Below are 49,906 nucleotides of genomic sequence, written 5' to 3' on the forward strand. Positions count from 1 at the left end.
GGGCGCACTCCACAGAATGCTTCAATTTAACCAGCAAAGGCTCTAGGCACAGCACCGTGGCTGCGATTGAGCAACTGCCTGGGGCCGGCAGGGGCTAGCTGATATAGCCCTTCTTCATCGCCTTCACGACTGCCTGCGTGCGGTTGACGGCGTCGAGCTTCTTGGTGACGTGGTTGAGATAGTGATTGACGGTATGCTCGGAGAGGCCGAGGATTCCCGCAATCTCAGCACTGGTCTTGCCGGCGGCCGTCCAACTCAGGCACTGGATTTCCCGCTCCGAGAGTGTTGTGCTGCTGCTCTTCCAGACGGATCCGATCTCGGCGAGACGGTTGTAGACGTGGATTGCGATCATCTGCAGTTCCATCGCCGCGGTCATCGGCAAATCGGCCTCCGGACCCATCAGAATGACCGCACCGCGGCCGCCCTCGGCGTCATGGACCGGGAAGTAGTTGGCCTGGTAGATGCCGTTCTCGCGCAGCATCACAATGTAATCCGCGGCGGAATCCGGCTTGCCACCCTCGCTCTCCCAATCTTCAAGCGTGATCTGGAAGGGCATGGTGGTCTCCCTCAACCGACGAACGCCCGTGCTGAAGCGCAGCATCGACAGGCTGTCGTATTTGTTGAGAAGTTCGGCCGGCATATTGGAAATAACGGTGGCGGCGGAGAGCCGCTCCATGTCGATCGGCGGGATCGAGCAGATGAGGAACGTCTTGAAGCCGAAAATATGCGTAATCCGCCGCATATAGCGGATGATATCGAACTGAGTCTCCAGCCTTGCGATCTCAGACGCGAAATCACCGCCCCGGGGTAGTTCGACGTCAGTCATCCCGGTCGTCATCGTATCTTGCATTCAAGCGTTCCATGACATTCATCATGTATCAAATAGCCTGAGCCGCGCATGATTGCCAACAGGTGATCGGCAATGATCTCCCGCCGGCGGCAAAAGGCTGTGTATTTCGCTTCGCGCGGCCGGACGCTCGGCGGGCCGCAGCGAGGCTTGTTCTACTAATTGATAAGGCCGGCCCGCATCGCCTTGGCGACCGTCTGAACCCGGTTGACCGAATCGAGCTTGCGGGTCGCCCGGTTCAGGTAATGGTTCACCGTGTATTCGGAAAGCGCCATGATTCGCGCCATTTCCACGGTCGTCTTCCCGGCCGCGGCCCAGCGCAGACATTCGATCTCGCGCCGCGAAAGGCTGCCCGGTCGGCGCCTGTCGCCCGTCCTGACTTCCGAAAGCCGGCTATAAAGGAGCCCTGCCCAGAAATTGAGCGCCTGCATTTCGTCGTTCGAAACCACCTCCCTGTCACCGCCGAAGGCAATCGCGGCGCGGCCTCCCTTTGCGTCGTGAACCGGCAGATAAAGGCCGCGCGGCATACCGGCCTGCTCGAAGACGCTGATCGCGGCCTCGCCCTTGCCGTCCGCGCGCCTGCGCGCCAGGAGATGCGCATCATAGGTGAAGGGGATGGTGCTCCGGCGCAGCCGCTGGATCACGGGGCTTCCCTCGATCAGGCCGGCGCTGTCATAGCGCCGCAGGAATTCCACCGGCCAAGACGTGAGCAGCGCCTGCGCGGCCAAGCTGTGGCAACCGGAATCCGGAATGGCCAGCACCATGAAGCCGCGAAATCCGAAAGCGTCCGAAATCTGGTCGAGCGCGCGCTTGACATCATCTTCCGTGCCAATCGCGCCATTGATCGAGCGGCCGTTGGGAAGGACCAGTGAGGTAATGTCCGCGTTGAAATCCATCATCGTTCCGCTCGCCTCCCGCAGCTTGCTCGCTCCGTTGCGAGTCAGGCTGGTTCACCGTCATAAACCGCTCTTAGCGCTTTCGCCAAGGACCAGATCCCGCGCGGGCCTGCAACCAGTCGTGGAGGCGGGTCTGGAAAGTTGAAGCTAGCGATCTATAGTCTTCACGTCCAGTCGAAACTTCTAATTTACCGTAAAGCAATGCTAGCGGCCGCCCCGCCCCGGCCCCAAACGGATTCTTGCCTCCTCTTCGATCTTCGCCGCGGCGTTGCGCACATCCGCGGCCCAAGCCGCCAATTGCGTCATGGTGACGCGATAGGAAGGCCCGGTCACCGATACGCCGGCAACCAGTTCATGTTCCGGGACGACGATCGATGCTGCCACACAACAGATTTCGGCTTCATGCTCCTCCCGGTCGAAAGCATGCCCTTCGCGGCGAATCTCCTCAATTTCGCCAAGCAGCGACATGGCCGAGCGATGCGTGCGCTCGGTGAACGCGACGAACTGCGTCTTCGCGGCGATTCGTTCCAGTTCGCCCTGAGCAAGCGAGGACAGGGCAGCCTTGCCGATCCCCGTGCAATAGGCCGGCGAGGCCTTGCCGATCTGCGAACTCATGCGCACCGTCTGACGGCTTTCGACCTTGTCGACATAGATGATCTCGGTCTCGCGCAATATGCCGAGATGAACGGTCTCGCCGGTCATTTCATGCAGACGCAGCAGGTGCGGTTCGGCGATGTCGCGAAACTGATTACCGGACCAGGAGCGATAGGCAAGCTTCAAGAGGCGCAGCCCGGGCTCGTAGGAAAGATCGCCTCGCTGCACAAGCAGGCCTTCATCGACCAGATGGCCGAGCAGCCGATGCAGCGTGCCGCGCGGCTGGCCGACGGATTGAAGGATGTCGGTGAAGCGCTGGGGCCGATCGGCCGTCGCGACGGCCTCGAGGACCGCCATCGCCTTCCCCAGCGTGCCGGTCCCCGGCCCTTCGCTTTCCAGATCGGTCACATTCTTCCCGTCCATTTTCACCCGCTTTCGCCCGCTTCCTGCCTTGACAGGGTAAACGCTCTGGCGCGATAATTCCAGAAAATAAAGCGTTGTTCCACATAATGGAACATCTCCAACTCGCCAAAGAGGAGAGGCCTGATCCATGACGCCGCCAAGCAGTCAGTTTCCCGACTTGCGCGATCGCGGCGTGCTGGTTACCGGCGGCGGATCCGGCATCGGAGCCGCCCTGGTCGACGGCTTTCTGCGGCAGGGGGCGCGCGTCGCCTTCATCGATATTGCCGATGAGGCGAGCCGAACGCTCGCAGACAGGCTCGCCGCCGAAACGGGGCAAAGGCCCGAATTCATTCATGCCGATCTCACGGACGTCGAGCAGACAAGAAGCGCCGCGGACGCCGCCGTCGCGGCGCTCGGCCCCATTCGGGTGCTGGTCAACAATGCCGCACGGGACGACCGGCAGCCGCTCGAGGCGGTGACCAAGGAAAGCTGGGATGATGGCCTGGCAGTCAATCTCAGCCATTTCTTCTTCCTCTCCCAGGCGATCGCGCCGCACATGCGACAAGCGGGCGGCGGCTCGATCATCAATTTCTCGTCGATCGCCTTCAAGCTGAACATGCCCGAAATACCTGCCTACGCGACGGCGAAGGCAGGTATAATCGGGCTTACCAAGTCGCTCGCCGGAAAGCTCGGGCCGGACAATATCCGCGTCAATGCCATCCTGCCCGGCATGATCGTCACTGAACGGCAGAGGCGGCTCTGGCTGACGGAAGATTCGATCGCCCGGATGCAGGAGAGACAGTGCCTGAAACGCGTCCTGGCCGCCCAGGATCTTGTTGGCCCCTGCCTCTTCCTGGCGTCGGACTGCTCGGGGGCGATGACGGCACAGACCATGATCATCGATGGAGGCGTGTTTTGATGACTGCAGGCTATTATGCCGCGGTGGACTGGGGAACCTCGAGCTTCCGATTGTGGATCATCGGAGAGGACGGGTCGGCGCTTGCCGAGCGCCGCAGTGCGGAAGGCATGACGAGCGCGGCAAAAACAGGTTTCCATGCGGTCATTGACAGTCATCTGGCCGCCGTTTCGGCACCTCACCACCTGCCGATCATCATCTGCGGAATGGCGGGCGCGCGCCAGGGCTGGAGGGAAGCGGGCTATCTCGAAACGCCGGCAACGCTCGGTGCCATTGCGGGACATGCGATCGCCGTTCCGGACGTGGATCGCGATATCCGCATCCTGCCGGGCCTGGCGCAGCGCGACGACCGGCATGCGGATGTCATGCGTGGAGAGGAGACGCAGTTGCTCGGTGCCGCCGGCATGCTCGACGATGGCCGGTACCTCGTGTGCATGCCGGGCACCCACAGCAAGTGGGTCCGGCTTTCCGGTCAGACGGTCGACGGCTTTTCCACCTTCATGACCGGCGAATTGTTCGACGTCATCTCGAAGCATACGATCTTGAGCCATGCCGTGGCGGAGGCGGAGGTTATCGCCGCCGACAGTGCTGCCTTCGCCGAAGCCGTCGCACGGGCGCGGGAAAAGCCGGCACTGGCGACGAACCTCCTGTTCTCCGTGCGGGCCGGCCAGTTGCTCCATGGCCTGAGCGCCGCCGACGCCAAAGCTCGCCTGTCCGGCACGCTGATCGGCCTGGAGATCGCCGGGGCGCTCGCCTCGGTGGATTCGGTGGACGGCATTTGCCTCGTTGGTTCCGGAAGGCTTGGCGCTCTTTATCGCTCGGCGCTCGAAAGCCAGGGGCTCGCAGTCCGGCTTGTCGATGCCGATGAGGCGGTACGAGCCGGCCTTTCGGCCGCTGCCCAGGCCATTTGGCCCCTTTGACGGAAGAAGATCATGAATCGCATTCCCCTGCCAACGATGAAATATCCGCTGATCGCGATCCTGCGCGGGTTGAAGCCGGAAGAGACCGAAAGCGTTGTCGGCGCATTGATCGAAACGGGCTTTACGGCGATCGAGATCCCGCTGAACTCGCCCGACCCTTTCCGATCCATCGAAACGGCGGTGAAGATGGCGCCGGCCCATTGCCTTATCGGCGCCGGCACGGTGTTGACGACGGCTGACGTCGAACAGCTTGACAACGTCGGCGGGCGCCTCATGGTCAGCCCCAATGTCGAGCTATCGGTCATCCGGCTTGCCGCGGCCAAGGGCATGGTGACGATGCCCGGCGTCTTCACGCCGACGGAAGCGCTCGCCGCCGCCGCGGCGGGCGCGAGCGGCCTGAAGTTCTTCCCGGCGAGCGTCCTCGGGCCATCCGGCATCGCGGCTATCCGCGCCGTGCTTCCGGGCGATCTGGAAATTGCCGCCGTCGGCGGCGTCTCGGAGACCAATTTCGGCGACTACGCAAAGATCGGTGTCCGTGCCTTCGGCCTCGGCTCGAGCCTTTACAAGCCGGGAATGAGCGCCGCGGATGTCAGGCAGCGGGCGGTTGCCACGATGGCGGCCTATGATGCCGTCTATGGAGGCCAGCAATGACCGACCTCGTTGGCTTTTCCGGTCGCATCATCTGCGACTTCGCGTCCGAACTCGGCGAAGGCCCGACCTATGACCCCGCTACCGACACCGCCTGGTGGTTCAACATCAAAGGCCAGGAACTGCACGAGCTCCATCTCGACAGCGGACGCAAGACCATTCACCCGCTGCCCTTTCTCGGCAGCGTGCTCGCCACCATCGATCCCGGCCGGCAATTGATCGCCTCGGACCAGGGGCTTTTTGTCCGCGACACGGCAAGCTTCAAGCTCAGCCCCTTCGCGGCGCTCGAAGACAAGCCGGGCAACCGCTCCAATGACGGCCGCGTCCATCCCTCAGGCGCTCTCTGGATCGGCACCATGGGACGGAAGGCCGAGAAACATGCGGGCGCGATCTATCATGTTGCCGGCAACCGGATAACGAAGCTCTACAGCAACGTCACGATCCCGAACGGCATCTGCTTTTCGCCGGACGGCGCCACCGCCTATTTCACCGACACCGACGTCAATCACCTGATGCGTGTCGCCATCGACCCGGCAACGGCGCTGCCGACCGGCGATCCCACCGTTCTTTCCGACCAGAGCGCGGCACCGGGCGGGATCGACGGCTCGGTCTGCGATGCCGACGGTTTGATCTGGAACGCCCGCTGGGGTGCCGGCGCCGTGGAGGTATACAAGCCCGACGGCCAGAAGGTCGCCCGCTATGCCGTACCGGCGACACAGCCGAGCTGCCCCGCCTTCATCGGCGCGAAGGCGGACAGACTGCTGGTCACCTCGGCATGGCAGGATCTCGACGACGCGGCACGCTCGGCCGATCCCAATGCCGGCAAGACCTTCGAGCTCGGCATGGAGGTCAAGGGGCGTTTCGAGCCGGCGTTCCGACTCTAGAATTCGCAGTACCGTCGGAAGGCGGCCCTCTCATTCGGCACCGATCTCGAACAAATGCTGGCGGCGCCGAGAAAAAGTCATACAATTAATCCATGCGGTGAATCGCGCATGGAAAGGGAGTGCTCGGATGAGCGATAAGAAGAAAGAACTGAGAAGCCGGCACTGGTACGGCGGCACGCACAAGGACGGCTTCATTCACCGGTCCTGGATGAAAAACCAGGGCTTTCCGGATCACGTCTTCGACGGCCGGCCGATCATCGGCATCTGTAACACCTGGTCCGAACTGACGCCGTGCAACAGCCACCTGCGCATCCTCGCCGAGGGCGTCAAGCGCGGCGTGTGGGAGGCGGGCGGCTTCCCGGTCGAATTTCCCGTCTCGTCGCTCGGCGAAACGCAGATGCGGCCGACGGCCATGCTGTTCCGCAATCTCCTGGCGATGGACGTGGAAGAGGCGATCCGCGCCTACGGCATCGACGGCGTCGTGCTGCTCGGCGGCTGCGACAAGACGACTCCAGGCCAGTTGATGGGTGCGGCGTCCGTCGACCTGCCTACGATCGTCGTTTCGTCCGGGCCGATGCTCAACGGCAAATGGAAGGGCAAGGACATCGGTTCGGGCACCGATGTGTGGAAGTTCTCCGAGGCGGTACGTGCCGGTGAAATGAGCCTGCAGGAATTCATGGCGGCCGAAAGCGGCATGTCGCGCTCGCCGGGCGTCTGCATGACGATGGGCACCGCAACCACCATGGCCTCGGTGGTCGAGGCGATGGGGCTTTCGCTGCCGACCAATGCGGCGCTGCCGGCGGTCGACGCGCGCCGCATGGCGCTGGCGCACATGACGGGCAAGCGGATCGTCGACATGGTGCATGAGGATCTCCGGCTGTCGAAGGTCCTGACGCGAAAGAACTTCGAGAACGGCATCGTCGCCAACGCCGCCGTCGGCGGCTCGACCAACGCCGTCGTGCACCTCCTGGCGATTGCCGGACGAGCCGGTATCGATCTCTGTCTCGAAGATTTCGACCGCATCGGCGGCCAGGTGCCCTGCATCGTCAACTGCATGCCGTCCGGCAAGTACCTGATCGAGGACCTCGCCTATGCGGGCGGCCTGCCAGCGGTGATGAACCGCATCCAGCACCTGATGCATGCCGACGCGCCGACGGTGTTCGGCGTGCCGATCAGCAAATATTGGGAGGATGCCGAGGTCTATAACGACGACGTCATCCGGCCGCTCGACAACCCGCTGCGGGCTGCCGCCGGCATCCGCGTGCTGAAAGGCAACCTCGCGCCGAACGGCGCGGTGATCAAGCCGTCGGCGGCGAGCGAGCACCTGCTTGCCCATGAAGGGCCGGCCTATGTCTTCGAGACGATCGAGGACCTCAAGGCGAAGATCGACGATCCGGACCTGCCGGTCACCGAGGATACGATCCTCGTGCTGAAGGGTTGCGGACCGAAGGGCTATCCCGGCATGGCCGAGGTCGGCAACATGCCGATCCCGCGCCGGCTCGTCGAAAAGGGGGTACGCGACATGGTGCGCATTTCGGATGCACGCATGTCCGGCACCGCTTTCGGCACGGTCGTCCTCCATGTCAGCCCCGAAGCCAATGCCGGTGGGCCGCTAGCGATCGTCAAGACCGGCGACCGCATCCGGCTCGACGCCATGAAGGGCGAATTGAACCTCCTGATCAGCGAGGAAGAGTTCGCAAGCCGCATGGCAGCCTGGCAGCCGCCGGAGCAGAAATGGCAGCGCGGCTACTACAAGCTCTATCACGACACCGTGCTGCAGGCCGACAAGGGCGCCGACCTCGATTTCCTCGTCGGCAAGAGCGGTGACGAGGTGCTTCGCGAGAGCCACTGAAAGACTGCGCTACGAGATCCATCGCGCCGCGTGTCGATTTCGGCACGCGGCGTTTCTTTTTGCGTCCGAGATTGCCAATTGGCCCCTGTACCGCTGAGTTGCAGCTCCGAAAAGCAAAGACAACCAACAGCTTTAGATTTTGATTTTTTCCGGAACAGTTTTGGCTGCCGGACGTTGCTTGAATACCACCGGCGCGGCGCATTCGGGAGCTCCGAGGCTGCGCCTTGTCCGACAACGTCAACGAAAGGCCAGATTGATATGACTGACAAATTTATATCTTCCGTTGCCGCAGGCGCGCTTCTCGTGGGCGTTGCCATAGCTCCGATGAGCTTCGCGCAGGAAACCACCACGCCGCCCGCCGCCCCGGCCCCCGAGACGCAGACCATGGAGCCTGCAGCTCCGGCCGCTCCGGCTCCGGCTGACCAGGCACAGACCCCGGCGCCGGCAGACAAGACGATGGATACGGCTGCTGCCGAAGGCAGTTATCTGACCGAGCAGGCAGAAGACCAGATCTCCGCCAACACCTATATCGGTCAGTCGGTCTATAACGCCAATGACGAAAGCATCGGCGAAATCAACGACCTGCTCATCAAGAAGGAAGGCGGTGTCGCTGCTGCTGTCGTCGGAGTCGGCGGCTTCCTCGGGATCGGTGAGAAGAACGTTGCGGTGCCCTTCGAAAGCATCGAAGTCACCGAACAGCCCGACTCGGATGCCCTGAAGCTGACGACGACCGAAACAGCGGACTCTCTGAAGGGCGCGCCGGAATTCAAGACGAAGTCGCAGCTGATGGCGGAACGGAATGCCGCCCAGCCGGTTGACACGTCGACCACCTCGGCTACCGGCACGACCCCGGCGCCGGCACCGGTCGAACCCGCACCTCAGCAGTAAGCAAGTCTGAGGCCGACGAAATGGAGCGGCGCCAAATGGCGCCGCTCTCATTTTGTCCTTGGGACACTGCGGGGCGCGCGACCGTCAGCGCGCCACAGCGACTTCGCGGTGACGGTCTGAGAGATAGCGCAAGGTGGCGACCGCATCGGCCGGCTTGCCGTAGAAATAGCCCTGTCCCATGCCGCAGCCGAGCGCTTTCAGCTTCAGCACTTCGGAGATGTCCTCGATGCCCTCCGCGACGACCTCGAGTTCCAGGCCCTCGCACATCGATACGATCGCCCTGACGATATGTTCGGAGGCCCGATCGGCTGAAATCCGCGAGACGAAGGCGCGGTCGATCTTGACCTTGTCGAAGGAGAAATCACGCAGCCGGCAGAGGCTCGATTGCCCGGTGCCGAAATCGTCGAGAGACACGCGCACGCCGGCGGCTCGTAGTTCGGAGACGATCTTCTGGGCCACGTCGGCATCCGCCATCACGGCCGTTTCGGTGATCTCCAGTTCCAGGCGGCGCGGGTCGAGGCCGACCTGATTGACGATCGCCAAGAGGCGACCGCTCGTCGCCGGGTCCATCAATTGTGCCGACGACAGGTTGAAGGAGAGAAACAGTTCCTTCGGCCAGGCAAGCGCCGTCTGTGCCGCTTTGCGCAGCAGCATTTCGGCGAGCGCCTCGATGAAGCCGCGTTCCTCCGCCAGTGGCACGAAGACGGAGGGCGAGACGTAGCCGAACTCCGGATCACACCATCTGGCAAGCGCTTCGAAACCAACGACGCCGTCGCTGCGAAGGTCGACGATCGGCTGGAAGTGGACGTCGATCTCTTCGGCAATGATCGCGTTGCGCAAAGCCTGCTCAAGCTGCGTCGCCCGCTTCATCTCCTGGGCGATCTCCTGCGAGTAGACCGTGATCTGGCCGCGGCCGCGGCGTTTCGAACGGTAAAGCGCCGTGTCGGCGCTTTTCAAAAGATCCTCGAACTCGGCACCGGCAAAGGGATAGACGGCAAAGCCGAACGAGGCGGACAGCCGAACGGTGCGGTCGCCGAGATCGAAGGGAGCAGAGAGGATTTCCTTCAGCATCTGGCCAAGCTTTTCGGCGCTCTTGCGCTCGAAGACCAGCGGCAGCACGAGGGCGAACTCGTCGTCGGCCGTGCGCATCACCGTCGCCCCTTCCGGAACGCAGGCCCTCAATCTCTGCGCCACCTGGCGAAGGATCCGATCGCCTGCCTCCGGCCCGAAAAGATCGTTGATCGGCTTGAAGCCATCGAGATTGGCGAGCCCGATCGTGAACGGCGCGGGATCGCTGGCGCGCTCGGCGGCAAGCTCACAGACCCTGTGTCGCAATTGCTGTGCATTGCCCAGGCCCGTCAACGGATCGACGAAGGGCAGCCTGTCCGGACCGCGCCGGTCGCTGGCAAGCTCGGCGAGCATCATTGCGGTGCGCTCCCGGCCGGAGCGCGCGCCGGTGCCGGACACAGTACGCCCCGTCGGTCGGGACCGATGTCCGAGCGGGGAAACAGCTGCTTGGCCGACGTACTCATTCCTGTAATGCTCAACTCTTGCAGCCTTGGAGTGACAGCACCGCGCGTTCGAGGCGCGAGGATTGCTGCAGAATTCCAACGACTGGGCTGTTTCTCCCGGTTGTGGCGCCGATGAAGGAACCTTGCAGCGAACGATGACAATCGGCGGTTAACAATCCTATATCGACTGATCGTCAAATCTATCGTGCCGAGGCCCGTCGCCAGCGCTGCCAGCCGATCAGGCCGTCAGCCGCACGGTGGCGGCACGCATATGTTTGCGCAGCAGCGCTTCGATCATATCCGGACTGATCGGCTTCATGATGTGGTCGTCCATTCCGGACGCCTCGCACTGCTTAAGATCGATGTCCAAGGCCTGCGCGGTGACCGCAATGATTGGCGTGCGGCGCCCGGTCCGGCTTTCCGCGTCGCGAATGGCAACTGCGGCTTCGAAGCCGTTCATGACCGGCATCGATATGTCCATCAGAACAAGAGACGGCTGGAGCTCATGCCAGAGTTCAACTGCTTCCCGGCCGTTCGCGGCAATCCGATAGGAGACGCCGAGACCGTCCAGTATCTGTGCGAAAACGAACTGGTTGATCTGATTGTCCTCGGCGACGAGCACATCGATTTCGGGTGCACCTGTCCGGGCCGCCGCATCCCCCTCAAAAGAGACTTCCCAATCCGCTGGCGGAAACTGCGAGCGCGTCTGTTGCCGGTCGGTGCAAGCCTTGAAGATCTCGCCGAGCAGTGTGGTGGCGTCCGCGCCCGAGGAGACGTCGAGCACCGGGCAGGTCTTCCAGCCGGCGAGGATGGCGTCCCTGGCCGACAATGCGGTGTCCAACGCCAAAATATCGAGCTTCACGCCGCAGTCCCCGGCGGCGGCGGCAAAAGCCTCGAGCTCCTCCCGATTTCGCACGGCGCAGGCCTCGAGGCCCGAACCGCGCAGCCGGGCGACGATCCGTTCCTCCATTTCCCTGTCCGCCGTCGCCAAGAGCACGCGCAGACCGCGCGCCGGCAGCGTCTCGATCATCGAACCGGCGTCGACGAGCTGCTGGACGTTCAGCGCCCGGAACGGATCGTAAAAATTCTGGGCCGGCGTGAAGATGCTGTAGTCGTGGATCTGCAGCCCCGCATTGCTGCCGCCCTCTTCGGCGCCATACCACGCGGCTATGTCGGTCACGTCGTTCATGCAGGTGACGACGAAGTGGCGCCCCGGCACGCCGACGCGGTACTTGCGTGTCACGACCCACAGGTCGCTGCCGTCGGCGCGGACGATGTGCTCCGCCTCCGAATACGGCCTACCGGTCGCCAGCACATGTCGATCCGACTGCTCGAAACGTTCCGCAAGCTCGGCGTCCACGACATCCCAGGCCGAACGACCGAGGATCGCCTCCGGCGCCACGTCGTGAATGGCGCAGAAGGCCTTGTTCGCGGCGATATAGTTGAGATTACGGTCCTTGACACAGATGGGATTGGGTTGGGCATCGAGGATCTGCTCTGTGAGTTCGACGCGCTCCAGATCGGTATGGAGCTGTTCCTCTCGCTTCTTCTGATCGGAGACGTCGCTGACCCACAATATGCCGATGCCGCTCGACAGCCGGCGCTTGCGCAGGCAGATCCAGCGCGTGCGGCCAGCCCGCTCGACGTTTTCGTAGCGCTCGCGCCAATGGAGGCCCATTTGCTCGGCGATCCAGTCATCCCGATTTGCACGGCGCCGGCTGTTTTCGGGCAATGTTCCGGGTCGCAGGCCCGTATCGTAGACCGCTCCGAGGAAATCGCGAAGCCGGGCGCCGGGCTTCAACAGGTGGGGCTGGACAGGAAAGAATTGCAGCATCGAGGCGCTGGCATAGAGGATCGTGTCGTCGCGCCCGCAGACGAGCAATGCGAGGCCAAGCGCATCGCAACTCGACTCCAGAACGGCCCTGCTGATGTCCGCGCCGCCCGACGCCACATCGTTCATTACACTGCCCTCGTCTCGCCGGCTGCACGGATCCTGGCAAGGCCATGCAGCAATTTTGTGTATTGCAGCGACCTCGCGTTTGGACGCGGCGCCGTAGCGGCGTTTTGTTTCGGGACATGCTGGCTGGCCGGTAACGGCACTCTTCGGGCGGGATTCGCGCAGCGTCCAGCAACGCCGCGGTGCTCCAAAGAACAAAACCCGTGATCATTCAGGTTGTTGTGGAAAATCGCAGCAGAACGTTAAGGCCGAATTAAACCGGCTTCCCAAATTTGCCGATCTGCCGCACGACGAGCGCCGGGCTGCGCCTCCCACCGACTGCGGGCGCGCGGAAGCCCCTTCCCCTCCTTCGCCGAATCCTGGAAGATGGACCATGGCCATCAAGCAACTCTCGGAAACGCTCATCAACCAGATCGCCGCCGGTGAAGTCATCGAGCGGCCCGCCAGCGCCGCCAAGGAACTGATCGAAAATGCCCTTGACGCCGGCGCAACCAGGATCGAGGTGGCGACGGCCGGGGGCGGCAAGACGCTGCTGCGGATAGCCGACAACGGCAGCGGCATGTCGCCCGCCGATCTCGAACTGGCGATCCGCCGGCATTGCACCTCCAAGATCGACGACGCGCTCACGGACATCCGCACGCTCGGTTTCCGCGGCGAGGCGCTCCCCTCGATCGGATCGGTGGCGCGCCTGTCGATCACCACGCGAACCGCAGGCGCCAAGGAGGGGGCGGCGATTTCGGTGGCGGGCGGCAGGACCGAGCCGGTCCGTCCCTCGCCCGCCAATGTCGGGACCGTCGTCGAGGTGCGCGACCTTTTCTTCGCCACGCCGGCCCGGCTCAAGTTCATGAAATCGGAAAAGGCCGAAGCCGCGGCCATTTCCGAAGTGGTCCGCCGCATGGCGATCGCCTTCCCGAAGGTGCGGTTCGTGCTGTCCGGTTCGGATCGATCGACCCTGGAGTTTCCGGCGACGGGTGACGATCGGCTGGCACGCATGGCGCAGGTGCTCGGCAAGGACTTTCGCGACAATGCCATCGAGATCGATGCGGAACGCGAAGAGGCGCGGCTCACCGGATTTGCCGGCGTGCCGACCTTCAACCGCGGCAACTCGCTGCAGCAATATGCCTTCGTCAACGGCCGGCCGGTGCAGGACAAGCTGATCCTCTCCGCTATCCGCGCCGCCTATGCCGAAACCATTCCTCAGGGGCGCTATCCGATCGCCGTGCTTTCCATTGCGCTCGACCCCGCCCTCGTCGACGTCAATGTCCATCCGGCCAAATCGGACGTGCGCTTCCGCGATCCCGGGCTGATCCGCGGTCTGATCATCGGTGCGATCCGCGAGGCCTTGACGCGCGGCGGCGACCGGGCGGCGACAACCGGCGCCCAGGGAATGATGCGCGCCTTCCGCGCGGAAGCATACCGCGCCGAACCGCAGCGGGCGCAAGCGCCCTGGACGGCCGCCGCCTCGCCCTACCGGCCGATGCGGTTTGACGAGCCCGCCCGCGGTTTTGCGGAGGCGCCGCAAGCGGCATTTCAGGAATTCGCGCAGCCGGCGGCACGCACCGCCGCACCGACCGCCGCGACGGCGCCGCATGGCACCATCGAGTCCGCCTTCCCGCTCGGTGCCGCACGCGCCCAGCTCCACGAGAACTATATCGTCGCCCAGACCGAGGACGGTCTCGTCATTGTCGACCAGCATGCCGCGCATGAACGTCTGGTCTTCGAGGCGATGCGGACGGCGTTGCATTCGCGGCCTGTAGCGGCACAGGCGCTGCTCATCCCGGAGATCGTCGACCTCGCCGAGGACGACTGCGACCGGCTGATGGCGCATGCGGAGGAATTCCTGCGGCTCGGACTTTCGATCGAGCGTTTCGGGCCTGGGGCGATCGCTGTGCGCGAAACACCGGCGATGCTCGGCGAGATGGACGCTGCAGGGCTTGTCAGACAGCTCGCCGACGAACTTGCCGAATGGGACACCGCCAATGGCCTCGCCGGGCGGCTCGACTATCTCGCCGCGACCATGGCGTGCCATGGCTCCGTCCGCTCCGGTCGCCGGATGAGACCGGAGGAGATGAACGCGCTGCTCCGCCAGATGGAGGCGACACCCGGATCGGGGCAGTGCAACCACGGCCGGCCGACCTATATCGAGCTCAAGCTTGCCGATATAGAACGGCTCTTTGGCCGGAGTTGAAAACGTGCCTGAGGCGCCGGATTCGGAATTCCACTGGTCTTTTTGCGATGGGCGAGATAGATCAAGTGACAGGCATTGACGAGGCTAGCACGCAAAATGATGAACCGTCTTGACGGAAATTCCTCTCGCGAAGCGAAAATCCGTTATCTCGATGGCGACTTTCAGATCGTGCTGGCCGGTTCGCATGTCGTCTGCGCCATGACCGGCAAGGCCATTCCGGTCGATGAGCTGCGTTATTGGAGCGTCGTGCGGCAGGAGCCCTACATCGACGCGGCGGCCTCGTTCGAAGCGGAACGGCGCGCCGGGGCGCTGCCGACGCAGCAGGCTTGACCGGACAGCACTGCCACTCGAGCCTTTCAGCCCTTCCCATTTGCCCGCAATTTGCGCGCCCGCGCCGCGGCAAGCGTCGCGTCGATGATCTTGGCGGGCGCCAAGGGATCGTCGAAACGCACCTCGATTTCGATCACCCTGCTTTTGGCGGCCAGCTCCGCGGCCCGCCCGTGGCCGGGCTCGAGGCGGACCATGTCCTTGGCCGTCGTCACCAGCGTGTAGCCCTGGCTGGCGGCGCGATCGATGAGATCGGCAATCTCATCCTCTGAAAAATGGTGATGATCCGAAAAGCTGCGCGTCTCCTCGACGATCGCCCCTGCCTCGCGGACCGTCCGGTAGAACTTCTCCGGATCGGCAATGCCAGCCCAGGCCAGCACCTTGACGCCCGACAGCGACCCGCCATCGAGCCGCACCGTGTCGGCGACGTAGATGGCCTTGCCGGCGCGCGCCGCCCGGCGGATCAGGCGATCGGCGGCCGGTCCGTGGCCGATCTTCAGCAGCGCCGTGGCGTGCCGAAGCTGATCGGAGATCGGGGCCCGGACCGGGCCGGACGGCACCAGATGGCCATTGCCGATGCCGCGAACGGAATCGATCACCAGCAGCGCGAAATCGAAGGCAAGGCGGGCACTCTGGAAGCCGTCGTCCATGATAATGACGTCGGCGCCCTCAGCGGCGAGCCTGCGGGCGCCGTCGACGCGACGGCGGCAAACGACCGTCAGGGCCTCCCGCGCCAGCAGCAGGGGTTCGTCGCCGACGTCCCGGGCCCGGTGATGGCCGGGATCGACGACCGTCGTGACGTCCAGGGAGCCGCCATAACCGCGGCTCAGGAAACCCGGCTTCAGCCCCCGCGCCTTGGCGGCCTGCGCCAGCGCGATTGCCGTCGGCGTCTTGCCGGCCCCGCCGACCGTGAAGTTGCCGACGCAGATGAGCGGCACGGGCGGCATGGCGCGACGCGCCCGGTCCATGCGGATTGCGGCGACACGGCCGTAGACCCAGGAGAAGGGCCAGAGCGCATAGGCGCGCCAATCGGCCTTTGTCCACCAGAACGGAGGCGCTTCGGAAACCATTTTCGTGTGTTCTTGCCTCCGCGGCTCTTACTGCTCCATGCGCCGCGAGGCGCTGCTGGTCGTGCTCCTGCCGACCGCCGGCCGGCGACGCCACAAGAGACTTCAGAACGCGAAAAAAGGCAAGCGGGTCAACGGAGTCAGAGGACTGCTTCAAGCTCGGTGATATCGGCCAGGCAGTGGTCGGAAGCCTCGGCCAGCGACTGGCGCGAGCCGGTACCGGTCAGAACCGCAACCGTCATGCCGACGCCGGCATTGCGGCCCATATGCATGTCGTGATTGTTGTCACCGACCACCGCCACCTGCCGGGGCGTCAGCCCGGTCGCCGCGCAGAAGCCGAGGACCATGCCCGGCTGCGGCTTGACGCCATAGCCGCTGTCATAGCCGGCAACATAGTGCAGATAATCCTCAAAACCGAAGCGTTTCGCCGTTTCCCGGATCGAGCGCTCGTTGTCGCTGGAAGCGACGCCTAGACGATAGCCCTTCGCATGCAGTGCGGCGAAAAAGGCGCCAAGGTCGGTCACCGGCACCGCATAGTCGGCGGACTGTGCAAACAATCCGTCGAACAGCGTCGTCAATTCCTCGACCGTGAACGGCGCACCGGCTTCAACCATGCCCGTCGCAATCTCCACGGTGTTGCCGGCGGCGAGCAGGCTGTCGGGCGCGACGTGACCCGAATCCGGATCCATGCCGCCGGCCTGGAGCAGAACTCTTGCGAGACTCTCGTCTCCCCTGGCGGCGATGCGCGCCAGTTCATAGTTCACGGGAACCCAGCTCTTCACGTAGTCGAGAAGCGTGCCGTCCTTGTCGAACAATATGCCGGCGATGCCGTTGCCCGCAGCCATGGTCCCATCCGAAATGTTGTCAGCTTTCCGTGCGCGGCTCCAGCCGCGCCTTCACCACCAGCGGATTGATATAGGGTTCGAGCCCCTTCATCGTCGCCGTCAGTGCGCCTCGCATCTGTTGCACGGTTTCAAGCCCGGCGTCGATCATCGAACGACGCATCTCGTCGTTGCCGAGCAGGTAGTTGACGCCCTTCGCCAGCATTTCGACATCGCGGACGATCTTGGCGCTGCCGTTCTTGGCGAGCATCTGGTAGGTCTCGCGGAAATTCTGGACATTGCCGCCCGAAAGCACCGCGCAGCCGAGCATGGCGGGCTCCAGCGGGTTCTGTCCGCCCTCGGCAAAGAGCGAACGGCCGACGAAGGCAATCTCGGTCAGCCGCAGATAGAGTCCCATTTCGCCGATCGTGTCACCGAGGAAAATATCGACGTCCGGCGTCAGGCGGTCGCCGCGCGTCCGGCGCGCAACCTTGAGCCCCTTGGCGGCCAATGCGGACTCGACGGCATCGCCGCGCTCGGGATGACGCGGAACGACGATCGTCAGCAGGCCGTTGCGCTGCTTCAGGGCGTGGTGAACGACACCGGCCGCCTCTTCCTCGCCCTCGAAGGTGGAGATCGCCGCCCAGGTCTTTCGCGAACCGATCTGCTGGGAATAATCGCGTAGCGCCTGCGGATCGTGCGGCGGCGCGTCGGTGTCGACCTTGAGATTGCCAGAAACCATCACCGGCAGCGCGCCGAGCGTGCGGAAACGCTCCGCATCGACATCGGACTGGGCAATGACGAGCGCAAGGTTCTCGAAAAGCGCATCGGCAAGCGACGGCCGCTTCTTCCAACGGGCGAAGGTGCGGTCCGAAAGGCGCCCGTTGACCAGAACCTGCGGAATGTGGCGCCGTCCGAGTTCGATGATCGTCATCGGCCAGATTTCCGATTCGGCGATGATCGCCAGATCCGGCTGCCAGTATTCGAGGAAGCGGCTCACCGCCGGCTTGAAATCGAGCGGCACATATTGATGGATGACGGCCGTGCCCAGGCGCTCGGCGGCGACGCGCGCCGAGGTCGTCGTCCCCGTGGTCAGGACCACGGCGATGCCGCGGCGGCGGATTTCCTTGATCAGCGGGGTGACCGCAACCGTTTCGCCAACACTGGCGGCATGAAACCAGACGAGCGGCCCCGGCGGGCGCGGCGCACTCGCATGGCCGTAGCGTTCGCGGCGCCGGGCCGGATCCTCCTTGCCCTTCGCCGCCCGCACCGCCAGGTAGGGCACAACGAAGGGGTAGATCGCCGTGCCGAGCCAACGGTAGGAGGAAAGCGCGAGCCGTGCGCGCAGGCTGCTCATCAACGCTCGCCCTTACCCGCGCTTACCAAGACATCAATCATTTTCCGGATCGAGCAGCCGGTGCATGTGAACGATGAAATAACGCATATGGGCGTTGTCGACGGTCATCTGCGCCTTGGACTTCCACGCCACATGGGCGCTCTCGTAATCGGGGAAGATACCGACGATGTCGAGGTCGTTGAGATCACGGAACTGCACGTCGGTGAGCGTCGTCAACTCGCCGCCGAAGACAAGGTGCAGGAGCTGCTTCTTCTCGGTGTTCTGAGCCATTGTGTTCCCATTGTTCTTTGAAACGTCGGCGTTGGTTTGCGGCATTCGCACCCAAAGGTCAATGGGCGTCGAACGGCCTGGAGGCGGCCAGCAATGCCGGCAGAGCGAGACCGGATCCGGCCCCCAGGACTCCATGACTGACAATCGGGCGATTGTAGGACAGCGGCATGCCGTCAAGGCCACGGAGCGCTCCGCCTGCCCGTGCCAGAATGAGGTCGGCCGCGGCCAGATCCCAGTCATGCGCGTTCTTCTTGACGATCGTGCCGTCGATGCGGCCGTCGGCGATCATCGCCAGCCGATAGGCGAGCGACGGTATATGCGGCACGCGCGCCAGCCTGTCGCTATAGGGCGCGGCGAGCTTGCCGGCGACGTCTTCGGCCATCGCCACCTGCAGTCGCTCGTCCGGCACGGGGTCACGCACCGAGATCGCCGTGCCGTTCTTTCGTGCCTCGCCGTCGAGGGTCGCCTCGAAGATTTCGCCGAGAGCCGGCGCATAGAGCACGCCGGCCGTCGGCTGGCCCTGGTGAACGACGGCGACGCTGACGCACCAAAGGTCCTTGCCGGAGATGAAGGCGCGCGTGCCGTCGATCGGATCGACGACGAAGACGGTGTCGCGGGAAAGGCGCGTCGCATCGTCGTCGGTCTCCTCGGAGAGCCAGCCGTAGTCCGGCCGCGCGGCAAGCAGCCTCGTCTTCAGGATGTCGTTCGCGGCGAGATCGGCCTCGCTCACGGGGGAGCGGCCCTCATTCTTCCAGCGAACGTCGACGGTCTTCCGGAAGTATCCGAGCGCCGTATCGCCTGCGGCCACCGCTGCGGCGAGGATGAGCTTGAGATCCTCGTCCCAGCTGGGCGCGCTCTGGAGGGCTACTTCTGACATTCGACTCCTTCAAACGCGGGGACGGGCCGACGCGCTTCGATCTGGCGGAACGTACCGCCCGCACTCAGGTTCCGGCAAGCGTCATGCCTTCGATGGCAAGTGTCGGTGCGGCGATGCCGAACTTCCTGTCGATGTCGTCGGCCGGCGTCAAGGCCATGAACATCTGTTTGAGATTCGAAGCGATCGTCACTTCCGACACGGGGAAGGTGAGCTCGCCGTTCTCGATCCAGAAGCCGGAGGCGCCGCGGCTATATTCGCCGGTCACCATGTTGACCCCCTGGCCGATGAGCTCGGTCACGTAGAATCCGGTGCCGACGCCGCGGATCAGATCGTCGCGGGAAATCGTCCCCGGCTCGAGGGCGAGGTTGGTCGAGGCCGGATTGACGGTCGGGCCACCGCGCACGCCCCGCCCATTGGTCTCGAGCCCTAATTCCCGTGCCGCGGAGGTCGAGAGGAACCAGTGCGCGAGCACGCCGTCTTCAACCATCGAGAGCTTCGAGCCGGTGACCCCTTCGCCGTCGAAAGGCCTTGAGGAGGAGCCGCGCACAATCAGCGGGTCGTCCGTGACGGCAATGCCTGCCTTCATGATCTGCTTGCCCATCATGTCGCGCAGGAAACTCGTCTTGCGCGCCACCGACGCGCCGTTGATGGCGCCCGCCAGATGACCGACGAAGCCGCGCGCCATGCGCGGATCGAAGACGACGGTGACGTTCCTGGCGGTAGGAACCTGACGCGGATTGAGGCGCGCCACCGCCCGTTCGCCGGCGACGCGTCCGATATCGTCGGCGCCGCGCAGATCGTCGAAATAGAGCCGGCTGTCATAATCGTAGTCGCGCTCCATCTTGGTGCCTTCGCCGGCGATGGCGCTGACCGAGCGGCCGAACCGGGTCGCCATGTAGGAGCCCGAGAAGCCATGCGACGTCACCAGCACGAGGCCGCCCATGCCAGCGGAAGCGCCGGCGCCGCTTGAATTGGTCACGCCGGACACCGAAAGTGCCGCCGCCTCGGCCGCAAGTGCCGCTTCGGTCAGCGCTTCGCTCGAAACCTCGCGCGCGTCGAAGAGGTCCAGGTCCGGATAGGACTTCGCCAACCGATCGGGATCGGCGAGCGAGGCATAGGGGTCCTCCGGCGAAGCCTTGGCCATCGCGACTGCGCGCTCCGCCAGGATCTTCAGATCGAAGCCCGGATTGGCCGAGACGCTGGCGACGCGCCGCCCGACGAAGACCCGAAGCGAAAAATCGTCGCTTTCGGAAGCTTCCGTCGCCTCGACCTTGCCGAGCCGCACTGACACCGAGCGGGAGCGGCCACGGACGACAACCGCGTCGGCAGCCTCCGCACCGGCCTGGCGGGCGCGGTCCACGAGTTCGGCGGCACGCTTTTCGAGGATGGCGGAATCGATCGTCTCGGACATGATTAAGCCTTTCATTCCTGCCCCATTTATTGTGCACTGGAGCATGCATCAAGGGCATCATGATGATTCCCCTCTCCGCATAGTATGACAGACCGCCTCGCTTCCCCCGCCAAGGGGCGTCGAGAGCCTCCATGATGAAAGCCGCGAGCAATGCAGACGACTCCCCTCCTCTATACCCAGGCGCTGATGCTGCTCGGCGGCGCCGTCGTAGCTGCGCCGCTGTTCAAGCGCCTCGGACTCGGGACGATTCTCGGTTATCTCGCCGCCGGTATCGTGATCGGGCCGGTCGCCCAGTCGATTACCGAGGGCGAAGAGATCCTTCACGTATCGGAGCTCGGCGTCGTCTTCCTGCTGTTCATCATCGGCCTAGAGCTGAAGCCGTCACGACTGTGGCAGATGCGGCGCGACATTTTCGGCCTGGGCACGGCGCAGGTTGTCGTGACAGGCGTCGTTCTGTCCTTCCTCATCGCGTTCTTCGGGTTGCTCGAGTGGAGAGCCAGCGTCATTGCCGGCTTTGGCCTGGCGCTTTCGTCGACGGCTTTCGCCATGCAGATCCTCGACGAAAACAACGATACCAATACGCGCTATGGTCAGCGCGCCTTTTCCATCCTCCTGCTTCAGGACCTGGCGATCGTCCCGCTGCTCGCTTTGATCCCGTTGATGGCGACGCGCGCTCCCGAGGCCACGACAACGGCCTTCGAAGACTTCGCGATTGCGATCGCCGCCATCGCGGCGCTTTATGCGGCGGGCCGCTACCTGCTCAACCCCCTCTTCCAGGTCATCGCCCGCACCGGAGCCCGCGACGTCATGATCGCCGCAGCGCTGCTCGTCGTCATGGGAGCGGCGACGATGATGCAGTTGGCGGGCCTTTCGATGGCGATGGGCGCCTTTCTCGCCGGCGTGCTGCTCGCGGAATCCTCGTATCGCCACGAACTCGAAGCCGATATCGAACCGTTTCGCGGTATCCTCCAGGCACTGTTCTTCATGGCAGTCGGATTGTCGCTCGAACTCCATGTCATCGCCGAGAACTATCTGCTGATCCTCGCCGCCGTGCCAGTGCTCATGGCGGTGAAGAGCCTTGTTCTCTATGGGCTCTGCCGCGCCACGGGTTCTCACCACAATGATGCCGTGCGCATCAGCCTGCTTCTGCCGCAGGGTGGCGAATTCGGCTTCGTGCTGTTCACGGCCGCCGCAGTTGCGGGCGTCTTCACGCAAGGCGTTGCCTCCCTGCTCGTCGCGATCGTCACGCTTTCCATGGCATTGACGCCCGTTGCGGCGCTGCTTTCGAAGCGGCTGTTGCGCGAACACGAGGAGATGGACGACGAGATCGAGGAGGATTTCGAAGGCGCCGGCGCCGACGTGCTGATGATCGGCTTTTCCCGCTTCGCCCAGATCGCCGCGCAGATTCTCTTGGCCGGCGGCCGCGACGTGACGATCATCGACCATTCCGCCGCTCGCGTTCGCCAGGCCGCGACCTTCGGATTCCGCATCTATTTCGGCGACGGCACGCGGCTCGACGTCTTGCGGGCGGCCGGCATCGAGAAGGCAAAGATCGTCGCCGTCTGCACGCAGAAGAAGGAAATCACGGACAAGATCATCAGCCTCGTCCAGGCGGAATATCCGAACGCCCGCATCTTCGCCCGTTCCTATGATCGGCTGCATACGCTGGAACTGCGTGCCATGGGCGTCGAGTACGAGTTGCGCGAGACGTTTGAGTCCGGCCTGCTGTTCGGCCGCAAGACGATCGAAGCGCTCGGCGTCGGCGGCGAGGAAGCTCTCTCCATCATGGACGACATCCGCCGCCGCGACGAGGCGCGGCTGGTGCTGCAGGAGGCCGAAGGCATCACGGCCGGCCGCGACATGCTGCATTCGGAGCCGGTGCGGCCGGAACCGCTGGTCAAGCCGAAACGGGACGTCAACCACACTGCGGAGACGGAAGAGCGGATCCTACCTCAGCTTCCGGCCGCCAACGATGGTCGAGCCGACACGCTGGCCAGTGCCGACTGAACCAAAGCGCCCTACTGCATGTTTCCTTAAATCGTATTCGATTTAAGGACAAGAACATGCAGCAAAGTGCTACAGGGACCTTTGTGCGTCTGAAAAGACGCACGGCGCAGTAGTCGGGCCGGATCAGCGCCCCGCCTGCCATTGGTCGATCCGCCCCGAGAGTGCCCGCTTCAGTTGGTCACTCGTCGAGGCCGTGGCGGCGAGCACCTCCCGGGCGCGCAGGAAATCCAAGGCGCGGAAGCGGCCGACATCAGGGCGGAGCAGAATATCCGGCGCGCCGGCCTTCATCTTCATGGCGATGATCGACTGCATCATCAACTGGCTCGCGCCGAATAGGCTGTCGATGCGGCTCGGTATCGTCTTTCCGTCGCCATCCGGACCGCCGACGACGTCGACGGCGACAACGATGTCGGCGAGTGCACGCAGGTGGTCGAAGGGAATCGGATTGTACATGCCGCCATCGATCATCACGCGGCCCTCGATCTTCACCGGCATGAAGATCGCCGGGAGCGCGCAGGACGCGGCGATCGCCTTATGCAGGTCGCCGCTTTCGCAGATGCGCTCGGTTTGCCCGTAATAATCGGTCGCCGTGACTTTCAACGGTATCAGCAGGTCTGAAAATCGCGACGGGATCGCCTCGGGGAGAAAGGCCTTCAGCACCCGTTCGATGTTGAACTGCCCGAAGCGGAAGCCGCTCGATACGGCCTCCGACAGACTGTTCGGACGGAGCTGCCACAGGCGGTTGAGCACCTCGCCGCGATTGCCGACGGTCGCAAGCGTGTAGTCTCGGATCTCCCGGCCGGTCATGCCGGCCGCCATGCCCGCGCCCATGATGGCGCCGATCGACGAGCCGGCAATCGCCAGGGGCCGGATGCCCATCTCGTCCAAGGCCTCGATGACGTGGATATGGGCAAGGCCGCGCGCACCGCCGCCACCAAACGCGACGGCGATCGTCGGTTCACCCGTGTCCGGCCGGTCGCGCCGTACAGATACGTGCTGCTCCATCGATGCTCTCCGTTCCGTCCGCGCCCGTTGCGGCCGGTGCCTCAGTCAGAGCGGGATGATTTCCACCCACGCTCAACTGCAACTTTAGCCAAGAAAACGGTAGAAATGGATCTGCGTGTCGCCGAAGGCACGGACGTCGAGCGGCTCAAAGGCTCCGGACAGTTGCGGCCGTATATCGGCGCTCTCCTCCAGCACCACCAGGGCGCCCGGCACGAGCCATCCGCCTGCCGCCGCCGACTCGAGCGCGCGTTCGCCGAGCCCCTTGCCATAGGGGGGATCTGCGAAAACCAGATGAAATGGCTCCATGGTGCCGACTGTACCGAGGTCCACCGCGTCGCGGCGAAAGATCTTGGCGCGGGCCTGCAGGCCGAGCGCTTCGATATTGACACGGATGAGCCCGCGGCCCTCGACCCCCTGCTCGACGAAAAGCGCCTGGCGGCAGCCGCGTGACAGCGCCTCGAGTCCGACCGCTCCCGTACCGGCGAAAAGGTCGAGCATGCGAGCGCCGTCGAGCGCCTCGGGGTAGCTGTGGCTCAGGATGTTGAACAGGCTTTCGCGCGTCCGGTCGGTGGTCGGCCGGATATCGTTGGACTTGGGGGTGGCGAGCGTGCGGCCCCGGAACTCTCCGCCGACGATGCGCACGATCGATTACTTCCCCTTGCCGCGCGGCTTGCCGCCGCCCGGGCGGCCGCCGGTCTTATGGCCGCCGGGTTTACCTCCTCCGGGCCTGCCGCCACCGGGCTTGCCCCCGCCGGACTTACCGCCACCACGAGGACCCTCGGAGCGCTGGCCGAAGGACTTTCCCCCTGCCGGCTTGCCGCCGGCAGACTTCCCGCGCGGCCGATCACCGAACGGACGATCTCCGCCTTCGCGACCTTGGGGCCGATCGTCCTTGCTGCGGCTTGTTCGCGGTTTTTCGGAGAATGCGCGGCTGTCGCCTGCGGCCCGCGCCGGACGTTCGCCGCGAGGGCGCTCGCTGCCTTCGCGACGCGGTGGGCGATCGCCGTGGTCGCGCGATTTCCGTTCGCCGGAATCGAAAGGCCGGCGCCGTTCGAACCCGCCGTCGCGAGCGTCGTCCTTGCGGCGAACCGGTTCGCTGGCGCTGATCCAGTCCCCGTCCTCGTCGGTACGCTTGACCGATGGACGCGGGGCGCGATCCGGCCGAGCAGCACCCTTGGCGGCACCTGCCTTGCGGTCGGGATCGAATTTTGCCGATGTTCTCGTGGCCGAGCCGTCCTTGGCGCGGCCGTAACGCTTGGTCTTCGGCGCACCTTCCGGACGCTCGCGACGAGCGGGTTTCGACGAGGTCTCTTCCTCAGCGGTCTTCGGCTTCTTTTCGGCGACCGGCCGTGCACCGGGCGCCATCCAGACATTCGCGGTGCGGCTGCGCTTTGCAGGCGGCCGGGCGGGGCGATCCTCGAACTTCTCGCGGGGACGTTCCCGCCGGTCGCGGGAGCGGCTGTCGTCGCGTTGCGTATCAAGGCGCGCAAGCGCCCGTTCGCGCTTGTCCTCTGGCTTTTCACGCCGAGCGCTTCGTTCCTTCCCCCACTCGGGAGCGTCCTCGTTGTGATCTTCCCTTTCCGGCGCGGCCGGCTGGTCGTTGTAGAGCGGCGCGTCGAAATTCGCCTTCGATTCGGCGATCAGGCGCGGGCCAAGCTGCTCGCGGAGCGTGCGGCCACGGATTTCCTGGACATGGCCCTCCGGCAGCTCGCCCAACTGGAACGGACCATAGGAAATGCGGATCAGCCGGTTCACGTCCAGGCCGAGCGCCCCGAGCACGTTCTTGATCTCGCGGTTCTTGCCTTCGCGCAGCCCCATGGTGATCCAGACGTTCGATCCCTGAACCCGGTCGAGTGTTGCCTCGATCGCACCATAGAGGACGCCGTCGACGGCGATCCCCTCCTTCAATCGGTCGAGCGCTTCCTGGTCGATTTCGCCATGCGCGCGGACGCGGTAACGTCTCAACCAACCGGTCGACGGCAACTCGAGAGCGCGGGCAAGTCCCCCGTCATTCGTCAAGAGCAGCAGGCCCTCGGTGTTGATATCGAGGCGGCCGACCGACAGCACGCGCGGCAGTTCGTCCGGCAGGTTGTCGAAGACCGTCGAGCGGCCCTCCGGATCGGAATTGGTCGTCACCAGACCGGCCGGCTTGTGGTAGAGCCAAAGACGAGTTCGTTCGATGCCGCGGATCGGATGGCCGTCGACCTCGATACTGTCGGCAAGCGTTGCATTGACGACCGGGGTGTCGAGGACGACGCCATTGAGTTTGACGCGCCCTTCCATGATCATCCGCTCGACGTCGCGACGCGAGGCAACGCCGGCGCGCGACAGGATCTTCGAGATGCGCTGCGGCTCGTCGAGGCCGGCGTCGGCTTTCGGCGCCGCGCCGCTGCCGGGTCGCGCCGCGTTGGCCTTCTTCTCGCCGGAAGGGAAATTGCCCTTCCGACCTTTACCCTTGCCGGGCCCGGTGGACTTGTCTTTGAATGTCATTTCTGTTGCCTGCCTTTTGCGGCTGTCCTATCAGGTCGAGGGCCGTGGGTTAAGAGAAATTATGAGCACGTGATGGCGGAAACGACGCGCTACATGGATGCCGCACTCGACGAGGCGCGGAAGGCGGCGGCGCGGGGCGAGGTGCCGATCGGTGCCGTCGTGGTGCTCGACGGAGAAGTCGTCGCCGCGGCCGGCAACCGAACGCGCGAATTGCGGGACATCACCGCCCATGCCGAGATCGAAGCGATCCGCCAGGCGGCCTCCGCCGTCGGCGACGAGCGTCTTTCGGGCGCCGATCTCTATGTGACGCTTGAGCCTTGCACCATGTGCGCGGCAGCGATCTCCTTCGCGCGCATACGCCGCCTTTACTACGGCGCCGATGATCCGAAAGGCGGCGCCGTCGAAAACGGCGTCAGGTTCTATGGCTCGCCGACCTGCCACCATGTGCCGGATGTCTATTCCGGCCTCGCCGAGCGCGAGGCCGCCGATCTTCTGCGGGAGTTTTTTGCCGCCCGGCGTTGACGGAAAGAGATCAACTGGCCGCGAGCGCCTCGAGTTCCTTGCCCACCAGCCGATAGCGCGTCCATTCCGACAGCGGTTCCGCCCCGATCGCCTCGTAGACACGGATGGCGGGCTCATTCCAATCGAGAACGCTCCACTCGAAGCGGCCGCAACCCTCGACGATCGCAATGCGCGCCAGGTGCTTGAGCAGCATCTTGCCTGCACCGGAGCCGCGATGCTCCGGCGTCACGTACAGGTCCTCGAGATAGAGACCCTTACGTGCCTGCCAGGTCGAATAGTTGTAGAACCAGATGGCGAAGCCGGCCGGCGCGCCATCGACCTCGCAGATGACCGCACGGCTGACCCGACCCGGCCCGAAGAGTGACGCCGTCAGAAGCTCGATGGTCGCCTCGACCTCCTGCTCGGCCTTTTCATAGATGGCGAGTTCGGTGATGAAGCGCAGGATCGTTGCCGCATCGTCCGGAACCGCGTCGCGAATGTTGATCGCCATCGCTTAGAACGGCCAGTACCACTTGCTGCCGCTGTTGGCGACCTGCGCCGCCTTCTTGCGCCGACGCTCCTTGTCCTTTTCCGTCTCGCCGAGATCCGTTTCGGCGCCCTCGGGCAGGCGACGATATTCGAGCGGCGGGTCGCTCAGGTAACGGCGCTTGTCGGAATAGGCGCCCATCTCGATCTTGCGGGCTTCGCGATAGGCGGCCTGCTGCTCCTTGGCGGAAAGACGGCGACCGTTGGCGCTCGCCTTCGCAAGCGGCGATACGTAATTAGGATTGTTCTTGTTGGCGTCGGCCTCTTCGCGCAGGCGGTCGCGCACTTCCTCGGGCGACTCGACCCAGGCAGGATTGGCCTCGCGATTTGCAAGCGACTGCTGCGGCTGGACTAGCGCGGCCTGTTCTCCCTGCGGCGGCAATACCAGGCCGGCACGCGGCTGGTACTTGACCGGGTCCCTCTTCGGCGGAGCCAGGCTGATGGCGCTGCCAAGGTCGTCGACCAGTTGTTCGCCTGCCGACTTGTCCGTACCGTAGGTCGGGCCGCCGATGCAGCCGGAAAGCACCAGGCTACCTGCCACGACAGCAGCAATGCCCGCAAACACCCGCAACTCTCGCGTCATTTCCATGAAATTCCTTCCAGCCCCGCCGCACCGCGGCCATTACGCGCCCCATGGCGGAAAAATCCGCCAAATTTCGGGCAGTTTGTACCGGATGAACGCTTCAAGCGCAATTCACCCGGTAAAACGTCGATCAAGGCTTGAAACCGAGCTCCCGCAATGCGGCGGCATCGCGCGCCGACACATCCGGATAGAGCGGATCGGAGCCGATATCCGTGGTGATTCGCCAGGAGCGGGCGCATTTGCGGCCTTCGGCAAGTTTCGGCACGACGCCGACCTTCGCCACTTCGGGCAAGGTGAAGGCGCCGGCCGGCCCTTCGGCGCCGTCAATCTCGATCGCCGAGGTGATGCAGATCTCGGCGAAGTCCTGGCCATCGAGCGCCGCTCTCAGGTCCGGATCGGCGATGTGGACAATCGGCGCGGCCTCGAGCGAGGAGCCGATCCGCTTGTCCTTGCGCTCGATCTCGAGCGCCCCGGTGACGACCTTGCGCACTTCGCGGATCTTCCGCCACTTCTCGGCGAGCGCATCGTTGCGCCATTCCGCCGGCACGGCCGGGAACTGCTCGACATGCACGGAGACAGCCTCCGGATTGCGAGAGAGCCAGGCTTCCTCCGCGGTAAAGGGCAGCATCGGCGCGAGCCAGGTGACCAGGCAATCGAACAGCGTGCGGATGACGTGCAGCGCGGCGCGGCGACGCAGCGACGACGGCGCATCGCAGTAGAGCGCGTCCTTGCGGATGTCGAAATAGAAGGCCGACAGTTCGACATTCGAGAAATCGATCAGCGCGCGGGCGATCCGCTTGAAGTCGAAGGCATCGTAGCCTTCGCGCACCAGCCGGTCGAGCTCGGCCAGACGGTGCAGCATCAGTTGCTCGAGCTCCGGCATGTCGGAGACCGCGACCGTCTCGCCCTTGTCGTGGGCGAGCGTGCCGAGCATCCAGCGGACGGTGTTCCTGAGCTTGCGGTAGGCATCGATATTGGTCTGGATGATCGTCTTGCCGAGGCGCTGGTCTTCCCAGTAGTCGGTGGTCATGACCCACAGGCGCAGGATGTCGGCGCCGGCGTCCTTCATCACCTCCTGCGGCGTGACGGTGTTGCCCTTCGACTTCGACATCTTCTCGCCCTTCTCATCCATGGTGAAACCATGGGTGACGACGGCGTTGTATGGCGCACGGCCGCGGGTCGCGCAGCTTTCGAGAAGCGAGGAGTGGAACCAGCCGCGATGCTGGTCGGAGCCTTCCAGATAAACATCGGCCGGCCATTTCAGGTCCGGACGGTCCTCGAGCGTGAAGGTGTGGGTCGAGCCGGAATCGAACCACACGTCGAGGATGTCCATGACCTGGTGCCAACGGGCGTGATCGTGGTCGCTTCCAAGGAAGCGTTCCTTCGCCCCCTCGGCAAACCAGGCGTCTGCGCCTTCCTTCTCGAAGGCCTCCAGAATGCGGGCGTTGACCTCTTCGTCGACGAGGATCCGGCCGTCATCGTCGGCAAAGATCGCGATCGGCACACCCCAGGCGCGCTGGCGCGACAGCACCCAGTCGGGGCGCTGCTCGATCATCGCACGCAGGCGGTTCTGACCGGCGCCGGGGACGAAGCGGGTCTCGTCGATGGCGTTGAGAGCCCGCGAGCGCAGCGTCGTGCCGTCGCCGAAGTCCTTGTCCATGTAGACGAACCATTGCGGCGTATTGCGGAAGATCACCGGCTTCTTCGAGCGCCAGGAATGCGGATAGGAATGCTTCAGCCGGCCGCGGGCGAAGAGCGCATGGCGGGCGATCAGCGCCTTGATCACACGGTCGTTGGCGTCGCCTTTCTTGCCCTTGTCGTCGATGACGCGTCCGGCGCCACCTTCGGCATCCGGGCCGAAGCCGGGAGCATCAGCCGTGAAATAGCCGGCATCGTCGACGGTGAAGGGGATCGCCGAGGAGATGCCGCGCGCTTCCAACGCGCGAGCGCTGTCCATCCAGGCGTCAAAGTCTTCGCGGCCGTGGCCGGGGGCTGTGTGAACGAAGCCGGTGCCGGCATCATCCGTCACGTGATCGCCGTCGAGCAGCGGCACGTGGAAGGCATAGCCGCCACCGAGACCGTGGAGCGGATGGGCGCAAGTGATCGCCCCCAGTTCGCCAGCCTCAATATCGCGGACGAAATTGAACGTCACCTTCGCCTTGGCCGCCGACTCTTCGGCCAGGCGCTTGGCGAAGATCAGCTTTTCGCCGGGCTGCGGGCCAAAATCGTTCTCGGCGGTCGCCACCTCGTAAAGACCATAGGCGTAGCGCGACGAATAGGCGACCGCGCGGTTGCCGGGGATGGTCCAGGGCGTCGTGGTCCAGATGACGACGAAGGCGCCGGCAAGCGCATCCGGTCCCTCGGTGACCGGGAACTTCACCCAGATCATGTCGCTTTCGACATCGGCATATTCGACTTCGGCCTCGGCCAGCGCGGTGCGCTCGACGACCGACCACATGACCGGCTTGGATCCACGATAGAGCTGACCGGCCTTGGCGATCTTGATCAGTTCGCCGGCGATCCGTGCCTCCGCATGGAAGTTCATCGTCGTGTAAGGTTTTTCGAAATCACCCTCGATGCCGAGCCGCTTGAACTCCTCGGTCTGGACCTCGATCCAGCCGCTGGCGAATTCGCGGCATTCCCGGCGGAACTCGTTGACCGGAACGTCGTCCTTGTTCCTGCCTTTCTCGCGATACTTCTCTTCGATCTTCCATTCGATCGGCAGGCCATGGCAGTCCCAGCCCGGAACATAATTGGCGTCGAAGCCGCGCATCTGGAACGAGCGGTTGATGACGTCCTTGAGGATCTTGTTCAGCGCATGGCCGATATGGATGTTGCCGTTCGCATAGGGCGGGCCGTCATGCAGCACGAACTTTTCGCGGCCGGCAGCGGAGGCGCGAAGCTTCTTGTAGAGCTCCATCTTCTGCCAGCGGGCGACGGTTTCCGGTTCCTTCTGCGGCAGGCCGGCGCGCATCGGAAACTCCGTCTGCGGCAGGTAGAGCGTCGAGGAATAGTCGATCTTTTCAGCGGTCTCTGTCATGGTCTTTTGCATTCATCTTTTCCGCGCGGGATCACGCAGGCGGAAGGGTTCGGTCTCTCGAAGATGACTGGAAGGGCGTGAAACGCCGAAATCCCGGACCTTCCGGCGCGCCCTAGCGCGTGCGGAAAGCCGGGCCGATAATTCGCTGATCGATGGTCAATCGACGATGCCGGGTCATAGTGGCCGGTTGTTTAAGGCGTTTTCGGCCTTTTGAAAAGGTCCGCCAGCGCAGCATGGCGCGATTCTTTGGGCCAGCGCGCTTGCCTCCCCGCCAACCTCAGGCGAAATTGACCTGGCGGTCGATCTCGCTCAAGGGCTGCACGCCGGAAAGAAGGGCGCGCGCCTCCTGCTCGTCCTCTCTCATCTGCACCATCAACGGTTCGAGCCCGTCGAATTTCAGCTCGTCACGGAGATGCCCAAAGAAGGAGACGCCGCAGACCTCGCCATAGAGGTCGCCGGCGAAGTCGAAGACGAAGGTCTCCAGCAGCGCTTCTCCGTCGCTGGCGACGGTCGGGCGGCGGCCGAAGCTTGCGACGCCGTCGTAAAGAGAACCGTCCGCCCGGCGGAACCGCACCGCATAGATGCCGTTCCTGAGTTCGGCTTCCTGCGGCAGGCGCATGTTGGCGGTCGGATAGCCGAGCGTGCGCCCGAGCTTCTTGCCGCCGATCACTTCCGCTTCGACGGTATAGCGGTAGCCAAGCAGGCCGGCCGCATGCGCGACGTCGCCTTCAGCAAGCAGGGAACGAATGAAGCTCGACGAGATAACCGAGGCGTTCTCGTCGCGGAAGGCATCCACCAGCGTCACGCCGAACCCTTCCTGCGCCCCGGCCGCCATCAGAAAAGCAGGACCGCCTTCTCGCCCCTTGCCGAAATGGAAATCGAAGCCGGTGACGACATGGGAGGCGTGCAGCCATTCGCGAAGGATACGATGGATGAAATCGGAGGCCGAAAGCTGGGAAAACGTCCGGTCGAAGGGATACTCGATCACGGCGCCAAAACCCATACCTTCGAGGATGCGGGCCTTCAGTGGAGCCGGGGTCAGGCGGAACACGGGCTGGTCGGGCCGGAAGACGGTCCTCGGATGCGGTTCGAAGGTCAGCACGAGAGCCGGAACGCCCCGGCCCCTTGCCTCGTCGAGCGCACGGTTCAGCACCGATTGATGGCCCCGGTGGACGCCGTCGAAATTGCCGATCGCGATCACGCCGCCGTGCAGGCGCTCGGGAAGCGGATCACGGGTTTCGTTGCGATGAAAAACCGTCATTGCCGTCTTCCTGTCAGGCGAGCCGGGGCATCCACCACTTGGGCGTCGCTCCTTCCTTCTTCAGGAAAGCGGCCAGCTTCGCCTCGTCGGTGCGGCTTTCATGCATGTATTCCTGCGCGTGAATGCCGGCACTGATATAGAGCAGATCGAAACCCGCGTCCTGCGCTCCCTTCACGTCGGTCGGCATGCCGTCGCCCACGGCGACGACCCGCGCGAGATCGAAGGCACTTCTCACCGCCTTCGCTTCGGACAGCGCGGCGCGGTAGATCGCCTTGTAGGGCTTGCCGGCAATGCGCGCCTCGCCGCCGAGTTCCTCGTAAAGCTTGGCGATCGCGCCGGCGCAGGGGATCAGCCGATGGCCGCGTTCCACGACAAGGTCGGGATTGGCACAGATAAACGGTATCTTCCGTTTGGCAAGCCCGGTCAGCGTGGCACGGTAGTGCTCGGGCGTTTCGGTCTCGTCGTCGTAGAAGCCGGCGCAGACGATCGTCTCGGCCTCTTCCGCCGAAACGATCTCGGTACCCAGTCCTTCGAGCAGCGGCAGGTCGCGGTCGGCGCCGATGAAGTAAATCCGCTTCTCTGCGGAAGCGATCAATGCCCGCGTGACGTCACCGGAGGTAACGATCCGATCATAGGCTTCGTCGGGAACGCCGAGGCCACGGATCTGCACCTTGACGCTCGGATGCGGGCGCGCGAATTGGTGATGAGGACGACCGTCACCCCTTGGGCGCGCGCCTCGGCAAGCGCCTCGCAGGCGGAGGCGAAAGCCTGAACGCCATTGTGAAGCACACCCCAGACGTCACAAAGCACCACGTCATACCGGCTGGCGATTTCCCGATAACTGTTGATCCTGACGGCCATCCTGGCTTCCTGCAAACTCGGCTTCCCGGCTGACATCGCAAGGAAGGGCCAAGAATACAAGCCTCGCATATCGAAAAACGCCGCACTTCCCAAGATTCGGCGGCGGCGAATATCAGACAAGCATCAGCAACCAGCCGGCCGCGGCACAGATTGCAAGCGTCTGGAAAACACCGCGCTTCCACCAGAGAAGCGAGGCGGCCGCCACGATTGTCAGGAACAGTGCGGCAGGGTCGAGCGTCGTCGGGTCCGGATAGGGAAGCGAGAGCGGCCCGCTCTCCAATCGCTCGACGCGGCCAAAGAGGACGTGAAGGCCGAACCAGATGGCAAGGTTGAGAATGACGCCCGCGACCGCTGCCGAAATCGCCGACAGGGCACCGGACAGCGCGGCGTTGGCGCGCAGCCGCTCGACATAGGGCGCGCCGAGGAAGATCGACAGAAATCATGGGACGAAGGTGACCCAGGTCGCAAGCGCCGCGCCAAGCAGGCCGGACGTCAGCGCATCGACGCCGATCGGCGGTGCGCCTCGGGTCCCGGCAGCAGCATGCAATAGTTGAGCGCGTGCAGGAAGCGGCTTTCGGAGATCCAGCGGCGCTCCTCGACGAGCTCCCGGTGCATGAGAGCAATCAGTCCGGCCGGACCGCCGAAGCTCAAGAGGCCGATCTTCGCCCAAACCTTCGCGGCTTCGGCAAAGGTGGGATGGGCGGGCGCGAGGCCCGCCGACGCTTTTCCGGTCACGCCCGCTTCCCCTTGCCGCCGTGCGATACCCAATCGTGCTTCTCCTGGGTGGCATCGCGCGCCCAGCGATAGAGCGCGTCATAGAGCGTCATCCCTGCCTCGAGCTGTTCGAGGTCGTCGGCATACATGCGGGAAAGTCCGAGCGAGACGGCGAGAAGACCGGCCGCCTGAGGCTCGAGGTCATGCCTGTCCGTGTCGGCGCCACGGACAATGCGGGCGACGTGCTCCAAGGCGGGGAAGCCAAGCCGGAACTCCTTGATCATCGTATCGAAGGTGCAGTCGTCGCCACGGTGGCTCCAGAACACGCCTTCAATGTCGAAGGGCGTAGCGCCGAAACGCTCGCCGACCGCCTCGACCTCAGCCGCCGTCACGTAGAGAAACCTGGCGCGCGGATCGACGAAGCGGCGGATCAGCCAAGGGCAGGCAATGCGGTCGATCTTCGGCCGGGATCGCGTGACCCACACCGACCCGCCCGAGGGATCGGCATTCGGCAGGCTGGCCACCGGCACGAGAGGCAGCCCTGCTTCGCGCCACGCCTCGATGCCGCCTTCCAGTATTTCCGCTGCCGCACCGGCCAGCCGAAGCCATGCAGCAACGCCTTCGCTGAGCTTGCCGCCGTGCTTGCAGAGCACGACGACCCACTGGCCGTTGTATTCGTCCGCCCATTGCGGGGCGTCGGAATGCGTGCGGTGGAACGATGCCGGTACAAGATAGGGATCGGCGGTGAAATCGTCCTCATCGCGCACATCGATAAGCACCGGCGCCTTCGGAGTTCCGACAAGCCGGGCGAGTTTTTCAGGGGAGATTGAATTGAACGAGGCCATGGTTACGACGTCCTTGATTGCTGTTGGACGCGAAATTCCAGCATGACGCCTCGTGGGGCATTCGCTTACCCCATGGACCCATCAAACAAAAAACGGCGTTTCGTGTCAACGTTCGCGGCTGGCAAAAAAATCTCGACACCAATCCTTGACTCGTTCCATAGCCAGCCTTATCTCGGCGGCGCTAGCACTCTTTCAACGGGAGTGCTAACACCCATCCACCGGGTCGATGAACGATCCGCAATGTCATTTGATCGAGGGATTAGACAATGGCAAGCACCAACTTCCGTCCGCTGCACGACCGCGTTGTCGTCCGCCGCGTCGAGTCTGAAGAAAAGACCAAGGGCGGCATCATCATTCCGGACACCGCGAAGGAAAAGCCGCAAGAAGGCGAAATCGTGGCAGTCGGTTCGGGTGCCCGTGACGAAAGCGGCAAGGTTGTTCCGCTCGATGTCAAGGCTGGCGACCGCGTCCTGTTCGGCAAGTGGTCCGGCACCGAAGTCAAGATCAACGGCGAAGACCTTCTGATCATGAAGGAAGCCGACATCATGGGCATCATCGGCTGATCGGCCGGACCCGCTTCCCAATTCATGACAACCAATGGGCAGTGAGCCCGGGAGTTTTCTCACATGGCTGCTAAAGAGATTAAATTTGGCCGTACGGCGCGCGAAAAGATGCTGCGCGGCGTCGACATCCTCGCTGATGCCGTCAAGGTAACGCTCGGCCCGAAGGGCCGCAACGTCATCATCGACAAGTCCTTCGGCGCTCCGCGCATCACCAAGGACGGCGTTTCGGTCGCCAAGGAAATCGAACTCGAAGACAAGTTCGAGAACATGGGCGCCCAGATGGTCCGCGAAGTCGCTTCGAAGACCAATGACATCGCCGGCGACGGCACGACGACCGCGACCGTTCTCGCCCAGGCGATCGTTCGCGAAGGCGCCAAGGCCGTTGCTGCCGGCATGAACCCGATGGACCTGAAGCGCGGCATCGACCTCGCCGTTTCGGAAGTCGTCAAGGATCTCCAGGCCAAGGCCAAGAAGATCAACACCTCGGAAGAAGTGGCCCAGGTCGGCACGATTTCGGCCAACGGTGAAAAGCAGATCGGCCTCGACATTGCAGAAGCAATGCAGAAGGTCGGCAACGAAGGCGTCATCACGGTTGAAGAAGCCAAGACCGCCGAAACCGAACTCGAAGTCGTCGAAGGCATGCAGTTCGACCGCGGCTACCTGTCGCCTTACTTCGTCACCAACCCGGAAAAGATGATCGCCGACCTCGACGATGTCTTCGTTCTCCTGCACGAGAAGAAGCTCTCGAACCTTCAGGCGATGCTCCCGGTTCTCGAAGCCGTCGTCCAGACTGGCAAGCCGCTCCTCATCATCGCTGAAGACGTCGAAGGCGAAGCTCTCGCAACGCTCGTCGTCAACAAGCTGCGTGGCGGCCTGAAGATCGCCGCTGTCAAGGCTCCAGGCTTCGGCGACCGCCGCAAGGCCATGCTCGAAGACATCGCCATCCTGACGGGCGGCACGGTGATCTCCGAAGACCTCGGCATCAAGCTCGAAAGCGTCACGCTCGACATGCTCGGCCGTGCGAAGAAGGTTTCGATCTCGAAGGAGAACACGACGATCGTTGACGGTGCCGGCCAGAAGTCGGACATCGAAGGCCGCGTTTCCCAGATCAAGGCCCAGATCGAAGAAACCACTTCGGACTACGATCGCGAAAAGCTGCAGGAACGTCTTGCCAAGCTCGCTGGCGGGGTTGCCGTCATCCGCGTCGGCGGTTCGACGGAAGTCGAAGTGAAGGAAAAGAAGGACCGCATCGACGACGCCCTCAACGCGACGCGCGCTGCCGTTCAGGAAGGCATCGTTCCAGGCGGCGGCGTTGCCCTGCTGCGTTCCTCCGTCAAGATCACCGTCAAGGGCGAAAACGACGATCAGGAAGCCGGCATCAACATCGTTCGCCGCGCTCTGCAGGCTCCGGCCCGCCAGATCGTTGAAAACGCTGGTGACGAAGCCTCGATCGTTGTCGGCAAGATCCTCGAGAAGAACACCGACGACTTCGGCTACAACGCACAGACCGGCGAATATGGCGACATGATCGCCATGGGCATCATCGACCCGGTCAAGGTCGTTCGCACCGCGCTCCAGGACGCAGCCTCGGTTGCCGGCCTTCTCGTCACCACCGAAGCCATGATCGCCGAGCTGCCGAAGAAGGACGCTCCGGCAATGCCGGGCGGCATGGGCGGCATGGGCGGCATGGACATGATGTGATAAGGCGACAGCCTTAGCACAGCAGGTCCATAAAGCTTCGCCCATGCTCTAAGGAGAGTTCAGCGCGTCAGGCGCGCTGAACGGGCGGCATGGACATGATGCGATAAGGCGACAGCCTTAGCACAGCAGGTTGATCCATCCGGATCGAAGGGCGGCTCTCGGGCCGCCCTTTTTTCTGTTCGTCATTTCATCGGACGACGCTCAACGTGAGCCACTCACCGGGCAAGGATGCGCTTTTTGGATCGCTCCGCACGGGGTAGCAAAGCCGCCGCCGCGACGGCGACAAATGGCACGCCCTGCGGGCCTTCCGGAAGCGCGTCAGGCGGCCTCGGTCCGGACACCGATCACCGAGCCGATCGGCGCCGGCCGACCCAGAAGATAGCCCTGCGCCTCGTCGCAGCCTTCCGCCTGGAGAATGTCGAGCTGCTTCTGCGTTTCGACCCCTTCGGCGAGCACCGGAACCTGCAAGCTATGGCCGAGGGCAAGAATGGCGCGGATGATCGCCTTGGCTTGCGGGCTGCCTTCGACTTCCCACATGAAGCTCTTGTCGAGCTTGATCTTGTCGAAGGGGAACGAGCGCAGCGTTTCGAGCGAGGAATAGCCCGTGCCGAAATCGTCGATGGCGATCGTGACGCCAAGCGCCTTGATGTCGCGAAGCGTCGACAGTGCCCGCTCCTTGTCGTCGATGATCGTCGACTCGGTAATCTCGAGCTCGAGCCGTTTCGGGTCGAGCCCGGTTTCGACGAGGATCGTGTGAACGAGGCCGACAACGTCGCCGTTCGCCAGTTGCACAGGCGACAGGTTGACGGCGATCTTGTACTGGCGGTCCCACCCTGCCGCTTCGCGGCAGGCTTCGCGCAGCACCCATTCGCCGATCGGCAGGATGGCGCCGCATTCCTCGGCGAGCGGAATGAATTCGTTCGGCGGTACCATGCCGCGTTCCGGATGGTTCCAGCGTAGCAGGACTTCGTAGCCGATCACGTCGCCTGTCGTGACCGATTTCTGAACCTGGTAATGCAGGGCCAGTTGCTTCTTCTCCACCGCCTCCCAGAGATCGTTGGCGAGCGCCCTGCGGCCGCGCGCCGCCTCGTCCATCGAGACCTCGTAGAAGCAGATCGTCTGGTTGAGCGCCGCCTTTGCCCGATACATGGCGAGGTCGGCGTTGTTGATCAAAGTATCGGCGGTTTCCGCGTCCTGCGGATAGATCGCCACACCCATGCTGCCGCCGGATTTCAGCTCGAAATCCCCGAAGCGCATCTCCTCGTGCAGGCACGTCTCAATCCGCCGCAGGAAGTCGTGGACCTCGGAGAGATCCTCGAAGCGTTTCACTGCAGCGAACTCGTCTCCCCCGAAGCGAGCGACGAATTCGCCCTCCTGAAGATGTTCCTTCATTCGCTGTGCGATCGTGACCAGCACGAAGTCGCCGGCTGCATGGCCGTGCAGGTCGTTGACTTCCTTGAACTTGTCGAGATCGATCCCGACCACCGCCACCTTGCGCGAGAACCAGGCGGCCGCGTCGAGTTCCTCGTCGAGGTGGCTGTTGAACTGCAGTCGGTTGGGCAGCCCGGTCAGGCTGTCATGACGCGCGAGGAAGGAAATCTGCTCCTCGGAGTCGAGCCGCTCGGTGATATCCTCGTAGGTGGAGACCCAGCCGCCATCGGGCAGTGTGCGATGCTTGACGAGAATCGAGCGGCCGTTCGACAATTTCTCGACAAAATCGCCGCCGCCCTTCCCGGCAATCTCAAGCCTGTGCTTGCTGTAGGCCGCTTCCGCCTTCGCTTCCGCGACGGCCGGATCCGCGCAGGTGCGGGCAAACATGCGATCGAGAACTTCGCGAAAGGTCAGTCCCATGCCGGCGAGCGATTCAGGCAGCTCGAAGATCTCGAGGCAGCGGCGGTTCGAGACCAGCAGGCGGTCGGCATGATCGAAAAGGCATATGCCCTGAGTCATGTTCTCGAGCGCAATGTCGAGATTCTTGCTGACCTCGGCGATCCGGTCGGCATCCTCTTTCCGCTTGGTGATGTCCTTGGCGATCTTGATGAAGCCGGCGTGGCCGCCGTCCTCGCCGATGATCGGATCGATGACGACATGCGCCAAGAAGCGGGTACCATCCTTGCGGTAGCGCCAGCCCTCGGTTTCATACTTCCCGGCCTCAAAGGCGATGCGCAAGGCGCGCCCCGGCAGGCCTGCCGCCTGATCCCTAGCCGAGTAGAAGCAGGCGAAGTTCTTGCCGACGATCTCTTCGGCCGCATAGCCCTTGTTGGCCTCGGCGCCGGCGTTCCAACTCGCCACGCGGCCGTCGACATCGAGCATGTAGATGGCATAGTCCTTGACGCTGCCGACGAAACGGGAAAACTCCTTCTCCGAGGCGACGGCGAGGATTTCGGCGTGGCGCGCAAAGCCGGCGGCAATGAGCACGGCGGACAGAAGAAAGAAGGCGGTCCCGGCAAGCACGAAGGCCAGAAAATGCGGCTGGATCATGCCTTCCTGGGACCCGGTCGCGAACTCCACTTCAATCGTAACCGCGCCCATCGCGGTGAAGTGCAGCACGACGATGCCAAGCGTCATCGCCACTGTCGCGGCCAACTGGGCCTTCGACACGCCGCGGTTGATCGCAAAGATCGCAACCATGTCGAAGAGCACCCCGGCCAGGATCGACGCGACGACAAGCGTCGTATCCCAACGGATGAAACCCGGCAGCTCCAGCGCGGCCATTCCGAGAAAATGCATGCAGCCGACGCCGGCGCCCAGTACCAAGCCACCCAGCAGCCATGCGGGACGGCCCTTCGCATAGGTGGCGATCGCCAGCGCCGACGTCGTCAACAGGATCGCGACGACCAGCGACAATGTCGTGAGGCTTGTGTGATAGCCGAGCACGACTCCGGGGTCATAGGCGAGCATGGCGATGAAATGGGTCGCCCAGATGCCGAATCCACTGGCGATCCCTGCTGCCGCAAGCCAGATAGCCCGGGGCCTGCCTTTGGAGATACGGGCGCGCTGAAGCAGCGTCACGGCGCCATAGCTGGACAGGGCGCAAATCATCGCTGCCAGCGCAACCAAGCGCAGATCATGTTCCACGACGAGGCACGAGAGAATCTTGAACATCGCAGGCCGCCCAAATAAACGCATAGCCCCGCACGCGCTTGTCCCACGCCGGGTCGCTATCTGTACGCCTTGCCCCCTTTAAGGAAGGATGAAAAATCGGCGAGCGATCAATGTTTCAACCAGACAGTGTTAATGAATTGCGGCGTCGGATAAGCGGGAACCGCGGGCGCGGTGGTCCTTTGACAGTTTCGGCCCTGCTACACGAGCAAGGATTTGAGATCGACCTGCGGGTCGGCCAGGAGCGCGGGATCGGGGGTCGCGCCGGCTTCGAGCAGCTTCTTTCCGGTTACATAGGCCTTTGCGTCGTTGATGGCATCGACGGCGATCAGCTTGCCCTGGCGGAAATACCAGACCGAGACGCTGCCCTCACGCTGGCCCGGGCGGACCAGGGTTTCGTCGTGGCCAAGCCCGAAGCCGGCGATCTGCAGCTTGACGTCATACTGGTCCGACCAGAACCAGGGATTCGGATCATAGGGAGCGGAGCCACCGGCGAGGATGGCTGCGATCGCTTCCGCCTGGTCCACGGCGTTCTGGACCGATTCGAGACGGATGCGCATGCCCTGCCAGGGCAAAACGGCGCAATCGCCGATCGCAAAGATCGCCGGATCGGATGTCCGGCCGTGGCTGTCGACAAGGATCCCGTTGGAGGTTTCGAGACCGGCGTCATGCGCCAAGGCATCATTCGCCGCCACGCCGATGCCGACGATCACCACGTCGAGCGGAATGACCGAGCCGTCGGAAAGCTCCGCCGCCGTCACCTGTCCGCCTTCGCCGATCAGCCGATGAAGGCCCATGCGTTCGCGGATATCGACGCCATGAGAGCGGTGGATCTCGCGGACGATCGCAGAGGTCGCGGCGGAAGCCACGCGCTGCAGGATACGGTCGGCCATCTCGATGACGGTGACCTCGAGCCCGCAGCTGCGGGCGACCGCCGCCGCCTCCAGGCCGATATAGCCGCCGCCGATCACCAATACCCGCCGCCCCGGCTTCATCTCTTCGGCAAGCCGGTCGGCATCCCTGAAGTCGCGAACCACATAGACGCCTTCGAGATCGCCGCCGATCGACGCCGGCAGGCGGCGCGGCGTCGCACCGGTTGCAAAAGCCAGTGTTTCATAGGCGAGCCGCGAGCCGTCGCTGAGCGTGACCTCGCTTGCGCGACGGTCCACCCGGGTCACGGTCGTCGAAAGGCGGATGTCGATCCCGTGCTCCGCATACCAGGCCTCCGGCCGATAGAGCAGCCGGTCGAGCGACATTTCGCGAAGCAGGTACTTCTTGGAGAGCGGCGGGCGCTGATACGGAAGGCACGCCTCGGCGGCGATGACGGTGATCGGGCGTGTGTCCTGCAATGCGCGGAGCTTGGCGACGAGAGCAAAGGCGGCCTGGCCGCCACCGATAACAACAAGTCTTCCCGACACGCTTTCCACCCGTTTGGACCGACGATTCCTTGAGGCAGAGTGGGTGCGGGCGGAAAGCCGCACCCACCTTGCTTCATCCGACTCCGTCTACCCGTAGCCTCCCGGCCCGCGTTTCGTCAACTCGGCGGCGGCGCGACGCCCGGGTCATTCCTTGCGCGGAATCTCCATGCCCCTCTGCGCGGCCGGGCGCGCCAGGCCACGTTCGACCCAGGCCATGACGTTCGGAAAGCTCTTGTAGTCGAGCACTTCGGCGCCGCCATAGAATTTGCGTGCGCCCTCCACCCAGGGATAGGTGGCGACGTCTGCAATGGTGTATTCGTCGCCCATCAGCCACTGGCGACCTTCGAGCCGCGCTTCGAGGACGCCGAGCAGGCGTTTCGCCTCGTCGCGATAACGCTCCACCGGATAGGAATTGTTGGCGACCTTGTCGGCCGCGAATTTGAAGAAATGCCCGAACTGGCCAAGCATCGGGCCGACGCCGCCCATCTGGAACATCACCCAGCACAGCGTCTCATAGCGGCGGGCCGCATCGGCCGGAATGAGCTTGCCGGTCTTTTCGGCGAGGTAGATCAGGATCGCACCGGATTCGAAGAGGCCGATCGGCTGGCCGTCCGGCCCGTTCGGATCGATGATCGCCGGGATGCGACCGTTCGGGTTGAGCGATACGAATTCAGGCGATTTCTGCTCGTTCGTATCGAAGGAAATGCGGTGCGCCTCATAGGGCAATCCGAGTTCTTCCAGAGCAATCGAGATCTTCACGCCGTTCGGCGTCGGCAAGGAGTAGAGCTGGACGATGTCGGGATTCTTCGCCGGCCAGCGGCTCGTGATCGGGAATGAGGAAAGATCAGCCATGAGGTGCCTCGAGGTGGGGAATAACAGGGAGGATGGGTATCTGCCGTCCCTACATAGGTCGCCCCGGTTGCATTTGTCAGTGCCGGGGCGAAAATTTGGGTCATTCGATGGTTTCAGAGGATGGAGCGAACGGAGGAGATAATCCGATCGATCGTGGGATCGCCGTCATGGGCCGCCTTGCGGGCCCGAACGAGGCAAGCTTCGGATCGCAGGATCACGCCATCCAAAAGGATCTTCAGATGGTTCGCCTTCAAGGTGGAGCCGGTCGAGGTGATGTCGACGATGATGTCGGCCGAGCCGGAGGCCGGCGCCCCCTCGGTGGCGCCCAGGCTTTCGACGATCCGATAGAGTTGGATGCCGTGGCTGCCGGAAAAGAACTGCTGCGTCAGCCGCCAGTACTTGGTGGCGATCGCGAGCCGGCGGCCATGGCGGGCGCGGAAGTCGGCGGCCACATCGCCGAGGTCGGCCATGGTGTCGACGTCGTACCAGACTTCCGGCACCGCGACGACGACATCGGCATGGCCGAAGCCGAGCCGGGCCGCGAATTCGACGCGCGCGTCGGCGTCGGCGATACCTTCGCGCACCAGGTCTTCTCCGGTGACGCCGAAATCGACGGCGCCGCTGCCGACCTCGCGGGAGATCTCGGAGGCGGACAGGAAGGCGACCTCGACGTCGTCCCAACCCTCAACGCGGCCGCGATAGGAGCGGTCGTTGCCGACGGCGACGATCTTCATCCCGGCGCGCTCGAAGATGGCCGAGGCGTCATCCTTCATCCGCCCCTTGGACGGTAGCGCAATGGTAATCGTCATTTAAGCGCCCCTGCGGCAGCGATCGCCCGTTCGATCCGGTCGAGCCAAAGAGAGAAACCGACCGCCGGAATATGCTCGCGGGCGCCGAGCAGCGTCAGCAGCCGATCGAAACGCCCGCCGCCGGCCAGGACCGCCGGCGCTCCCTCGGCCTCGATCTCGAAGACCAGGCCGGTGTAGTAATCGAGCGGGCGGCCGAAGGCGGCGCGATAGCGGATGAGGTCGCTATCGGCGCCGGCCTTGGCGAGCGCCGCGACGCGGGCGTCGAAGAGCGGCAGGGCGTCGTCGAGCTTCAATTTCGACTTCTTGGCGAAAGCGTGCAGCGCCGCCGGCGCTTCGGAAAGCGGCAGGTCGAAAGCCAGGAATTCGCGCATGACGGCGAGCGCTGCCTTGTCGAGCCGCGTCGTCGCAAGCTCCATCTTTTCCTTCAGCCGCCGGGCGATCTCGCGCGGCGAACGGCTGGCATTGGTGGAATAGCCGGTCGCCTCCATCGTCTCGGTAAGATGGGCGACGAGCCGCTCCTCGTCGTCGAGGATGCCCAGGATGGCAAGCCGCTCGACTTCATAGCCGAAGACACCGGGGGACTTGGGATCGGCGAGCTCGCCGAGCAGCTTCTGCAGCAGTTTCTGGTCGCCGAAGGCGTGGATCAAGCGCTTCTGCCAGCCGCTCGGCAATCCGCAGGCGGCAATAACCGCCTCGAAGACAGACTGGTCGCCCAGCGTCACCTTGAGCCGTCGTTCGCCAAGTCGGTTGGAGAGCACCAGCATCGCGTCGCCGATCGCCCGAGCATCGGCGCCGGCCGTATCGGTGTCGCCCAGATCCTCGATGCCCGCCTGGTAGAATTCGCTCGAGCCTTCCCGGCGCTGCCGGAACACCTCGCCGAGATAGGCGTAGCGCTGCGGCGTGCCTGTCGCGGTCTCGATATGGCGCAGACAGACGGGAATGGTGAATTCCGGGCGCAGGCAGAGACTGTCGCCGGTCTCGCTCTCCGTCATGAAGATCCGCCGGCGCAGGTCTTCCCCGGCCATGTCGAGAAAGGGCTCGGCCGGCTGGATCACCGGCGTGTCGACGCGCAGCGTCTTCAGCCGCTCGAAGTCGGCAAGAAGGTCACCGGCAAAGGCAGGAAGGTTGATCAGCGGCATCAGCCTGCCCTTTTCCGGTCCTCGGCCTGTTCTGCCAGAATCGCGCGGACTTTCGCGACGAGGTCGCCCTCCGGAACGGAGACCTGGGCGACGCGGGCCTCGCGCCAGGCGACATTGTCCTCGATCTCTCCCGAGAGCCGCTTGCCTTCGATCAGGTCCTTGATCTGGACAACCCCCGAGGCGCGTTCGTCGCCGCCCTGGATGATCGCGATCGGCGAGCCGCGCCGGTCCGCATATTTGAGCTGGTCGCCGAAATTCTTCTTATTGCCCTGGTACATCTCGGCGCGGATACCGGCATGGCGCAACTGCTGCACGAAGCGCTGGTAGCGGCCCATGCTGTCGATATCGCGGTCCATGACGCAGACGACGACCGGCGCGACTACCTCTTCGACGCCCAGCTTGCCGAGGTTCTTGAGCGCCGTCATCAGCCGCGACACGCCGATCGAGAAGCCCGTCGCCGGCACGGGCTGGCCCATGAAGCGCGACACGAGGCCGTCATAGCGGCCGCCGCCTCCCACCGATCCGAAGACGACCTTCTCGCCCTTCTCGTTGGTGACGGAGAATTGCAGCTCGGCCTCGAAGACCGGGCCGGTATAGTATTCAAGGCCGCGCACGACCGAGGGGTCGATCTTGATGCGGTCCGCTTCATAGCCGGCGCTGAGCACGAGGCTGCGGATCGTGTTGAGCTCCTGGACGCCTTCCGTGCCCTTGCCGGTGCCGGCCACGAGTTCGGCGAGTTCGCCGGCGCTTTTCGCATAGTCGGAGATGCCGACGAAGAACAGGATTTTGCGGATCTGCTCCTCATTCAGCCCGGCGCCCTTGGTGAAGTCGCCGCTCTCGTCCTTGCGCCCCTCGCCCAGCAACAGGCGCACGCCCTCCGGGCCGAACTTGTCGAGCTTGTCGATGGCGCGCAGGACCGTCAGCCGGGCGTTCGCCCGGTCGTCGCCGCCGAGACCGATCGCCTCGAGCACGCCATCCAGGACCTTGCGGTTGTTGACCCGGATCACATAGTCGCCGCGTGCAATCCCGAGCGCCTCCATGGTGTCGGCCATCATCATGCACATCTCGGCATCGGCCTGGACGCCGGCCGCGCCGACCGTATCGGCATCGAACTGCATGAACTGGCGGAAGCGGCCCGGTCCCGGCTTTTCGTTGCGGAACACGTAACCGGCGCGATAGGTGCGGTAGGGAAGCTGTATCTCGTTGAAGTTCTCCGCGACGTGACGGGCGAGCGGCGCCGTCAGGTCATAGCGCAGGCTCATCCATTGCTCGTCGTCGTCCGTCAGCGAGAACACGCCTTCGTTCGGCCGATCGCTGTCGGGAAGGAACTTGCCAAGCGCATCGGTATATTCGAACAGCGGCGTTTCGACGGGATCGAAACCGTAGCGCTCATAGACTTCGCGGATCTTCGCGATCATCTCGTCGACGGCGCGGATATCCGCGGCCGAGCGGTCGACGAAGCCGCGCGGCAGGCGCGCCTTGAGCTTCTGCGGTTTCTTCGGTTTGTCGTTCATGGAAGGCATTCCGGGCTGTGAAGCTTGGTCGGTGCCTTCCCTACCGGATCACGTCAAGGGCGGCAAGGGCGGCGGTCGACAAAGGGCGGCGACGCCGGCATCCGGAAAGATCGCGGAACCAGGCCGCGCGAAAAAGCGTTCCGGTTTCACAGTTCCGATCACATCGCGATGATTGTAAACCGATCTCTCTACGCTTATAAGTTAAGCCGTTCGACACAAAGGGCTTCAACGGAGACTTTGGCAAAATGCTGACTGTCATGACGCCCGGGGCGGCAGCGATAAGGCCGCTCAATCCGGAAACCCACGGGGCCTGGACCCGCGTGCTCGCGAAGGCAGGCTATATGATCGACCCGTGGCATTGCGACGTCGACAGCGGCGCCTTCGTGGTCGGCCTACGGACCCTTTCGCTGCTTGGCCTGAGGCAGAATCCCTGCGGCATCATCGACCTCGTCCGGGCCTACGACCAGGAAGACCGGGCGACAATACTGTGCATCCTGGAACAGGCAACCGCGACGTCTTCGTCCTTCTGCTTTTCTGCGATGGTCCGCCGGCCGAGCGGAAGCTCATACCAGCTTTGCTGCATCGGAAACTCGACGCTCGGCGAGCATGGCGCAGGGGGCTCCCTGCAAGGCGTATTCGCCGTGCCCCGGAGCGGGTCTGCATTGCCGGCTTGATGAGGCGATCACGACTTGGCGATCTTCCCATACCGCCCCTTCTTATTCGGGATGGAGTAGCCTATCTTCCCGGCATGCTGCGTTGGCTCGCCATCACCCTCCTGCTTCTATCCGCCCCGCTTGGCGGCGCCCTTCCTGCGATCGCCCAGGCGCGCGACCTCGCAGCGAAGGCGGTTAGCACACATCATCACAGCATGGTGACATCCGATACCATGCAGCATGCCTCCGCGGATCGCGGCAGCCATTGCGGGCAGGGGGCCCATTGTCCGGGTCCGGCAAAGTCGGACCACCCGGCGCTCTGCTCGGCCTGTGTCGCGATCGATGCAGCGCCCTTCGGGCTCACGCGATCCGCGGGGTCTTCGATACGGCTCACGCCGCAGCGTCAAGCGACGCTCCTCGACCAGGCCCTCAAACCCCTGTCGCCACCGCCCAAACTCTACCTTTCCGTCTAGCGCTGCGCCTCCCGGCGGGCGCGCAGCAACACTCATGAACGTCATAGATTGGAAAGGTACGCATTATGTCCCTGAAAAGGATCCTCACTGCTTTGATAATCGCCGCATCGGTGGGCAGCGCCTCATTCTCGCAGGAGAGCGGCCATCAAGGCATGAATCACAATTCGACGGCGGCCGAGTCGGCACCGTCAAGCAGAGCCTTCGCCGAAGCGAATGCAAAAATGCACAAGGATATGGACATCGTCTTCACCGGCAATGCCGACGTCGACTTCGTGCGCGGCATGATCGCTCACCACCAGGGCGCGATCGACATGGCAAAGGTCGAGCTCGAATACGGCAAGGACGAGGCGATCCGCAAGCTTGCGGAAAACATCATCAAGGCGCAGGAGGCGGAGATCACGATGATGAAGGAATGGCTCGCCGGGCACGGCGGCTAACGGCGGCTAAACGAGACTGCCCTCCCCGCTTGTAACGGAGGTACGGGGAGGGCCACTCCGTCGAATCATGCAGTCGGCCTTGCGAATTGGCGCCGCATCTCCTCGATCCCGTCACGGCAGACGCAGCCTTCCAGGTGATCGTTGACGAGCCCCATGGCCTGCATGAAGGCATAGACGGTCGTCGGACCGACGAAGGTCCAGCCGCGCTTTTTCAGGTCCTTCGAAATCCGCACCGATGCCGGCGTCGTCGGATTGGCGATCAGCGTTTCGTAGTCGACGACTTTCGGGCGCTCGCTTCCATCGGGTTCGTGCGCCCAGAAGTAAGCGGCGAGCGAGCCGAACTCCGAACGCAATTCCTGTGCCCGCCGCGCATTGTTGATGGTCGAGACGATCTTGCCGCGGTGGCGGACAATGCCGGGATCGGCCAGGCAGCGCTCGATGTCGGCGTCGCCGAATTCGGCAACCGCATCGAAGTCGAAGCCGGCGAAGGCTGACCGAAACGCCTCGCGCTTCCTCAGGATCGTCAGCCAGGAGAGGCCCGACTGGAAACCCTCCAGGCAGATCTTCTCAAACAGCCGGCGATCGTCCGTCACCGGGCGGCCCCATTCCTCATCGTGATAGCGGCGGTAGTCCTCGAGATTGCCATGCCAGGCGCAACGTTGCAGCCCGTCATCGCCCATTATCAAGCCCCTTGCCGACATCGCTGCTCTCTCGTCCTGTTTCTCTTTTGTTCCATTTACCATTTGCAAACCACATTCATAAAGCGGGGAATAACCCTACCCAAAGCTTTATCCACATCCCCGCATTTTATCGGACCGGCGTTTACCGTTCGGTGGCGGAGGAATGCGAGCATCGCGGCATTCCAGGGTGCAGCGCCGTGCTGCCCGTTAGATTTTTCGGCGTAAGGTAGCGAGTCCGTCCGATCATGAAGAAATTCCTTTTGCTTGCCACGTGCCTTGTCTGCACCTTCCCCGCCGGCGCCGGCGCGCGGGAGCGATACCAGAACCGACCGCCGGTCATCGTCAGCCCTGACCTCGCCGCGCCCTGGGTGATGCAGTTGACCGGCGAAGGGGTGCGTCCGGCCGTCTATCGCCCGCAGGTGCCGGCCGCCACCCGAAAACAGGTGGAACGCCGCCAGATGAAGCGCCGGCTTGAAACGGCAGCCGTGCAGCCTGCCGCAGCGCGCGCCCAAAGGCCGGTGAAGTCGCAGTTCGATCCGCAATTCCTGCCGCAGATGGTGGGCTACGAGACGAACGAGAAGCCCGGCACGATCGTGATCGACACCAACAATCGCTTCCTCTATCTCGTGACCGGCGACGGACAAGCGCGCCGCTATGGCGTCGGGGTCGGCAAGCCGGGCTTCGAATGGGCCGGCGCGCACAAGATAACCCGGAAATCCGAGTGGCCGAGCTGGACGCCGCCCGGCGAGATGATCGCGCGCGAAGCGGCCAAAGGTCATTATCTGCCGGCCCGCATGGACGGCGGTCCCCAGAACCCGCTCGGCGCCCGCGCCATGTATCTCGGCTCCACGCTCTATCGCATCCATGGCACCAATGCGCCCTGGACGATCGGTTATGGCGTATCGTCCGGTTGCATCCGCATGCGCAACGAGGATGTCGTCGATCTTTACGAGCGCGTCAAAGTCGGCACCAAGGTTATCGTGATATAACGGCGGCCGGCTACAGCGCCGTGCGTCTTTCTAGATGCCCGGCGCTGTAGCCCTTTGAATTGCTGGATGTTTTGTCTTTGGATCGGCTACGATCTGAGGAAACATGCAGTAGAATACTTCCCAGGCAAGTTTCTTTTTGCTTGCACCGGATCGTGATCGAAAAGCAACAGCCGTTCCCTGCGATACAATGTCCGCCCCTTGCCTTGTTCTATGGGATGTATCACGGGCTTGCACTTGCGGTTAAAACACATAGCTTGCCCGCAACGAGGGTTCAGAGGGAATCATACATGAGACTTCATGCCACCAGGCTGGCTGCGCTCACCGTCGCGGCCGCTGCTTTTCTGGCTGCCGCAAACGCGTCCGCCTTCACGCCGGCCGACATTGTCGGCGCGAAGGTCAAGCGCTCCGATGTCGTGCTGGCCGCCCAGCCGAAAAAGCCGCCGCAGAGATTTTGGCGCACCAAGGTAAGGTTCCGCACGGACGAGGCGCCCGGCACCGTCATTGTCGATACCAACAACAAGTATCTCTACTACATCGACGGCCCGAACCGCGCGACGCGCTACGGTATCGGCGTCGGCCGCGAGGGCTTCGGCTGGTCCGGCGTCGTCAAGGTGGGCCGCAAGGCGGAGTGGCCGAGCTGGACACCGCCGGCGGAGATGCGCCAGCGCGAAAAGGCAAAGGGGCGCATCCTGCCGATCACCCAGGAGGGCGGCATTGACAATCCGCTCGGCGCCCGCGCCCTCTACCTCTACAAGGGCGGCCGCGACACGATTTTCCGCATCCATGGGACGAACCAGCCCTGGACGATCGGCCAGAACATGTCGTCCGGCTGCATCCGGATGATGAACGAGGACGTCGAGCACCTCTATGACCGCGCACCGATCGGCACCAAAGTCATCGTGATCGGCCCCGGCAACAAACAGGGCGACGTCAGCTACGACGACCGCGGCGTCGACATCTTCCGCCAGATCTTCGGCGGCTGACGAGGCGGGAAATTTTTCCCCCTCTTCGGCGAAGCCCCTCACCCTAGCCCTCTCCCCGCACGCGGCAGGGCTGTCCGGGGAACGGCCTGGGTGAATCGAAATGTCGC

The 49,906-nt window shown here is 63.8% G+C and carries 43 protein-coding genes and 3 pseudogenes; 17 read left to right on the plus strand and 29 right to left on the minus strand.

From position 1 onward, the window contains the following. Positions 1–94: 94 nt before the first annotated feature. The 3 genes and pseudogenes from N181_RS21410 to N181_RS21420 form a co-directional block, all read right to left on the minus strand. Positions 95–927, minus strand: a pseudogene (locus N181_RS21410) (LuxR family transcriptional regulator). Between the two features lie 78 nt (positions 928–1,005). Then, positions 1,006–1,746 carry a helix-turn-helix transcriptional regulator gene (locus N181_RS21415; protein ID WP_014327519.1) on the minus strand — a complete coding sequence of 247 codons (741 nt, stop codon included), beginning with the start codon at positions 1,744–1,746 and terminating at the stop codon, positions 1,006–1,008. 201 nt (positions 1,747–1,947) lie between these two features. Further along, on the minus strand, positions 1,948–2,760 hold the full coding sequence (locus N181_RS21420) for an IclR family transcriptional regulator (protein ID WP_153451761.1): 813 nt from the start codon (positions 2,758–2,760) through the stop codon (positions 1,948–1,950). A gap of 127 nt (positions 2,761–2,887) precedes the next feature. On the opposite strand from N181_RS21420, the gene N181_RS21425 reads away from it, so the two are divergent. The 6 genes from N181_RS21425 to N181_RS21450 all read left to right on the plus strand — a co-directional run bounded on the left by N181_RS21425 (position 2,888) and on the right by N181_RS21450 (position 8,847). Continuing rightward, positions 2,888–3,658: an SDR family NAD(P)-dependent oxidoreductase gene (locus N181_RS21425; RefSeq protein ID WP_037399498.1), complete on the plus strand. Its 771-nt coding sequence runs from the start codon at positions 2,888–2,890 to the stop codon at positions 3,656–3,658. After that, positions 3,658–4,575 (plus strand): 2-dehydro-3-deoxygalactonokinase, encoded by a 918-nt coding sequence (locus N181_RS21430; RefSeq protein WP_037399499.1) that lies wholly within the window; start codon positions 3,658–3,660, stop codon positions 4,573–4,575. Before N181_RS21425 ends, N181_RS21430 begins: the two co-directional genes overlap by 1 nt. A gap of 12 nt (positions 4,576–4,587) precedes the next feature. After that, positions 4,588–5,226, plus strand: coding sequence for a 2-dehydro-3-deoxy-6-phosphogalactonate aldolase (locus N181_RS21435; protein ID WP_037399502.1), 639 nt, complete (start codon positions 4,588–4,590; stop codon positions 5,224–5,226). Next, a complete protein-coding gene (locus N181_RS21440; RefSeq protein ID WP_037399505.1) occupies positions 5,223–6,107 on the plus strand; it encodes an SMP-30/gluconolactonase/LRE family protein in 885 nt (294 codons plus the stop codon). Before N181_RS21435 ends, N181_RS21440 begins: the two co-directional genes overlap by 4 nt. 127 nt (positions 6,108–6,234) lie before the next feature. Continuing rightward, positions 6,235–7,959 (plus strand): IlvD/Edd family dehydratase, encoded by a 1,725-nt coding sequence (locus tag N181_RS21445; protein WP_014327513.1) that lies wholly within the window; start codon positions 6,235–6,237, stop codon positions 7,957–7,959. Positions 7,960–8,217: 258 nt separating this feature from the next. Next, positions 8,218–8,847 (plus strand): PRC-barrel domain-containing protein, encoded by a 630-nt coding sequence (locus N181_RS21450; RefSeq protein WP_014327512.1) that lies wholly within the window; start codon positions 8,218–8,220, stop codon positions 8,845–8,847. An 84-nt stretch (positions 8,848–8,931) separates the two neighbouring features. Here N181_RS21450 and N181_RS21455 read toward each other — a convergent pair whose 3' ends face one another. Together N181_RS21455 and N181_RS21460 are read right to left on the minus strand one after the other, a co-directional pair. Beyond that, entirely contained in the window at positions 8,932–10,272 is a 1,341-nt protein-coding gene (locus N181_RS21455) for a putative bifunctional diguanylate cyclase/phosphodiesterase (RefSeq protein ID WP_037399507.1), read from the minus strand. A gap of 324 nt (positions 10,273–10,596) precedes the next feature. Continuing rightward, positions 10,597–12,318 (minus strand): response regulator, encoded by a 1,722-nt coding sequence (locus N181_RS21460; protein ID WP_014327510.1) that lies wholly within the window; start codon positions 12,316–12,318, stop codon positions 10,597–10,599. Positions 12,319–12,688: 370 nt separating this feature from the next. Between N181_RS21460 and mutL the strand changes: the two genes are divergently transcribed. Both mutL and N181_RS21470 read left to right on the plus strand, forming a co-directional pair. Continuing rightward, positions 12,689–14,503, plus strand: a complete 1,815-nt coding sequence (gene mutL / locus N181_RS21465; RefSeq protein ID WP_037399508.1) for a DNA mismatch repair endonuclease MutL — start codon at positions 12,689–12,691, stop codon at positions 14,501–14,503. A gap of 96 nt (positions 14,504–14,599) precedes the next feature. Further along, the gene (locus N181_RS21470; protein ID WP_037399509.1) at positions 14,600–14,833 is read left to right on the plus strand and encodes a DUF2093 domain-containing protein; all 234 of its coding nucleotides are present in this window, start codon (positions 14,600–14,602) and stop codon (positions 14,831–14,833) included. Between the two features lie 26 nt (positions 14,834–14,859). Here the strand turns inward: N181_RS21470 and lpxK are convergent, their stop codons facing one another. The 6 genes from lpxK to N181_RS21500 form a co-directional block, all read right to left on the minus strand. Then, the gene (gene lpxK / locus N181_RS21475) at positions 14,860–15,900 is read right to left on the minus strand and encodes a tetraacyldisaccharide 4'-kinase (RefSeq protein ID WP_037399512.1); all 1,041 of its coding nucleotides are present in this window, start codon (positions 15,898–15,900) and stop codon (positions 14,860–14,862) included. Positions 15,901–16,037: 137 nt separating this feature from the next. Then, positions 16,038–16,742 (minus strand): HAD family hydrolase, encoded by a 705-nt coding sequence (locus tag N181_RS21480; RefSeq protein ID WP_014327506.1) that lies wholly within the window; start codon positions 16,740–16,742, stop codon positions 16,038–16,040. Positions 16,743–16,761: 19 nt separating this feature from the next. Continuing rightward, positions 16,762–18,075: a lipid IV(A) 3-deoxy-D-manno-octulosonic acid transferase gene (gene waaA / locus N181_RS21485; RefSeq protein WP_037399514.1), complete on the minus strand. Its 1,314-nt coding sequence runs from the start codon at positions 18,073–18,075 to the stop codon at positions 16,762–16,764. A gap of 33 nt (positions 18,076–18,108) precedes the next feature. Further along, positions 18,109–18,345, minus strand: a complete 237-nt coding sequence (locus N181_RS21490) for a DUF4170 domain-containing protein (RefSeq protein ID WP_037399516.1) — start codon at positions 18,343–18,345, stop codon at positions 18,109–18,111. Positions 18,346–18,403: 58 nt separating this feature from the next. Continuing rightward, positions 18,404–19,222, minus strand: a complete 819-nt coding sequence (locus N181_RS21495) for a 3'(2'),5'-bisphosphate nucleotidase CysQ (RefSeq protein ID WP_014327503.1) — start codon at positions 19,220–19,222, stop codon at positions 18,404–18,406. Between the two features lie 64 nt (positions 19,223–19,286). Continuing rightward, positions 19,287–20,633 (minus strand): TldD/PmbA family protein, encoded by a 1,347-nt coding sequence (locus tag N181_RS21500; RefSeq protein WP_037399518.1) that lies wholly within the window; start codon positions 20,631–20,633, stop codon positions 19,287–19,289. A gap of 150 nt (positions 20,634–20,783) precedes the next feature. Between N181_RS21500 and N181_RS21505 the strand changes: the two genes are divergently transcribed. Next, entirely contained in the window at positions 20,784–22,640 is a 1,857-nt protein-coding gene (locus N181_RS21505; RefSeq protein ID WP_037399519.1) for a monovalent cation:proton antiporter-2 (CPA2) family protein, read from the plus strand. 123 nt (positions 22,641–22,763) lie between these two features. Here N181_RS21505 and N181_RS21510 read toward each other — a convergent pair whose 3' ends face one another. From N181_RS21510 to N181_RS21520, 3 genes are all read right to left on the minus strand, one after another. After that, complete coding sequence (locus tag N181_RS21510; protein ID WP_060563873.1) at positions 22,764–23,645, minus strand: patatin-like phospholipase family protein; 882 nt, start codon at positions 23,643–23,645, stop codon at positions 22,764–22,766. A gap of 84 nt (positions 23,646–23,729) precedes the next feature. After that, on the minus strand, positions 23,730–24,287 hold the full coding sequence (gene rsmD / locus N181_RS21515) for a 16S rRNA (guanine(966)-N(2))-methyltransferase RsmD (protein WP_037399534.1): 558 nt from the start codon (positions 24,285–24,287) through the stop codon (positions 23,730–23,732). Between the two features lie 6 nt (positions 24,288–24,293). Beyond that, positions 24,294–26,135 (minus strand): pseudouridine synthase, encoded by a 1,842-nt coding sequence (locus N181_RS21520; RefSeq protein ID WP_060563875.1) that lies wholly within the window; start codon positions 26,133–26,135, stop codon positions 24,294–24,296. 72 nt (positions 26,136–26,207) lie between these two features. Here N181_RS21520 and N181_RS21525 point away from each other — a divergent pair, with 72 nt between their 5' ends. Beyond that, a complete protein-coding gene (locus tag N181_RS21525) occupies positions 26,208–26,657 on the plus strand; it encodes a nucleoside deaminase (RefSeq protein ID WP_037399543.1) in 450 nt (149 codons plus the stop codon). A 10-nt stretch (positions 26,658–26,667) separates the two neighbouring features. Here the strand turns inward: N181_RS21525 and N181_RS21530 are convergent, their stop codons facing one another. The 8 genes and pseudogenes from N181_RS21530 to N181_RS21560 all read right to left on the minus strand — a co-directional run bounded on the left by N181_RS21530 (position 26,668) and on the right by N181_RS21560 (position 34,486). After that, on the minus strand, positions 26,668–27,147 hold the full coding sequence (locus N181_RS21530) for a GNAT family N-acetyltransferase (protein WP_037399544.1): 480 nt from the start codon (positions 27,145–27,147) through the stop codon (positions 26,668–26,670). 3 nt (positions 27,148–27,150) lie between these two features. After that, on the minus strand, positions 27,151–27,771 hold the full coding sequence (locus tag N181_RS21535; RefSeq protein ID WP_014327495.1) for a hypothetical protein: 621 nt from the start codon (positions 27,769–27,771) through the stop codon (positions 27,151–27,153). Between the two features lie 124 nt (positions 27,772–27,895). Then, complete coding sequence (gene ileS / locus N181_RS21540) at positions 27,896–30,805, minus strand: isoleucine--tRNA ligase (RefSeq protein WP_037399600.1); 2,910 nt, start codon at positions 30,803–30,805, stop codon at positions 27,896–27,898. 277 nt (positions 30,806–31,082) lie between these two features. Beyond that, positions 31,083–32,066, minus strand: coding sequence for a bifunctional riboflavin kinase/FAD synthetase (locus N181_RS21545; protein WP_037399547.1), 984 nt, complete (start codon positions 32,064–32,066; stop codon positions 31,083–31,085). 13 nt (positions 32,067–32,079) lie between these two features. Then, positions 32,080–32,927, minus strand: a pseudogene (locus N181_RS21550) (TIGR01459 family HAD-type hydrolase). 112 nt (positions 32,928–33,039) lie between these two features. Then, positions 33,040–33,363, minus strand: coding sequence for a chromate transporter (locus N181_RS35575; protein ID WP_369986499.1), 324 nt, complete (start codon positions 33,361–33,363; stop codon positions 33,040–33,042). A 77-nt stretch (positions 33,364–33,440) separates the two neighbouring features. Continuing rightward, a pseudogene (locus N181_RS35580) lies at positions 33,441–33,662 on the minus strand (chromate transporter); the annotation flags it as partial. Then, positions 33,659–34,486, minus strand: a complete 828-nt coding sequence (locus tag N181_RS21560) for a chromate resistance protein ChrB domain-containing protein (protein ID WP_037399553.1) — start codon at positions 34,484–34,486, stop codon at positions 33,659–33,661. The pseudogene N181_RS35580 and the gene N181_RS21560, both read right to left, overlap by 4 nt. Positions 34,487–34,752: 266 nt before the next feature. Here N181_RS21560 and groES point away from each other — a divergent pair, with 266 nt between their 5' ends. Together groES and groL are read left to right on the plus strand one after the other, a co-directional pair. After that, the gene (gene groES, locus N181_RS21565) at positions 34,753–35,049 is read left to right on the plus strand and encodes a co-chaperone GroES (protein ID WP_012706990.1); all 297 of its coding nucleotides are present in this window, start codon (positions 34,753–34,755) and stop codon (positions 35,047–35,049) included. 63 nt (positions 35,050–35,112) lie between these two features. After that, a complete protein-coding gene (gene groL / locus N181_RS21570) occupies positions 35,113–36,750 on the plus strand; it encodes a chaperonin GroEL (RefSeq protein WP_014327489.1) in 1,638 nt (545 codons plus the stop codon). A 318-nt stretch (positions 36,751–37,068) separates the two neighbouring features. Here the strand turns inward: groL and N181_RS21575 are convergent, their stop codons facing one another. From N181_RS21575 to hisS, 6 genes are all read right to left on the minus strand, one after another. Then, positions 37,069–39,855 (minus strand): bifunctional diguanylate cyclase/phosphodiesterase, encoded by a 2,787-nt coding sequence (locus N181_RS21575; protein ID WP_060563877.1) that lies wholly within the window; start codon positions 39,853–39,855, stop codon positions 37,069–37,071. A 197-nt stretch (positions 39,856–40,052) separates the two neighbouring features. Beyond that, positions 40,053–41,270 (minus strand): NAD(P)/FAD-dependent oxidoreductase, encoded by a 1,218-nt coding sequence (locus N181_RS21580; RefSeq protein ID WP_080577712.1) that lies wholly within the window; start codon positions 41,268–41,270, stop codon positions 40,053–40,055. 144 nt (positions 41,271–41,414) lie between these two features. Then, positions 41,415–42,122, minus strand: coding sequence for a glutathione binding-like protein (locus N181_RS21585; protein ID WP_037399574.1), 708 nt, complete (start codon positions 42,120–42,122; stop codon positions 41,415–41,417). Between the two features lie 113 nt (positions 42,123–42,235). Then, positions 42,236–42,931 carry an ATP phosphoribosyltransferase gene (gene hisG / locus N181_RS21590; protein ID WP_037399577.1) on the minus strand — a complete coding sequence of 232 codons (696 nt, stop codon included), beginning with the start codon at positions 42,929–42,931 and terminating at the stop codon, positions 42,236–42,238. Beyond that, positions 42,928–44,070: an ATP phosphoribosyltransferase regulatory subunit gene (locus N181_RS21595; protein WP_037399580.1), complete on the minus strand. Its 1,143-nt coding sequence runs from the start codon at positions 44,068–44,070 to the stop codon at positions 42,928–42,930. The genes hisG and N181_RS21595 overlap by 4 nt, the downstream gene beginning before the upstream one ends. Next, positions 44,070–45,584, minus strand: a complete 1,515-nt coding sequence (gene hisS / locus N181_RS21600; protein WP_037399583.1) for a histidine--tRNA ligase — start codon at positions 45,582–45,584, stop codon at positions 44,070–44,072. Before hisS ends, N181_RS21595 begins: the two co-directional genes overlap by 1 nt. Before the next feature lie 245 nt (positions 45,585–45,829). Between hisS and N181_RS21605 the strand changes: the two genes are divergently transcribed. From N181_RS21605 to copM, 3 genes are all read left to right on the plus strand, one after another. Continuing rightward, the gene (locus tag N181_RS21605; RefSeq protein ID WP_014327482.1) at positions 45,830–46,258 is read left to right on the plus strand and encodes a hypothetical protein; all 429 of its coding nucleotides are present in this window, start codon (positions 45,830–45,832) and stop codon (positions 46,256–46,258) included. Then, positions 46,258–46,710, plus strand: coding sequence for a hypothetical protein (locus N181_RS21610; protein ID WP_153457848.1), 453 nt, complete (start codon positions 46,258–46,260; stop codon positions 46,708–46,710). The genes N181_RS21605 and N181_RS21610 overlap by 1 nt, the downstream gene beginning before the upstream one ends. A gap of 65 nt (positions 46,711–46,775) precedes the next feature. Next, entirely contained in the window at positions 46,776–47,147 is a 372-nt protein-coding gene (gene copM, locus N181_RS21615) for a CopM family metallochaperone (RefSeq protein ID WP_037399589.1), read from the plus strand. 65 nt (positions 47,148–47,212) lie between these two features. On the opposite strand, the gene N181_RS21620 is transcribed toward copM, so the two are convergent. Further along, positions 47,213–47,848 (minus strand): DNA-3-methyladenine glycosylase I, encoded by a 636-nt coding sequence (locus N181_RS21620; RefSeq protein WP_037399592.1) that lies wholly within the window; start codon positions 47,846–47,848, stop codon positions 47,213–47,215. Between the two features lie 221 nt (positions 47,849–48,069). On the opposite strand from N181_RS21620, the gene N181_RS21625 reads away from it, so the two are divergent. Both N181_RS21625 and N181_RS21630 read left to right on the plus strand, forming a co-directional pair. Then, entirely contained in the window at positions 48,070–48,816 is a 747-nt protein-coding gene (locus N181_RS21625) for a L,D-transpeptidase (protein ID WP_037399595.1), read from the plus strand. Between the two features lie 287 nt (positions 48,817–49,103). Then, positions 49,104–49,799, plus strand: coding sequence for a L,D-transpeptidase (locus N181_RS21630; protein ID WP_037399598.1), 696 nt, complete (start codon positions 49,104–49,106; stop codon positions 49,797–49,799). Positions 49,800–49,906: the final 107 nt, after the last annotated feature.

It is taken from the genome of Sinorhizobium fredii USDA 205, assembly GCF_001461695.1.
Lineage (GTDB): Bacteria > Pseudomonadota > Alphaproteobacteria > Rhizobiales > Rhizobiaceae > Sinorhizobium > Sinorhizobium fredii.

Excerpts from the sequence above, each read along its gene's own strand:
- N181_RS21530 (WP_037399544.1), bottom strand. The coding sequence starts at position 27,147 with ATGGCGATCAACATTCGCGACGCGGTTCCGGACGATGCGGCAACGATC.
- N181_RS21585 (WP_037399574.1), bottom strand. The coding sequence starts at position 42,122 with ATGGCTGATCTTTCCTCATTCCCGATCACGAGCCGCTGGCCGGCGAAG.
- lpxK (WP_037399512.1), bottom strand. The coding sequence starts at position 15,900 with ATGGTTTCCGAAGCGCCTCCGTTCTGGTGGACAAAGGCCGATTGGCGC.
- N181_RS21490 (WP_037399516.1), bottom strand. The coding sequence starts at position 18,345 with ATGGCTCAGAACACCGAGAAGAAGCAGCTCCTGCACCTTGTCTTCGGC.
- N181_RS21425 (WP_037399498.1), top strand. The coding sequence starts at position 2,888 with ATGACGCCGCCAAGCAGTCAGTTTCCCGACTTGCGCGATCGCGGCGTG.
- N181_RS21610 (WP_153457848.1), top strand. The coding sequence starts at position 46,258 with ATGAGGCGATCACGACTTGGCGATCTTCCCATACCGCCCCTTCTTATT.
- mutL (WP_037399508.1), top strand. The coding sequence starts at position 12,689 with ATGGCCATCAAGCAACTCTCGGAAACGCTCATCAACCAGATCGCCGCC.
- hisS (WP_037399583.1), bottom strand. The coding sequence starts at position 45,584 with ATGAACGACAAACCGAAGAAACCGCAGAAGCTCAAGGCGCGCCTGCCG.
- N181_RS21500 (WP_037399518.1), bottom strand. The coding sequence starts at position 20,633 with ATGTCCGAGACGATCGATTCCGCCATCCTCGAAAAGCGTGCCGCCGAA.
- copM (WP_037399589.1), top strand. The coding sequence starts at position 46,776 with ATGTCCCTGAAAAGGATCCTCACTGCTTTGATAATCGCCGCATCGGTG.
- ileS (WP_037399600.1), bottom strand. The coding sequence starts at position 30,805 with ATGACAGAGACCGCTGAAAAGATCGACTATTCCTCGACGCTCTACCTG.
- N181_RS21560 (WP_037399553.1), bottom strand. The coding sequence starts at position 34,486 with ATGGCCTCGTTCAATTCAATCTCCCCTGAAAAACTCGCCCGGCTTGTC.
- N181_RS21415 (WP_014327519.1), bottom strand. The coding sequence starts at position 1,746 with ATGATGGATTTCAACGCGGACATTACCTCACTGGTCCTTCCCAACGGC.
- N181_RS21435 (WP_037399502.1), top strand. The coding sequence starts at position 4,588 with ATGAATCGCATTCCCCTGCCAACGATGAAATATCCGCTGATCGCGATC.
- hisG (WP_037399577.1), bottom strand. The coding sequence starts at position 42,931 with ATGACGATTACCATTGCGCTACCGTCCAAGGGGCGGATGAAGGATGAC.
- N181_RS21455 (WP_037399507.1), bottom strand. The coding sequence starts at position 10,272 with ATGATGCTCGCCGAGCTTGCCAGCGACCGGCGCGGTCCGGACAGGCTG.
- N181_RS21620 (WP_037399592.1), bottom strand. The coding sequence starts at position 47,848 with ATGTCGGCAAGGGGCTTGATAATGGGCGATGACGGGCTGCAACGTTGC.
- N181_RS21575 (WP_060563877.1), bottom strand. The coding sequence starts at position 39,855 with ATGTTCAAGATTCTCTCGTGCCTCGTCGTGGAACATGATCTGCGCTTG.
- N181_RS21450 (WP_014327512.1), top strand. The coding sequence starts at position 8,218 with ATGACTGACAAATTTATATCTTCCGTTGCCGCAGGCGCGCTTCTCGTG.
- groL (WP_014327489.1), top strand. The coding sequence starts at position 35,113 with ATGGCTGCTAAAGAGATTAAATTTGGCCGTACGGCGCGCGAAAAGATG.
- N181_RS21505 (WP_037399519.1), top strand. The coding sequence starts at position 20,784 with ATGCAGACGACTCCCCTCCTCTATACCCAGGCGCTGATGCTGCTCGGC.
- N181_RS21595 (WP_037399580.1), bottom strand. The coding sequence starts at position 44,070 with ATGCCGCTGATCAACCTTCCTGCCTTTGCCGGTGACCTTCTTGCCGAC.
- N181_RS21495 (WP_014327503.1), bottom strand. The coding sequence starts at position 19,222 with ATGTCAGAAGTAGCCCTCCAGAGCGCGCCCAGCTGGGACGAGGATCTC.
- N181_RS21520 (WP_060563875.1), bottom strand. The coding sequence starts at position 26,135 with ATGACATTCAAAGACAAGTCCACCGGGCCCGGCAAGGGTAAAGGTCGG.
- N181_RS21460 (WP_014327510.1), bottom strand. The coding sequence starts at position 12,318 with ATGAACGATGTGGCGTCGGGCGGCGCGGACATCAGCAGGGCCGTTCTG.
- N181_RS21470 (WP_037399509.1), top strand. The coding sequence starts at position 14,600 with ATGATGAACCGTCTTGACGGAAATTCCTCTCGCGAAGCGAAAATCCGT.
- N181_RS21525 (WP_037399543.1), top strand. The coding sequence starts at position 26,208 with ATGGCGGAAACGACGCGCTACATGGATGCCGCACTCGACGAGGCGCGG.
- groES (WP_012706990.1), top strand. The coding sequence starts at position 34,753 with ATGGCAAGCACCAACTTCCGTCCGCTGCACGACCGCGTTGTCGTCCGC.
- waaA (WP_037399514.1), bottom strand. The coding sequence starts at position 18,075 with ATGAGCAGCCTGCGCGCACGGCTCGCGCTTTCCTCCTACCGTTGGCTC.
- N181_RS21420 (WP_153451761.1), bottom strand. The coding sequence starts at position 2,760 with ATGGACGGGAAGAATGTGACCGATCTGGAAAGCGAAGGGCCGGGGACC.
- N181_RS21510 (WP_060563873.1), bottom strand. The coding sequence starts at position 23,645 with ATGGAGCAGCACGTATCTGTACGGCGCGACCGGCCGGACACGGGTGAA.
- N181_RS21535 (WP_014327495.1), bottom strand. The coding sequence starts at position 27,771 with ATGGAAATGACGCGAGAGTTGCGGGTGTTTGCGGGCATTGCTGCTGTC.
- N181_RS21430 (WP_037399499.1), top strand. The coding sequence starts at position 3,658 with ATGACTGCAGGCTATTATGCCGCGGTGGACTGGGGAACCTCGAGCTTC.
- N181_RS21630 (WP_037399598.1), top strand. The coding sequence starts at position 49,104 with ATGAGACTTCATGCCACCAGGCTGGCTGCGCTCACCGTCGCGGCCGCT.
- N181_RS21605 (WP_014327482.1), top strand. The coding sequence starts at position 45,830 with ATGCTGACTGTCATGACGCCCGGGGCGGCAGCGATAAGGCCGCTCAAT.
- N181_RS21480 (WP_014327506.1), bottom strand. The coding sequence starts at position 16,742 with ATGGCTGCGGGCAACGGCATCGCCGGCATATTGTTCGACAAGGACGGC.
- N181_RS21440 (WP_037399505.1), top strand. The coding sequence starts at position 5,223 with ATGACCGACCTCGTTGGCTTTTCCGGTCGCATCATCTGCGACTTCGCG.
- N181_RS21445 (WP_014327513.1), top strand. The coding sequence starts at position 6,235 with ATGAGCGATAAGAAGAAAGAACTGAGAAGCCGGCACTGGTACGGCGGC.
- N181_RS21545 (WP_037399547.1), bottom strand. The coding sequence starts at position 32,066 with ATGACGGTTTTTCATCGCAACGAAACCCGTGATCCGCTTCCCGAGCGC.